The sequence below is a fragment of the Agrobacterium sp. ST15.13.013 genome (assembly GCF_027956525.1).
Lineage (GTDB): Bacteria > Pseudomonadota > Alphaproteobacteria > Rhizobiales > Rhizobiaceae > Agrobacterium > Agrobacterium salinitolerans.
Genome location: NZ_JAQKGP010000034.1, coordinates 1 through 42,881, shown reverse-complemented (window position 1 = coordinate 42,881; position 42,881 = coordinate 1). Strand labels below are relative to the sequence as shown.

32 protein-coding genes and 1 pseudogene are annotated in these 42,881 nt (G+C 56.1%); 21 read left to right on the top strand and 12 right to left on the bottom strand.

What is annotated here, in order from left to right; all coding sequences use genetic code 11:
• Nucleotides 1–1,246 precede the first annotated feature (1,246 nt).
• Both PL597_RS23750 and PL597_RS23745 read left to right on the top strand, forming a co-directional pair.
• Nucleotides 1,247–1,765 (top strand): hypothetical protein, encoded by a 519-nt coding sequence (locus PL597_RS23750; protein WP_269825035.1) that lies wholly within the window; start codon nucleotides 1,247–1,249, stop codon nucleotides 1,763–1,765.
• A 319-nt stretch (nucleotides 1,766–2,084) separates the two neighbouring features.
• Nucleotides 2,085–3,614 carry an LA2681 family HEPN domain-containing protein gene (locus tag PL597_RS23745; RefSeq protein ID WP_269825034.1) on the top strand — a complete coding sequence of 510 codons (1,530 nt, stop codon included), beginning with the start codon at nucleotides 2,085–2,087 and terminating at the stop codon, nucleotides 3,612–3,614.
• Nucleotides 3,615–4,184: 570 nt separating this feature from the next.
• On the opposite strand, the gene PL597_RS23740 is transcribed toward PL597_RS23745, so the two are convergent.
• Both PL597_RS23740 and PL597_RS23735 read right to left on the bottom strand, forming a co-directional pair.
• Nucleotides 4,185–4,547: a type II toxin-antitoxin system RelE/ParE family toxin gene (locus tag PL597_RS23740; RefSeq protein WP_269825033.1), complete on the bottom strand. Its 363-nt coding sequence runs from the start codon at nucleotides 4,545–4,547 to the stop codon at nucleotides 4,185–4,187.
• A gap of 2 nt (nucleotides 4,548–4,549) precedes the next feature.
• Complete coding sequence (locus PL597_RS23735) at nucleotides 4,550–4,801, bottom strand: ribbon-helix-helix domain-containing protein (RefSeq protein WP_006312048.1); 252 nt, start codon at nucleotides 4,799–4,801, stop codon at nucleotides 4,550–4,552.
• 570 nt (nucleotides 4,802–5,371) lie between these two features.
• Here PL597_RS23735 and PL597_RS23730 point away from each other — a divergent pair.
• The 3 genes from PL597_RS23730 to PL597_RS23720 are packed head-to-tail and all read left to right on the top strand — an operon-like array spanning nucleotide 5,372 to nucleotide 9,077.
• Nucleotides 5,372–6,625 carry a glycosyltransferase family 4 protein gene (locus PL597_RS23730; protein ID WP_271366372.1) on the top strand — a complete coding sequence of 418 codons (1,254 nt, stop codon included), beginning with the start codon at nucleotides 5,372–5,374 and terminating at the stop codon, nucleotides 6,623–6,625.
• Complete coding sequence (locus PL597_RS23725) at nucleotides 6,622–7,905, top strand: glycosyltransferase family 4 protein (protein WP_271366371.1); 1,284 nt, start codon at nucleotides 6,622–6,624, stop codon at nucleotides 7,903–7,905. The genes PL597_RS23730 and PL597_RS23725 overlap by 4 nt, the downstream gene beginning before the upstream one ends.
• Entirely contained in the window at nucleotides 7,902–9,077 is a 1,176-nt protein-coding gene (locus PL597_RS23720) for a glycosyltransferase (protein WP_269825031.1), read from the top strand. The genes PL597_RS23725 and PL597_RS23720 overlap by 4 nt, the downstream gene beginning before the upstream one ends.
• Here the strand turns inward: PL597_RS23720 and PL597_RS23715 are convergent.
• The 6 genes from PL597_RS23715 to PL597_RS23690 form a co-directional block, all read right to left on the bottom strand.
• The gene (locus PL597_RS23715; RefSeq protein WP_271366370.1) at nucleotides 9,041–9,649 is read right to left on the bottom strand and encodes a putative colanic acid biosynthesis acetyltransferase; all 609 of its coding nucleotides are present in this window, start codon (nucleotides 9,647–9,649) and stop codon (nucleotides 9,041–9,043) included. The genes PL597_RS23720 and PL597_RS23715 overlap by 37 nt on opposite strands.
• 3 nt (nucleotides 9,650–9,652) lie before the next feature.
• Nucleotides 9,653–10,930 carry a hypothetical protein gene (locus PL597_RS23710; RefSeq protein ID WP_271366369.1) on the bottom strand — a complete coding sequence of 426 codons (1,278 nt, stop codon included), beginning with the start codon at nucleotides 10,928–10,930 and terminating at the stop codon, nucleotides 9,653–9,655.
• Entirely contained in the window at nucleotides 10,927–11,523 is a 597-nt protein-coding gene (locus tag PL597_RS23705) for a YdcF family protein (RefSeq protein ID WP_271366368.1), read from the bottom strand. The genes PL597_RS23710 and PL597_RS23705 overlap by 4 nt, the downstream gene beginning before the upstream one ends.
• 109 nt (nucleotides 11,524–11,632) lie before the next feature.
• Nucleotides 11,633–12,778 carry an MraY family glycosyltransferase gene (locus PL597_RS23700; protein WP_271366367.1) on the bottom strand — a complete coding sequence of 382 codons (1,146 nt, stop codon included), beginning with the start codon at nucleotides 12,776–12,778 and terminating at the stop codon, nucleotides 11,633–11,635.
• Nucleotides 12,779–13,255: 477 nt separating this feature from the next.
• Complete coding sequence (locus PL597_RS23695; protein ID WP_271366366.1) at nucleotides 13,256–14,515, bottom strand: apiosidase-like domain-containing protein; 1,260 nt, start codon at nucleotides 14,513–14,515, stop codon at nucleotides 13,256–13,258.
• A 64-nt stretch (nucleotides 14,516–14,579) separates the two neighbouring features.
• Nucleotides 14,580–15,779, bottom strand: a complete 1,200-nt coding sequence (locus tag PL597_RS23690; protein WP_271366364.1) for a glycosyltransferase family 4 protein — start codon at nucleotides 15,777–15,779, stop codon at nucleotides 14,580–14,582.
• Between the two features lie 270 nt (nucleotides 15,780–16,049).
• Here PL597_RS23690 and PL597_RS23685 point away from each other — a divergent pair, with 270 nt between their 5' ends.
• The 3 genes from PL597_RS23685 (at nucleotide 16,050) to PL597_RS23675 (ending at nucleotide 19,973) form a co-directional block, all read left to right on the top strand.
• The gene (locus tag PL597_RS23685; protein ID WP_269834310.1) at nucleotides 16,050–17,282 is read left to right on the top strand and encodes a polysaccharide pyruvyl transferase family protein; all 1,233 of its coding nucleotides are present in this window, start codon (nucleotides 16,050–16,052) and stop codon (nucleotides 17,280–17,282) included.
• Nucleotides 17,283–17,505: 223 nt separating this feature from the next.
• Nucleotides 17,506–19,017 (top strand): oligosaccharide flippase family protein, encoded by a 1,512-nt coding sequence (locus tag PL597_RS23680; RefSeq protein WP_269834178.1) that lies wholly within the window; start codon nucleotides 17,506–17,508, stop codon nucleotides 19,015–19,017.
• Complete coding sequence (locus PL597_RS23675; protein WP_271366363.1) at nucleotides 19,014–19,973, top strand: glycosyltransferase family A protein; 960 nt, start codon at nucleotides 19,014–19,016, stop codon at nucleotides 19,971–19,973. The genes PL597_RS23680 and PL597_RS23675 overlap by 4 nt, the downstream gene beginning before the upstream one ends.
• Before the next feature lie 32 nt (nucleotides 19,974–20,005).
• Here PL597_RS23675 and PL597_RS23670 read toward each other — a convergent pair whose 3' ends face one another.
• The gene (locus PL597_RS23670) at nucleotides 20,006–24,385 is read right to left on the bottom strand and encodes a CheR family methyltransferase (RefSeq protein ID WP_271366362.1); all 4,380 of its coding nucleotides are present in this window, start codon (nucleotides 24,383–24,385) and stop codon (nucleotides 20,006–20,008) included.
• 693 nt (nucleotides 24,386–25,078) lie between these two features.
• On the opposite strand from PL597_RS23670, the gene PL597_RS23665 reads away from it, so the two are divergent.
• From PL597_RS23665 to PL597_RS23650, 4 genes are all read left to right on the top strand, one after another.
• On the top strand, nucleotides 25,079–25,801 hold the full coding sequence (locus PL597_RS23665; RefSeq protein ID WP_142914179.1) for a LuxR C-terminal-related transcriptional regulator: 723 nt from the start codon (nucleotides 25,079–25,081) through the stop codon (nucleotides 25,799–25,801).
• A gap of 215 nt (nucleotides 25,802–26,016) precedes the next feature.
• Nucleotides 26,017–27,411, top strand: a complete 1,395-nt coding sequence (locus PL597_RS23660) for a glutamate-1-semialdehyde 2,1-aminomutase (protein WP_271366361.1) — start codon at nucleotides 26,017–26,019, stop codon at nucleotides 27,409–27,411.
• A gap of 117 nt (nucleotides 27,412–27,528) precedes the next feature.
• Complete coding sequence (locus PL597_RS23655) at nucleotides 27,529–28,599, top strand: NAD-dependent epimerase/dehydratase family protein (RefSeq protein ID WP_271366360.1); 1,071 nt, start codon at nucleotides 27,529–27,531, stop codon at nucleotides 28,597–28,599.
• Nucleotides 28,600–28,612: 13 nt separating this feature from the next.
• Nucleotides 28,613–29,956, top strand: coding sequence for a DUF4910 domain-containing protein (locus PL597_RS23650; protein ID WP_271366359.1), 1,344 nt, complete (start codon nucleotides 28,613–28,615; stop codon nucleotides 29,954–29,956).
• Nucleotides 29,957–29,960: 4 nt separating this feature from the next.
• Here PL597_RS23650 and rfbC read toward each other — a convergent pair whose 3' ends face one another.
• The gene (rfbC, locus tag PL597_RS23645) at nucleotides 29,961–30,488 is read right to left on the bottom strand and encodes a dTDP-4-dehydrorhamnose 3,5-epimerase (RefSeq protein WP_271366358.1); all 528 of its coding nucleotides are present in this window, start codon (nucleotides 30,486–30,488) and stop codon (nucleotides 29,961–29,963) included.
• 306 nt (nucleotides 30,489–30,794) lie between these two features.
• Here rfbC and PL597_RS23640 point away from each other — a divergent pair, with 306 nt between their 5' ends.
• The 6 genes from PL597_RS23640 (at nucleotide 30,795) to PL597_RS23615 (ending at nucleotide 37,818) form a co-directional block, all read left to right on the top strand.
• Nucleotides 30,795–32,087 carry a class I SAM-dependent methyltransferase gene (locus PL597_RS23640; RefSeq protein ID WP_137411247.1) on the top strand — a complete coding sequence of 431 codons (1,293 nt, stop codon included), beginning with the start codon at nucleotides 30,795–30,797 and terminating at the stop codon, nucleotides 32,085–32,087.
• The gene (locus PL597_RS23635; protein WP_019566371.1) at nucleotides 32,084–32,896 is read left to right on the top strand and encodes a glucose-1-phosphate cytidylyltransferase; all 813 of its coding nucleotides are present in this window, start codon (nucleotides 32,084–32,086) and stop codon (nucleotides 32,894–32,896) included. Before PL597_RS23640 ends, PL597_RS23635 begins: the two co-directional genes overlap by 4 nt.
• Entirely contained in the window at nucleotides 32,893–33,546 is a 654-nt protein-coding gene (locus PL597_RS23630) for a PIG-L deacetylase family protein (protein WP_026330955.1), read from the top strand. The genes PL597_RS23635 and PL597_RS23630 overlap by 4 nt, the downstream gene beginning before the upstream one ends.
• A gap of 87 nt (nucleotides 33,547–33,633) precedes the next feature.
• Complete coding sequence (locus tag PL597_RS23625; RefSeq protein WP_137411249.1) at nucleotides 33,634–34,338, top strand: response regulator transcription factor; 705 nt, start codon at nucleotides 33,634–33,636, stop codon at nucleotides 34,336–34,338.
• 54 nt (nucleotides 34,339–34,392) lie between these two features.
• Nucleotides 34,393–36,555 carry a GumC family protein gene (locus tag PL597_RS23620; protein WP_271366357.1) on the top strand — a complete coding sequence of 721 codons (2,163 nt, stop codon included), beginning with the start codon at nucleotides 34,393–34,395 and terminating at the stop codon, nucleotides 36,553–36,555.
• A gap of 3 nt (nucleotides 36,556–36,558) precedes the next feature.
• The gene (locus tag PL597_RS23615) at nucleotides 36,559–37,818 is read left to right on the top strand and encodes a polysaccharide biosynthesis/export family protein (RefSeq protein ID WP_271366356.1); all 1,260 of its coding nucleotides are present in this window, start codon (nucleotides 36,559–36,561) and stop codon (nucleotides 37,816–37,818) included.
• 152 nt (nucleotides 37,819–37,970) lie between these two features.
• On the opposite strand, the gene PL597_RS23610 is transcribed toward PL597_RS23615, so the two are convergent.
• A complete protein-coding gene (locus tag PL597_RS23610; protein ID WP_271366355.1) occupies nucleotides 37,971–38,963 on the bottom strand; it encodes a GDP-L-fucose synthase family protein in 993 nt (330 codons plus the stop codon).
• Nucleotides 38,947–40,017 (bottom strand): GDP-mannose 4,6-dehydratase, encoded by a 1,071-nt coding sequence (gmd, locus tag PL597_RS23605; RefSeq protein ID WP_269825012.1) that lies wholly within the window; start codon nucleotides 40,015–40,017, stop codon nucleotides 38,947–38,949. The genes PL597_RS23610 and gmd overlap by 17 nt, the downstream gene beginning before the upstream one ends.
• Nucleotides 40,018–40,059: 42 nt before the next feature.
• On the opposite strand from gmd, the gene PL597_RS23600 reads away from it, so the two are divergent.
• The 3 genes and pseudogenes from PL597_RS23600 to PL597_RS23590 all read left to right on the top strand — a co-directional run.
• Entirely contained in the window at nucleotides 40,060–41,412 is a 1,353-nt protein-coding gene (locus PL597_RS23600) for a class I SAM-dependent methyltransferase (RefSeq protein WP_271366354.1), read from the top strand.
• A 202-nt stretch (nucleotides 41,413–41,614) separates the two neighbouring features.
• A pseudogene (locus PL597_RS23595) lies at nucleotides 41,615–42,161 on the top strand (cupin).
• A 276-nt stretch (nucleotides 42,162–42,437) separates the two neighbouring features.
• Nucleotides 42,438–42,881: TAXI family TRAP transporter solute-binding subunit (locus tag PL597_RS23590; protein WP_271366352.1), on the top strand; the 444-nt coding region annotated here is incomplete at its 3' end.

The following is a 42,881-nucleotide window of genomic DNA, read 5'->3' as shown; positions in this document are numbered from 1 at the left end:
GATTTGAGCGGCGATCGATCATAATAACAATATCATGATATTGTTATTATGATCGATCGCCGCTCAAATCTGAACTCCAATCCAATCAAATTCATCCCGCTCATATAGTTTCTGCGCATAACAATTTTCCATTCAGATCAGCAAATTCAACATAAAAATCATATATTTATGCGTAGTTAGCCCGCAATCCGCAAATTGCAGGTCAGTGAAATCAGTTTCGCCCGCAGATTCTCATCCGCCTTCAGTCAAAAGTATACAATCCACCAACGCATATATTTTATATGTTTTGCGTTTATTATTGTATAAATATATGTTTATGGGAACCGCCCAGATCGCAACTGGCCTGCCCTCTTCCTATCGACCATCAATTCAAAATTCTCCTTCTGGTTGCGTAAATACTGCTTCTTGAGCTTCCGATTTCGAAGCTTTGCCCTGGCATAAATAGATCGTGCAAGCCTTCTCCTCATCAGGGCGGTATCTGCACGAGTAGCAAGGACGTACATTTCATAGAGACCCATCTGAACACACCTTTCCTATCACGCGACGCAGCTGCGACCGTGTTGTGAACTTCATCTCTTTTTCCATCAGCCTTTCAGCTCGATGGGCATTGCAACGGGGCACTGAAAATTGCCGCCTGTAGAAAATAAAGACACTTATCAGTGCCCCGCATCAGCGGTTTATGCCTGTCAGAGCCTGTCCTTCAGCAAATGCGTTTCGGAGAAATAGAAAGGCCCACCACAAACCAGATTCCCATCTCTCCTCCGGTCACGGCCAGAGGACCTCACCTGTCAGGCCCCGAAATATGAGAGTGACGTCTTTCTCTCACAGCCGGAACCGGTTCAGCTTCAAAACCGGAACGTTTCCCGGTTCATCGCGGAACAAGGGCAATATAAATCAGGCAAACAGGGCGGGGATGAACGGGGAAGCAAAAATCCTTCCCCAAAGCTAAAGAAGCTAAGGAGAAAAGCGTTAAACCATTGAACAAATATATCTTTTCAAGTCTAAACATGCAGGCGGCAACCACGGCAGCCAGTCAAAATAACTTTTTTACTTTGGATTCACCGACAAGCTAGCATGACTATGTCCCCTTTCGGCCCAAACCGGTCATTAGGGATGCTCTCGTCCAACGGCGGTTTTGTGCCTTCATCTCAGACGTTCCCCCATCTGCTAGAAGAGGCTAAAACCGGACGTAGAAACCAAACAGGTGGGCCAGTCGCGGCTTACGCAACGGTAAAGGTAATAAATCTTGGCTGCTTATGGGCGCAACAACTTCGAACTGAATTCTACGATTGCAATCCGTGACATATATCGTTTGTTTCTAGTATTTAGCGGCGATGGGCAGCTTTTTGACCTTGCACCTGCACCGGACGATCCTCTTAGGCTGATGCGCAACGATCACTTCGCAGACGAGATTATCCATTTGCTGGTTGGCACCGCGGTCGCTAATCGCATTCATGCAGAACACATGAGCAATTTACGCGCTGATCCAGCAGAGCTGAGGCACCAGCCAATTACTTTGCGCTGTGGGTCTCTCCAACCGGACATCTTGAGCAGCAACCGGGCGGTGCCGCTTACCTTCGAGCAAGCCTGCAACAAAATCATCCACGCCGTCCACATTGTCCCAGATTGCGGCAACCCCGCCGAAAATCCATTGAGCAGTGAAGTCAAGCTGCGAGGTCATCTGGGAAAATCAGCTTGGTCTGCGTACCTAAATATTCCGCAATACGTCCGCGCATCGATACTGAATTTCCGCGACCATACGTGATCTATAAGAAAAACTAGCAGCGGCAAAACGTGGTCCCATGTTGGCCGCAGAGCCTGCGATCGCATTTTCCGAAAGCAGACATCGCTCCGGCGACTGCGTCAAGTCGCCCTCGCGCCTACATCTCGGCCGTCCGAGAGTTTTTCGCTGGTACTCGATAGTGTACATAGTGCTGACTTAGCTTTTTCTCGCCGATACTAAGCGCATGCTTCGATGGCGTCTGTGCAACTTCGCGCTGAAATTCGGAGTGAAGTTATTGTAGCTCGCATAGCGTTGGCCTTAAAATTGGTCAACGCAAACTCACTCCAAAAAGCGAGACCTATTGGCCAAATCCACATTCCAGAAATTACTCGATAAGGCGGGTCAGTACATCGACGACGGATTTGACCGGAGCGATCCGCAACTCACTGACCGGGCGTTCGCGGCTCTCGACAAGCTCGCCGCACGCAAGATTATCCGCGATGAAGACGCGGTCCTCTTGCATTACTTTCGAGCCAACGCATTCAACAATCGGCAGCACGAAGCCGGACTGGAGCGTTCGTGGCAATGGGAAAATGAGCACCTCCAGAGCGGATTGCTCGAATTGCGCAAGGCTGCTAGGCATAAGGGGTTTAAAAAGCTCGGCCAGATCCGGCGCTGCCAAATTTTGACTAATATCGGTAGCAAGCTCAATTCCGTCGGTCGCCCTGTTGAAGCCCTGCACTATTGGGACAAAGCGCTCGCGATTGAGCGACGCTTTTCCATGGCGCTCTTCAACAAAGGTTTGGGACTCCAGAGCTATGCAGACTCAGTCAGCGATCCGGGACACTCCCAACTCATCGCAGCGCAAGCTCACGATAACTTTGTGGCAGGAACAGCTCCTGATGCTGTGCACGAAAGTTCGGAGAACGCGGAGCTTGTTCCTCGTTTTGCTGAGCGAGCGAAATATATTTTAGAGTGGCTTAATGTGGCATCCGCCAATGAGAATTTGACGGAGGAACACAGTCTAGGCCGCTCAAGGGCAGAGATGGCCTACCGTCGTTGGTGCTTGGAGAAGCGGCTGTTTCTCAATCCCATGAATGACCTTGGCACATATTCGATTGCCGCAACAGACAGCTTGGTTCTACCATCGATCAGCCTTCCCATCGCCAAGGGGGGAGCGCTGCCACCCGCTGTCTTCGGGCTTTTCAATCAGCTTAAGCAGGAATTCACTACGGCAAGGTTATTCCTTTTTGAGGCTATGACAGCCAACACAGCGCACTTCGCCGACAAGGGCGTAAAGCTAGCAAACACGCTCGACTATCCGAGCTATGGGGTGAACGTCGAGAAGGCGCGACAGGCCTTTCGAATGACGTATGCCTTGTTCGATAAGATTGCTTTCTTCTTAAACCACTACCTCGAACTTGGCATTTCCGAGAATAAGGTCTTCTTCCGCTCGATCTGGTATGAGGAGAAAGGAAATCCAAAACCGCTCCGTCAGTTTTTCCTGGATCGGGAGAATTGGCCGCTTCGGGGCTTATTCTGGCTGTCCAAAGACCTTTATGATCGTGAGTTTCAGGAAGCCACGGAACCGGACGCGGAAGCCCTGGCGCATCTGCGCAATTATCTCGAACACAAATACTGCCAGATTCATGAGCAATGGGGCGCGACCGTTCTTGATTTAGACGATGCAGAAACCGAACAGGTCGGACTTCACATCGGAAGGCACGATTTCGAGGCAAAGGCGCTGAGGCTAATGGGACTCGCACGCGCCGCGATAATCTACCTTTGCTTAGCTGTTCATCGAGAGGAGAGCCTCAGGAAGAATGGAAGCGAAAAAGCAATTTCGATGCCGATGATTTTCGACACATGGGATGATAAGTGGAAAGTATAGGCGCAGGTGAAGCGCGCCGCGCGACTAAAGGTTAACTCTCGTGTCGAAACTTGGACTTCTAACAGCAATAGGGCACAATATAGCCGACTCGGTCGGTTCCGGCGTAGGACTAATGGTTGGCGTCTACTCGATGGATATCTACGGTGAGGCCGCTTCTACCGAGGAAGGTTACATCGATGTAGACTTTCTCACCGGTAGTACATTGGGCGGAAGCGTCTCAGCTTCGCTCATGAAGGCTCTGAAGCTCTACAGCGAGGAGTTACCCCGCTTCTGCGAACGGAATGGGGTCGAGGTTGCCGAATTTCGTACGCTTAGTGTCCGCTTTTTGACAAAAAACCTTAAGCCGACTTGCATAGTCACTACAGAAGATCATCACGGGCGCTCCTCTATAGACGAGTATCAAGGATTGCCTGCCCGCCGTGTGAAGAAACTGGACTATCTGGGACGGGTACGGCGAAAATAGTACACTGGAACTCGTCGCACCGGTTTTAAATCGCGACGTTCGCTATTGAGCCTCAACCCAGATCGCGGAAAAGCGCCAGCTCACACCGTTTGGCCACGCCACCAGCTTTATCGAGTTTGGATAGTGCCTCTGGCATCGAGCGCCGTGAGATCTTCTCTCAAGCGCACTGCCATATCCATCCGCTCGTGCAGAATACTCATCACACCCAGGTCGCCGCTATCAAGCTTTCGGAAAAACAGGTAATGATGCTGATACCGGCTGAAATAAGCCTCACTCTTGAGGTCACCGGGGACAGCAAGTCTTTGGGGCAGACGCCGCCAAAGCAGATGGTTGTCGCAAAGGCGCTGCAAATGCGCATGTAAGCCACGTATATAGGTCTCAGCCTGCGCTTCACCCCAAGTATCCACGGTGTCGCGCCAGATCTTATCCTGTGCGGCATCGGCAGGCGCATAAAAGCGATAAGCTGCCATAACTAGCGACGCTTGTTTCGGCCGATGACATCGTCAGCAGAGACGGCTATAAACTCGCTATCATCCGCACGCATTGCGGGAGCCAGTTCCTTTTGCAAGGCATCCCATGCCTCGTCGCGGGTTTGCAGGTCACGCCGAATGAGCGCTCGAATATATTCGCTCGCATTCTCATAAAGACCGTCATCACCAATCTGCTGCTGGATGTGGTCTTGCAACGCGCCGCTGACTTTGACGTGAATGCTACCTGACGGCATGGCCTTTTCCTCTCATATCCTCAACTATGGGAAGTGTAGCATATATTGTCAATATTCATCATAATGTTCCAGCAACTCGTGCCCACGTAGCCTGCGATAAGTCCATGAGCGCCACGGTTGTCTCTCTATTTCCGTCTCCGAGCCGGCCCTTCTGGTGTGAGATATTTCCAAGAGAGACGGCTTCATGGAGTAATCGGACCGAAAGGGGTAGCATCGGGCGCATTCAGCATAAGGAGCGCAAAGGGGAGCAGTTGTTTTTCGCCGCCCCACAGCGTCTAGTCACAAGGCACTTCGTCCTCGATCTTGTCCTTGAGTTGTATAGTGACCAGCATGCGACCTACGCCAACCGCCCTACCATTCGCTGGCTGCGGTATTTTTCTGGATCTTATAACCCATAAGGGCGTCATCTGGGTTTCAGCTACCAAATGGATAGTACAACGCTAACTTCGGAGTACTGGCCACTCCGTATCATGAGTCCACTAGTCCTTACGACCAGCTTGCCGCTTGTCTTCACGTCGCCAAGAATGCTCCATCAAGACCGGACATTGGGCGGGAGAAAAAAGCGTGAGGATGATCTTCCTGAACAGATACGGTTTCCCCGACCAGTCGGCAACAAGCCGAATGATATCGTCTCTCGCTGTTTCGATGGCGCAGCGCGGAATGAATGTGACTGTCGTTGCAAGTCGCGAAATACACAATCATCCCGGCAGCGTCTTGCCCGCGGCCGAAACGGTTCGGGGTGTACAGATCCGACGGCTCGCAAGCGGTCGCTTCGGCCGGCACAGCCTCTTGCGCCGGAGCATTGATTATTTTCTTTTTCAGGTGCTGGCATTCGCCTGGCTTCTGCGCAACGTTCGGGCGACGGACACGGTCGTTGTCTGCACCGATCCGCCGCTCCTCTCCGTCATGAGCAGCATCCCGATCCGGCTCAAGGGCGCACTCATGGTGAACTGGATCATGGATCTTTTTCCTGAGACCGCAATCGAGCTTGGATTTTTCAGGAAACGTGCACGGTGGCTTGCGCCATGGCTGACGCAGGCGCGCAACTGGTCTCTGCGATCCCCCGGCATGGTCGTCTGCCCTACCGACAAGATGGCGGAATTCCTCACCACGCAAGGCCTTGCAAAGGATCGCGTCAGCGTCCTGCATCACTGGTCGGATGGCGAGGAAATCTATCCTGTCGCGCGCACCGACAACAGCCTGCGAAAAGCGTGGGGCCTGCAGGATGTGTTTGTCGTGGGCTATTCAGGAAACTTCGGGCGGGCGCATGAGTTCGGCACCATGCTGGCAGCGGCAAAACGTCTCGAACACCGGCAGGATATCCGGTTCCTTCTCATTGGCGGCGGACACCAGCACGCGGCTGTGAAGACTGTAGTCCAGGATCTCGGCCTTCAGAACGTCATCTTCAAGCCGCTGCAGCCCGTGGAGAACCTTGCTGAAAGCTTGAGCGTTGCGGATGTGCATCTGGTCTCGCTGCTGCCGGAACTGGAACACTGCATCATTCCAAGCAAATTCTATGGCATCCTGGCGGCCGGGAGGCCGACGATCTTCGTCGGCGACCCTGATGGAGAGGTGCCGCGTGTTCTCAGAGCCAAGGGATGCGGCAGCAGCCTCGAAATCGGAGAGATCGATAAGCTCTCCGGCATCATCGAAAAGCTCTGCGACGATCCGGATACCACGACAGCAATGGGGGATGCGGCACGGCGGCTGCTTTGTGCCGACTATTCCCGAGAAAAGGCGGCAGATGCCTGGGCAGTGCTGATCGCCGGGCTGCAAACTGTCGAACCTTCCAGGCCCCCTATCGCTCAAGGTATCTCGTCATGAAAGACAAAGTCGTCGTCAGCCAGCTCGGCGCCCGCATGCATTACGCGGTGCCGAGGATATTCGCATCCGCTGGCCGCCTTGCGCATTTTTATACCGACATTTGCGCCACGAAGGGCTGGCCCCGGATCGTCAATTCGTTTCCGGCAACCCTTTATCCCGCACCTGTCAAACGGCTGGCCGGCCGGCTTCCCAAAGGCGTGCCGACGGCGCTGACGACGGTGTTTTCCAGCTTTGGCCTCCGTTCCGTGCTGCGCCACATGCGCACGAAAGACGTTGTCGAGGAAACCTCTCACGCGATCTGGGCCGGGTCTATTTTTTCCGAAATGGTCGCCCGACGCGGCTTCCACGGCGCAGCCGGGCTCTATGCCTTCAGCGGCGACGCACTCGAACAGATGCGGGCGGCAAAGCAGCAGGGGCTGTGGACCGCAGTCGAGCAGATGATTGCGCCGCGCGATGTCGTTGAAGCGCTTCTGGATCAGGAAATGAAGCGGTTTCCCGCATGGGCCGGTCCTGTGCAGGAAAACCCACATGCGCGTCTCTTCGCCGAACGGGAAAAAGCCGAGTGGCGTCTGGCGGATGTCATCGTCTGCCCGTCGGAATTTGTCCGCAAGCACGTCGTTGCATGCGGCGGACCGGACGACCGGTGTGTCGTCGTACCCTACGGTGTCAATGCCGCGGCTGCCATCGACCGGCCAGCACGCATGCCGGGACCAATCAGGGTTCTGACGGTGGGCGAAGTCGGGCTGCGCAAGGGTTCGCCCTATGTTGTGGAAGCCGCCCGATTGATGGAAGGTGCCGCCCGCTTCCGGATGGCTGGCCGCGTTCGCATACCCGATGACGTCAAGCAGCAGATTTCACAATGGGTCGAGCTGAGAGGCATCGTTCCGCGCTCGCAGATCGTCGAGGAATTTAGATGGGCGGATGTCTTCCTGCTGCCGTCGCTCTGCGAAGGCTCCGCAACCGCCGTCTATGAAGCGCTGGCAGCGGGCCTGCCGGTTATAACGACCGAAAACACCGGCAGCGTCGTTCGCGATGGCATCGAAGGTTTCATCGTTCCCGTCTGCGATCCGGAAGCTATCGCGACCGCGGTGCGTGCGCTTGCCGACAATCCCGAACTCAGGCGGACCATGTCTGCCAATGCGCTCCTGCGCGCGGCCGAACATACCGTGGAATCCTATGGCGAGCGGCTTCTTGCCGCGCTGTCCGGGCCGCGTCTGTCGGGGTCCGCGGGACTTTGCCAGACGGTTGAAGCGCGATATCTGGGGAACAACGAGATATGAAGATCATCCACGTCATCGCTTCGATTGATCCCAAGCATGGCGGCTTGCAGGCCGTTGCCATGCGCCTTGCCGCTGCACAGGCCGGCCTCGGCCTCGATGTGAATATCGTCAGCTACGGCGACGCCGCGATTGAGGCGCAGGTCAAGGAAATCGGTCGTAGCATTCCGCATTTCGAAAACATCCATTGGCATCTCCTGGAGCCGGCCGGGAGGCTGGAAACACTGTTCTGCTTCAGGGGCCGGCGCATGCTGAAAGCCTTGCTGAAAGATGCCTCCTTCATGCATATTCACGGCGTATGGGAGCCTTTTCTGCTCTATGCTTCCAAGCTCGCCCGCGCCGCTGGCGTACCCTACTGCATCTGCCCGGCAGGCATGCTGGACCATTGGAGTCTCGGCCAGCGATCATGGAAAAAGAAGATCGCCCTGATGCTGTGCTATCGCAAGATGCTGAACGAGGCTGCGTTCCTGCATCTGCTCAACGTCGATGAGATGGCGGCTGTCGAGCCGCTGAATTTCCAGGCTCGAAATCTCATCATACCGAACGGTGTTTTTGCCGAGGAATTCGATCCCCTGCCCACTCGGGGACATTTCAGGCAGAAAATCGCCCTGGCGCACGGCAGGCGTTACATCCTGTTTCTCTCACGCCTGCACATCAAAAAGGGTATCGACATTCTTGCCTCGGCCTTTGCGGCTATCTCTGACACCTATGTCGATGTTGATCTCGTCGTCGCAGGTCCCCCCGGTGGCGCAGAGGGCCACTTCATGCACCTCGTCAAAAAACTGAACATCCGGCACCGCGTCTTTATGGTCGGGGCCATTTACGGCGAAACAAAGCTCGAAGCCATGGTCGATGCCGACTGCTTCTGCCTGCCAAGCCGACAGGAGGGTTTCAGCATGGCGATAACAGAAGCGCTCGCCTGCGGCACACCTGTGGTGATCACCGACCAGTGTCACTTTCCCGAAGTCGGTTCTGCCGATGCAGGACTTATCGTCTCGGTTGACGCGGCCGAGGTTGCGAAGGCGTTGGCAAGCGTGCTCGGCAACCCGGCCAGGGCGAGAACGATGGGCGAAAATGGCCGCCGGCTTGTACTGGAGAGATTCACCTGGCCGACCATTGCCCATGCCACGCTTGAAGGTTATCGGCTGAGCGCGTTGGAGGCCGCCGCTTCCTGACGGCGGGAGCCAACCGCCCTTGCCGGATTGCCGACATAAATCGTCCACGGCTCCAGTGACTTCGCGGTGACGGCGCGCGCGCCGAGTACAGCCCCCCTGCCGACGACGACACCGGGCCCGACGAAGGCTTCCGCAGCCACCCAGGCATCCTCCTCGATCACCACCGGCCGCGTCACCAGGGGAAACGCGCTGTCCTGAACGTCATGCGACCCGGTGCACAGATGCGCACGTTGCGAGACCGAGGCATATTGGCCGATTGTGATCATGTCGACGTTGTAGCAGATCACCCCAGGCCCGAGAGATGAATGACGCTCCATGACGAGGTGCCCCGGCCACCACACAATCGCGCTGGAATACACCATTGCCGTGGTGTGCAGGCGCGCGCCGAAACTGCGCAGGAGAAAATTGCGCCAACGGCGCATCGGCGGGGGCGTCCAGGAGGCAAGAAGCCGCCATACGATCATCCAGGCCAGCCGTTTCAACCGCAAATTCAGTGCAAAGGTCGGACCTCCGAAACGCGGCAGGGGCGTCTTTGCATGCTGGAAGGCAGGATCGTCGTATCGTGAGCGCATGGCCTATCCTCCGGCTTGAGACGTCAAGGATGGTATCGCGTATCGCCGCTGCCGCACGCGGGCGGGTATCACGGCAAATGCCAGCGCCGGTGCTGCAAACATCAGCATATGCACCCAGACCATGAGAACCCAGTCGGTCTGATGCGAGATGGCATGCATGGACGGTATGATAGATAACAGATAGGTGAATTGCGCAGCGAACTCGCCCGTGTTTGCGGTCACCCAGATCCGGCGCACCAGATAGGCGAGCAGGAAAAACTTGAACGCTCCCAGATACCAGAAGGATCCGAACGCATCCGCCATTCCGGTCTCCGTCGTCCCGAGGACAGGATTGTAGTCGCGCGATTGAACCGGCACCGGCAACATGAAGGATTGCTTGACCTCCACGCCCACGAGTTGCGCGGGCACGAAGTTGAACACCAACCTGTTCCAGTGGAACTTGCCGTAGTCGAATTGCAAGGTGTTTGCGGTGTTGTCGATCCGCATGATCGCATTGCGCATCTCATCGCCGCCATCCCGGAACACTTTCTCAAGATTGCCGACGAAATCTATCTTCTTGATGTCATCCCAGACCGGCGCGTCGTTGGCCTTGGTGATGGCGCGGTAGTCACCCATGCTGTTCATCGACAATGTGCCGAGGAAAAGCGCAATGATCACGAGGATACGCGGGATCGTCCATCCCTTGTAAAACCACCATGCCAGCGCGAACATCATGATGAGTTCCACCGCTTCGGCGCGCTTTCCCGTTATCACGATGCGATCCAGATAAAAGACGAGATCGAACGCAAGGACGATGAGCGCCAGCCAGGAAAACCGCCGTGCAAGACAGAGCACCGCAATGGCCAGACCGTAGCTCAAAAGCCGCGAAAAGAAGATATACATGACCGGAACTCCGGTCATCTGCACCGCAATGGTCAACTCTCCCGGCAGCCGGCTGAGCTTGAAATAGAAGTAGGCACCGGCGACCGAGAGAACGGCTGCGACGATCAGCAGACGTGTTTCATCGAAATCGATACGGAAGAATGCAAAGGGTTTCGCCGTTCTGCTCCATCCCCACCAGCACATGAAAAGGCACAGCATCATGAACAGCGCGGCTCTGGCAAACGCGCCTTCCGGCAGGAATCTTTCCGACGCCAGTCCGGGAACCTGCGGCAAGATGAAACTGAAGGTGATGACGCCCGTCAGAAACGGGAACTCGTAAATTCGCTCCCGACGCATCATTCCCCAACAGATGAGCAGGACAACACCACCGAAGAGGCAAAAAACCAGAAGCGTGTTCATGAAGCGAGCCCCGCCTGAACCGGAGGCAAATCCCGCACGAAACTGCTTCTGAGGTCGTAGAAAAGCGCTTTGGCGTATTCCTTGAACACCTGCACCCCGTCGCCGTTGATGGCAAGTCGCCACAGCGACACGGTTCGTTGCGCAGGAAGTGAAATCCACTGGATTTGTGGCATCACAAACCGGAAGCGTTTTACTGCGCGCCGTGAATGAAACCAGCTCGTGACCAGAATGGCGCTTTTTGCCCCCATTCCAGTCAGTATAGGCTGTGCGAATGTCGCGTTTTCCCAGGTGCTGAGCGAAAGACATTCCGTTGAGACGGCTGCGGAATCCACCCCCAACCGCACCAGCGTGTCACGGATGAAGTCGCAATCCCCATAACCAGTCACCAGGACGCGCGGCGCCTTTCCCTCGTGCCATAGTTTTGCGGCCCGGTCAGCTCGAGGAGGACCGTCGCCGCCCAGAACAACGATGACGTCGGCTTGCGCAGGCGGGTCCTCCACGACAAGAAGCGACCCCGCTGAAACGAGGGCAAGTCCGTAGAGCCCGACTGCACTCAGCATCATCAAGCCCAGTAAAATCGCGTTCCGTTTCAATGGCGGAGCGTTTCTGATGTTCTGGGAAATGCGAGAAGGCGAAAGCCGTCCTTTCGAAACCGGTCTCGAGGGAATTCGCGGTCCGGGCCACGGCGCTTTCATGATGCGGCTACTCTTCATTCGCCGATTGAATGGCTCTTGGCTCCGGCGTGGCGCTGGCGGCGACCGGTAGACGCACCACCTCGCGGTAGAGATCGAAATTACCCCTGTGAAGCAAGGTTTTCGAGAGGTAGCCCGTCGCGGTAAGGACGAACGCGGTGTGAAGGGCAATCGGCACGAGAAGGCCGGCGGCCATTATTTCCGCCGGAATACCGGCTTTTATCCCTGCAAAACCGATGCCGCCGCAAATGAAGGAAATCACGACCAGCGTGTTCGTTGCAGCCGCCGGCGTGAAACCATAGTCCAGCAGCAGATGATGAAAATGCCAGCGATCGGCCGACATCGGACTGCGACCGTGCATGATACGACGGACAATCAGGCTAAGCGTATCGGTGATCGGCAGGATCACGATCCAGAGCAATGCCGGAAAGGATACGGCAGCGCTTGTAGTCGCCAGCAGGACGATCACATAGGCAATCGTCGCCCCCAGTGCGGTACTGCCAGCATCGCCGAGGAATATGCTCGCCCTTGCACGCCATGGACCGCGCATGTTGAAGACCAGAAAAGCGCAGAGGCATACGCAGAGTGCCTGAAGCGGCGCGATGATGTCGCCGACACCTGCGAAGATCGCCACGATCATTAGCCAGATCAACGCGACACCCGCTGTGCCACCTGCAAGCCCGTCGACACCATCGAGCATGTTCCACGAATTCACCAGCCCGGTAACGAAGAGAACTCCGATGACGAGAAACAGCGGTAGGAACAGATCCGAATGCTGCGTGAACAGCACGCCGATGGAGAGAGAGCCGATATCGGCGCCGCCTACGAGAGCGATCGCCATTGCCAGTTGCATGACAAGGCGTCCTGCTGCGGGCAGCGGCCGGCGATCATCGACGACGCCCATCAACAGGATGACCGCCAGTCCGAGCCAGAAGTTCATGCCGAGAGCCTCGCTCCACCCACCAACGAAGGCGGAAACAGCGAAAGCGGTAAAGATTGCAATGCCACCGCAAAGCGGAACCGCCCCGGTGTGGCGTTTGCGAATGGAATCGGGGCGATCCACAAGCTGATACGCAATGGTCAGGTGCCTGAGAACGACGATAAAGGATACGCACAGGATAAAAGTAGCGATGGTGTTGAAGAGTATCCCCGACATGTCTGATCCCCACGCTGAAGCTTGGCGGCGCATTTGCAACGATATTTGCCTTCTGACGATCCTAAAAAACACCGGCCCTGAGGGGTATGCGGGCAAAAGGCGTGTGAAATCCACCAAAGGGAGAGGATGTCGAAATTAACGTCTACCCTCCCTACCCACAAACCGGATCGACCATCGAAAGAGCTAGAGCGGTTCATTGTTAAATGGAAACGGTTCTGCCGGAGCAGGTTTTCGTCAGGGCAAAGGCGATTGGCGAAGGGCATACCCCCAGGGACTTTCGAGCCGATCGCCTTTGATCCTGGCGGAAAGATGCCCGGCCCTTCGGGTTGGCTGAAACGGGCCGCCTGATCGTCCGGCCGACTCCGTTTGAGCCAACAGAACCGTTTCCATTTAACAATCAGCCGCTCTAGGTTTGAGACCTTGTCGACAAGCAGCCACAAATGGACGACCCGGCAACGAGCGGCATCTTGCGAGTGATCATTCCTGTGCGGAGAGAACGGCGATCCAGTCCTGAGAACCGAAAGCATTCGCCGATGCCGGCACCGTCACGTTGCGAAGACCGCTGCGGCCAAGACGCTCGCTCGGTTCGATGTAGATTCCATTCGAGGGATCATACCAGCGAAGGGTTTTCTCGCCTGCCGCCAAACTGTCGAGATCGATCGCAACGGAAGGAGCGTCGAGATAGATCACCGCGAAAGACCCATCCCTGTCGCGCGCCGCAAATGCGCCCGCATCGCTTTTCAGCAGACTTCCCTGATCGGGCACCAGCTTCCACCATGTCAGTTCTCTGAAAAGCGCGGCCAGATGGGTAATGCTTTGAGCACCACGGCTTTTCAGCGAACCTTGCCAGCTGTCCTTCGCGTCATAAAGCCCGGCGGCGGAAAAATGCCAGACCGGATTGTTGCCGAAGAGCTGGCCGCTCGCTCCTGAAAGCAGTGCACTATAGGCAATAAGACGAACCTGACGCTCCTGCACATCGTTCTCGCCTTCATAGGCGCTTTCAATGAGGAAAAAAGGGCGTCTCGGTCCAGAGCGATACCGATTGAGCACCGCCGTCGCGACATTGCTGTAAGTATAAATTGAATCGATATCGAGCCAGGAAGCGTCCCGCCAAAAATCGCTCGTCACGGTATCGGGATTGCCATGCACGGTCTGCAATGCCGAAGGATCGGTTTCAGCAATCCCCGTTGCAACAGCCGTGACCAGATTGCGATCAGGCGGGTCGTAATCCCCGCCCTGCACCCAGATGATGTTGGGGTACTTCGCAAAACGCTGACCGACATAACGCCCATAAGCCCGCAGCTTTTCCGGCCCGGCCACGATCATTTCCTGATACCATCCTTCGGGGCCACCGCGTGCGCCGCTATAGGCCGGACAGAGAAGCACCAGCAGGTTGCGACTTGCGGCTGCCTTTATGACGGCTTCTGCCCTGTCGAAATAGGCCTCGTTCGGTTGCTCGAAGGCATCGCCTGCGAAAGGTTTCTCGTCGTAGAAGTTCGCTGGCGCCTTGCGGGAGAACTGATGCTCGATCAACGATACAAGCACGGTGTTGAAGCCCTGCCGCTTTCGCGTTTCCAGATAAAATTCCGCATCGGGAATAGAGGTATCGCCAATAAGCGACCAAGCACTGTCCCCGACAATCAGGAACGGCAGACCCTTGCTGTCTTCAAGATAACCCCCGTCCTGCGACGTCTGAAGCGGAAAAACGGTATCCTGTGCGTAGCCGGTCGAAAACATGCATAACCAGAGAAAGAAAACACTGCACAGATGTCCAAGTCGCCGCTGATCGCCGATCATTGCTTCAGAGCCGTTCACGAACGACGCGAAGCCAGTTTTTCAAGGGCAACGGCAGATAGGTTCTAAGACCCGGCCTCAAACCAGCGGGAATAGACCAGTCTTCCATCCTGAGCACCGTAGACAGGCCAGGACGGTCGTTCAGTGTCAGGGTAATGACTTCGTTATAGCGTGCGGCCATCCGTTCGATGCTGAAGCGGTTCAGGACCATCTCCTTTCCCGCAATCGACATGCGCTCGAGAAGATCGCGATCGGCATGCAAGCGCGCGATCGCATTCGCCGCTGCCGTATAATTGCCAATCGGGAACAGGAAGCCGTTTCGGCCCGGCTCGACAATCGTATCCGTCACACCCCGGATGTGAGAGACGACCGGGACGCATCCGCCGGCCATTGCCTCGATCATGGTCATGCCAAGCCCCTCGAAGCGGGACGGCATGATGAGAACATCGTGGCTGGCCATGATGACCGGTATGTCTGAAAGCTGAACGGATCCCGCGTAACTGACGCGATCGCCATGGCCGTCTAGCCTTCGCCTGAGCTTGCCCATATCCGGCCCATCTCCGACGATCGTCAAGCGCACAGCCTCGGGCGAGGCATCCAGTATTTCCCGCAGCCACATCACGCCTTTCGAGGCATCTTCAATGCGGCCGACGAAGAGAGCCTTGAGTTCCGGCCTCCGGTTGAACCGCCGAACCGCCTGGCTGCGGAACGCGTCGCTATCCACCGCATTCGGTATGGCGTAGGTGCGATCCTTCGAAAAGCCGTTGCGCGCGACCAGATCGGCACGGCACCGCTCCGATACGCCGACGGTGACATGGGCGTAGTCCCGCACCGAGCGCGCCGCTGCATATGTTCCAGGCGAGATATTATGGACGACGAGAATACGCAGGATACCTTCTGGCAGATAGCGCGCGATATTTGTCTGCAACTGATCGCCAAGAACGTTGACGATCACACCGTCGAACCCTCCGTCTTCGATGGCGGCCGCCATTCGCTCTGCACATTCGCGTTCGCTGAGATTGACGGGCATGCGCAGCAGTTGCCCGAAATCCTTTTCACCCTGGAGGTCGAGGGGCAGCCCATATGTTTCCTTGCACACGCCGAGCCATCGCACGTCTGTGCCATAGGCGGCGAGGCCTTTGCGAAGATGTTTGAAGACGGAATAGGTGCCGCCGATATGGGGGAGAACAAAATAGGCAAGCTTCATGGGACACTTTCGCTCCTGCACCCACAATCCTGCCGCAACGGATCGACGACGGATAGTTCGAGTGGCTGCTAACGCGACATACTAAAAAGCCACGGGATGACAGTCAGTTGCATCTTAGGCTTAGCCGTATCTTCCTTTGAGCGGTTTGCGTCAGTCAGACTATTCGTTTGACGTAAGACGCAACCCGAAGGTCGAGGTGGGGCGGTACTGCTCCAGCAGATATCAATGCCATATCGAGCGTGTCGGCGCCGGGCTGCGATTGGAAAATAAATGAGGATCACTCTCCTTGGACAATTTGGCTCTGGTAATTCGGGCAATGACGGATCGCTTGAAGCCATGCTCATTTACCTGCGCAGGATGAGGCCCGATGCCGATCTGTTGTGTCTCTGTGCAAGTCCGACAGTCGTCAGTACGAAGTTCAATATTCGTGCGATGGGCGTTGGCGGTCCTCCCCTGAAAAACGCGTGGATGAGGCAACTGGACAGGCTGCTCGGCAAGGTGCCCTCACGGCTGAGGTTATTGGTCAGCTCCCTCTTCAGTTTCGACAAGGCTGACCTGATGATCATACCGGGGACCGGCATCCTGGATGATTTTCAGGAAAAGTGGTTCGGTTGGCCCTTTGTCGTGTTTTGCTGGTGTCTCGTTGCACGCCTTCGCAACACACGGATCGCCTTCGTCAGCATTGGCGCCGGTCCGATGAAAAGCCGTCTCAGCCGCTGGTTCCTGCGCTCGGCCGCACAGATGGCCTCCTATCGATCCTATCGGGACGATTTCTCGCTCAACTACATGAAAATGATCGGTGTCGACGTGTCGCGAGACCACCGCTACCCCGATATAGCCTTTGATCTTCCTGTTCCTGTGCCCCACCGGCAGAGCCCCGCCAGCGGCCCAATGAGAATAGGCGTCGGCGTCATGGACTATCGCGGCTGGCGTCACAACGATCCCGAGGCCGCCAGAATTTACAAGACCTACATCCATAAGCTCGCACAGCTCGTGAGCTGGTTGATCGGTGAAGGCCATAACATCATCCTTTTGATGGGGGACGTTACCGACAGGGTCGCCTGCGCGGATCTGATGTTTCTGCTGAACGACATGCTCTCCGAGGATGAGCTGGCCCATATCGACATCAGCTCGGCCGCAACGCTGCGCGATATCATGCAGCAGATGGCAGCGATCGACCTTGCCGTGGTGTCGAGATATCATGGATTGGTCTGCTCGCTGAAACTTGGAAACCCGACAATATCAATAGGTTATGCTCGCAAGTTCAGCGATCTGATGAACGATTTCGACCAGGAAAAATTTTCCCGGCACATCGATACGTTCGAAGTCGAGGAAGTTATCGAGCTGGTGAAGGAGATAGTCGCCGGAGCCGGGGCGGTGAGGCAGCGGATCGCCCACGCCAATGATCGCTTCAAGCGCCAGCTTTCCGAGCAGGAGGCGCTACTTGGCCGGGAATTTCTCTCAACCGATGCCGTCGCAACGCCGCAAAGCGTTACCCTTTAGACACGCAGTCATGCAACCTAATGCTTTCGACGTAATAGCGAGGCTCTTTAACACTAAAAGGGGTTAGACCGCACGTTGTCGCACGCCCTTTTACGGACATTCTCCAAACGTCCTACACCTACGGATCCGGCTGCCATCCCAACGGTCAGATTTCCAAGATAAAAGTCGCCACTCTAGATTTGACGCTACCGTCGATTATCGGCGACGCTGTCGGAGCCCTTCGATGCACAAAGTCCGCCGCGCCTTTTTCATGGCCATGCTGGAACAGCACCTCGGAATTGCGATCAATTTCGCTCTGATCGCGATCGTATCGCGGCTGCTCTCGCCGGCGGAAGTGGGCTTCGCCGTCATCGGCTACGGGGTGACGTCGGTGATTTTCGCCTTTCGCGAATTCGTTTCGTCCGATTTCCTCATTCAACTCGATGTCGTTGAACGCGATGACATCAACACGTCGCTTACACTCTTGCTCCTCGTCAGCGGCATTCTCGGGATCGTTCTCTATCTATGCGGACCCTATCTGGCGATTTTCTACCACCACCCCGGTCTCCAGCATTATCTTATCCTCGCAATTGCCGCCATCATGGCCGAAAGCCTGGGGATGCCGGCGTTTTCCATGCTGCGTCGCCGGCTGGCGTTCGGCACCATCGCACGCGTCCGAACCATCGGACTCGTCGTTATGTCCGTTGTGACGATCTTCGCTGCCAGCAATGGATGGGGCTTCGTCAGTTTCGCCCTCGGCCTCCTTGTCGGCAACAGCGTTGCCAGCGCCCTTGCCGCCTATGCCGATCCGGCCCATCGGTCAGCGCGCCTCTCGCTCAAGTCGTGGCGCCGTATGGCCGAATTCGGCCGTTACAGGGGCGCTGCCACCATCGTCGACAAATTATACGAGTCCCTGCCGCAACTGGTGCTCGGCTTTGCCATGACACCGACAGCGGTCGCGATCTACAATCGCGCCAATACCGTCTGCTCCATTCCCGATCGCATTTTTCTCTCGGCAATCTTTTCCTTCGCCTTCCCGGCGCTCGCCGCCGAAGTGCGCCAGGGTGGAGACGTCCGAAAGTCCTACCTGCGCGCCCTCAGTTACATCACCGTGCTATATTGGCCGTCGCTGATCATGGTCGCCATTCTCGCCGATCCCATTGTACGCCTTGCACTCGGAGACCAGTGGCTTGCCGCCGTACCGATCACCCGTATTCTCGCGCTGGCCTCGATCTTCTGGTTTCCAATGGTGCTGACCGCACCGCTGCTGATCGCTCTCAACGCCAACCGGGAGGCTTTTCTGGGCAATTTCGTCTGCCGCAGCGTCTCGGCAATTGTGCTCTGCTCCGCCAGCTTCTTCGGCCTCACCGCAGTAGCACTCAGCCAGTTCATCACACTGCCCTTCCAGATGCTTGTCGCCTTCTATCTGGTAAGACGCCATGCGCACTTTAAACTACCCGAACTGTTCGCAGCCATCGGGACAAGTGCTGCGGTGACCCTTGCAGCGATTGCGGGGCCGCTCGCCATATCCGTCTGGATGGGATTCCGCTTCGATTACTCCCTCGCCCAGGCAGGCGGCGCCATCCTCCTTTCGGTGGCGGGCTGGGGCGCCTGTCTGTTGCTTCTGCGTCACCCACTCGTCAGCGAAATACGTTCGACGCTCGATGCTTTTGCCGGGCGTCTGCGCAGGGTCGGAAAACCTCCTGCATCGGCTTCCATTCCCGACACCGTCGTTCCCGCAGCGGTGGAACCATGAGCAGCATCGATATCGTCATTCCCAACTACAATTACGGTCGCTTTCTGAAAGGATGCGTAGAGAGCGTCCTTGGCCAGAACATCCCCAACATGCGTATCCTCATCATAGACAACGCCTCCACAGACGACAGCGTTGCGATCTCCCGGTCACTCGCGGCAAAAAATCCCCGTATCGAAACGAGCCTGCGCGCAAGGAACCTCGGCGGTCACGCGTCTTTCAACGAAGGCATCGATTGGGCTCGGGCAGACTATTTCGCCATCATCTGCGCCGACGATGTCCTGTCGCCCGGCGCCCTTGCGCGCGCAATGGAGGCGCTCGACAATAATCCCGGTGCGCACATGGCCTTCGGCCGAACCGCCTTCTTCCGCGACGACGCCGAAATAGCATCGTTGCCTAGCAGCGACGTCGATGGCATGCAGCTTCATCGCGGCATGGACTTCATCGCCAACGTCTGCGCGACGGGACGCAGCCCGGTACCAGGCCCACTCGCCGTCACCAGGACGCACATTCAGCAACATGCCGGCCATTACCGGCCAGCACTGCGCCATACCGACGACGTCGAGATGTGGATGCGGCTCGCGGTGCTGGGCGACATCGTCGAACTCGATGCCGTGCAGAATTTCACGCGTATCCACGGTGCGAACCAATCGGCTATGCTTGATAATGTGCTTGCCTGGAATGCCGAAATCGAAGCAGCACTCGAAAGCTTCTTCCGCAACGAAGGAGCTTTGCTCGCCAATGCCCAGACCCTGCTAAGGCGCGGCCGCGCGAGCCTGAGCGACCGCGCCTATTGGTGCGCGCTTTCCAATCTGGTCCAGCGTCGGCCAGGCGCGGGTCCCCTTCTCGCACAGGCTTTCCGCCTGCGACCCGCCTCGGCGTTTCTGCCACCGGTAAGTTATCTTGTGCGCCGGCCTGATGCCTTGCATCGCATTCGCGCAGCAATCGCCCGTCGATAGCGATCGACCGGCCAGCTTTCGATGATGAAGGCCTATTCCTCGGCATTCAGGACAAGCCGCAACAGCGCCGGCAACGAAGCTGATTTCGTTCGGCGCATGATTGAGGCGCGATGATTTTCGACAGTGCGCTGACTGAGCTTCAAATCGGCTGCAATGACCTTATTGGCCTGCCCCTGAACAATCCGCTCAAGGATCTGGCGTTGCTTGCGAGTAAGCGCCGCCAGCGTGGCTCGAGCTGTTTCACGCCGCTCTTCACGCTCGTTCGCTTCACGCGATCGCTCCAGGGCCGACTGCACGCTCCGATATATTTCCTGGTAAGAAAACGGCTTCTCGATGAAATCGGCCGCTCCATAACGCATCGCATTGATGGCCATACGCACATCGCTGCGACCCGTGATGACAATCACCGGAAACCGATGATGTCTTTCTTTCAGCAAACGCAGCAACTCCATGCCTACCATGCCTGGCAGATACGCATCAACAAGCAGACAGCCTGATCTGTCGGGTTTGTAGTCTGCAAGATACGCTTCTGCCGAAACATAGGTTGCAACCGTCCAGCCCTCACCTTCAAAAACAGCGCGCAAATTGTCCCTGATGTCCTGCTGATCATCGATGACTTCGATGAGCCGGCCCGTCATCTGCTCCGTGTCTTCGGGGTCGATTGTGTGTTCCACCTTCTCGCCGGTTTGGCGAACAACCAGTGTCTCGACCACCTGCACGACGTCCCTGAGTTTCGCCGGCTTGTGCAGATAAGGAATTTCGTGCTGCGCAAAATCCCTCAGCGCCTTGCTTGAAATATCGCCTGTTAGAATGAGTGCCGGAACATTTCGGCGGAGTGCTTGCCGGATATCTTCAATCGCAACTATGCCATTCCCGCTCGTGGGGAGATTGTAGTCTGCGAGAACAACGTCGGGCATGAACTTCAGCCCTCGAACAATCGCGATTGCTTCGGCAGCCGTTGAGGTTGCAGCGACCACGTATCCAGTCTGCTCAAGCCCCATCTTGAGCAGATCGCGCATTCCGTTTTCATCTTCAATGATCAAAATCGACGCGGAAGACAGGGCAACCGCTTGACGCGAATGGTTATCGACGGGCGCACGCAGCAGCACAAGCGGCTCCCCAGCCGGTGCTCTATCGATCTCGATCATGAATGCGGAACCTTCATGCAATCGCGACCGCACCGCAATTTTCAGTCCCAAAAGGTCGCTGAGCCGCTTGACGATTGACAGTCCGAGTCCCAGACCACGGTCTTCCGCGCCAGCGGGTACGTCGAGTTGAAGATATTCCTGGAAGACGTCCGCGATATGGCTTTCGGGAATGCCTATACCGGTGTCCCAAACTTCGAACCGAACTTTTGCACCGACCCGGCGACAGCCAACCAGAATTTTGCCGCTCGGCGTGTATTTCAGTGCATTGGACAGAAGGTTGCGAACGATCTGCTCGAACAGACGGGGATCGGTGTGAACGGCAAGGCTGGACGGTACGACACGAAGTTGCAGCCCCGCCGCCCGAGCGGGATAATAAAATTCCTTGAACAGCCGCCCCAGAAGATCGCCGATCGCAAAGCTGACGATCTGCGGTTCCACTATCCCCGCTTCGATCTGGTTGATGTCAAGAACAGAGTTGAGTATGCCTAGCATCGAGGACAGCGTCTCTCCCATTCTCTGGACGAAAGTGCTCGTCTGCCCTTCCCCCACGCTCCTTTCCAAAAGCCCATGCAACAGCTTCAAGGTTTGCAGCGGCTGACGAAGATCGTGGCTTGCCGCAGACAGGAACTGCGACTTGGCCTCGGTCGCTCGCTCAGCGGATTTCTTTGCAGCTTCCCTGCTTTCGGCAACCTGTTTCTGGGCGCTCATATCGATGAAGGTGATGACGACCCCGTCGACGGTCTCGTTCTCGCCGCGATAGGGTTTGACGCGGCGGACATACCAGCGGCCGTCAGTTCCTCCTATCTCCCTGTCGACTGTATTGCCGTCGTGGAGGGTCGCCATAGCATCGGCTTGAAGCGTACTGTCGCCGCCAAAGCCGCTGAGGTCCGAGAGGGGGCGGCCGACATCGGACGATATAATCTTGAATACCGACCGGGTGGCTGGTGTGAAAAACCGTATACGAAGACTGGCATCCAGAAAGAGCGTCGGGACATCGGTACTATACAAGACATTTTGCAGATCGTTGGAAACTGCACGCTGACGCTCTAGTGCTTCGTGCAATTGATTGTTGAGAGCTGTCAGCTCTTCATTGAGGGATTGCAGCTCCTCTTTCGAAGTAACGAGTTCCTCATTCGTCGACTGATACTCTTCATTCAGAGACAGTGCTTCGGCGGTGATCTGCTTCTGTTCTTCGCCGGCAATTTCCAGATTGCGTATGGCGCCCTGCAATTCCGCCCGGGTCTCCTCCAATTCGAATTCAAGCTCGGTAATGGGCGACGCATCTGTCGTCGATAATTTCTGCGATCGGACAACCCTGTTGGCTTGCGCAGGATCTTCCACGAAACATATAAGGAACAGTTCTTCACCCTGACTGAACAGCGGCTCCACATGAATGCTGAACTCGCTATGCGCGCCGTTGCTGTCGAGTTTTGCATTCTTGGCTACGAACGGCTTCTGATCCCGGGTCGCACGGTGGATCGCAGACCTGATCTTATTGTGGAGCGCCTTCGGTGTTATGGCGAACAGATCATGTGATGCCGGGCCTGAAGCGATCCGCAGGAACCTTGCTGTGGGGCCGATGGAATAAAGATATTCATACTTTCGATTAACGAGGACTGCGGCGGGCACGTAGCTACCCAGCAGAAGCTGGGCAACCGCGTCGGCATATGCGCTGCGCCTCGATGCTGAAGTCACCTTTCCTAGCGAAGAGGGAACCCTGACATTCCCGCCTTGGACAGCGCCGAACTGAAGATCACCGAACACTGGAAGTCCGATGCGCCGGTATACCCTTTCGGATTCCGAAATCAGCTTGAAACGGTCATCCATTCCGCCGACGGTTTCGGATTTTCCGACTAGTAAAATACCGTTTTCACGCAAGGCGAACCTGAAAAGCGACAAAACCTTTGCTTGGGCGTCTGCCTCTAGGTAAATCAACAGGTTGCGGCAGGAAATGAGATCGATCCTGGAGAACGGCGGATCGCTCAGGACATTCTGTACGGTGAATACCACCACGCTACGCAGCTGCGACGTCACGGTGTATCCTTTGTCGTCCCTCACGAAATATTTTTCCAGGACGTCCGGCGCCAGCGATTTGACCGCCTCATGTGAATAATGTCCATCTCTGGCAATCGCGACCGCCGCGCCATCGGCGTCCGAAGCAAACATCTGTAACTGGAGACGAAGTCCCATGGACTGAATGAGCTCGAGGAAGAGAATAGCCAGCGAATATGCCTCTTCCCCTGTGCTGCAGCCAGCGACCCATACTCGCACTGTTCCGTGCGCGGCCTTTGCGCGGAGAATATCCGGAATAATGGAGTCGCGTAGAAAGTCGAACACCTTGCTGTCGCGGAAAAAGCTGGTGACGTTGATCAGAAGATCTCTGACGAGATTTTGGCGCTCTTCTCCGCTGTTTCCAAGCATATCAAGATATAGGTCTATGTCTTCGATCTCGATACCGAGAACCGCCATGCGTTTTTCGACCCGACGCTGGAGCGTTCCGTGTTTATAGGCCGAAAAATCGTTGGCTGTGGAAACTCTCAATATCTCGATGATCTGCCCCAGTTGGGGCATTGGGCGCTCCATCGAGTGGTCGGTTTGAAGCCGCGACAACAGCGCAATATGCTTGGCGATGGCCGCCGGCATTTCCGCGACGGGCAAAACGGTAGCGCCGATGCCCAGCGAAATAACGCTTTCGGGCATGCCATCAAACTGTGCCTCTTTGGGCTCCTGGACCAGAACAAGTCCCTTTAAGTCCTTGACTTGCTGGACACCGGATGAGCCGTCATATCCCGTGCCGGACAGGACGACCGCTATCGACCATGGTCCATATTCCCTGGCCATGGAACCCAGGAGAAAATCAAACGGCAAAGGTGCCTCATGCAGTTCCCGCCGGGGCGACAGATATATCCGTCCTCCGTCAACCGACATCAGGAATCTAGGTGGGATGACATAGACGTGCTCCGGCTCTATCAAAGCAAGATTGACCGCCTCGGTTACGACCATAGTCGTTTCGCTCGACAGAAGTTCTGCGAGTATACTTTCATGCGACCGGTCAAGATGCTGAACGAGAAGAAACGCACAGCCGGTTTTTTCAGGCAACGCTTTGAGCAGGGCTCTGAACGCATTCAGTCCACCCGACGAAGCTCCGACGCCGACAATCGGGAACATCCTAACAGGACTTGCTTCCTGTGATCCGGACATCGAACCGGCGTCTACCTCGACAGTAGAAGGAACCTTGTTACTATCTGCATCGCGTTCCGCCATATTCACTCTCGTTAAAATTGACGCATATTCCAAACAAAAATCGACCCTTACGAAGCGTCGGGCGTGGTGGGTCAACGAAGTCTTGAAAGCAGCCATCAAGGCCTTGAGATCATTCGTCAGGGATACGTCGTCACCAAGCCCTGTCACGTGTGGGGTGCAGCGCGTCCGATTGTCGTAAGGTGCAATTTCAAAATGCGATAAACACGCATAAGTTGCCGACATCACAAACAAAAGTACGAAGGGAGGATGTTAAATCAATCCGGGCGCGATTATAATTCATCCAATATGGTTAGTGGTGGCGCACGAAAAATGACGATGGCCTGAAAGAGTTATATTTCTACAGTTCCGGCGTGTCTGAGTGTCTGCCCACATCATGCCCGATTGAACACCGCCTCGAAATCTCAATCAAAAGTGAGTAATTTCCGAACCTTTTCCAGTTGTGATACTCCATTGTAGGATGCCGGGGTAGAAATTCGGGTAGTGCCACGTCTGTTGATTTCTGGCCGATTTTAAATTCCGAAAAATCCAGACCGCAACAGAGGCTCTTCCGAAGTTCTGATTGATGACGGCGTTCCGGGTTGGATTACCTCAAACTTCCGTTGTGCCGAATCTTGGATAAGAAAACTCTTCGGTTGCGTCTCTGCCAAGCCAGGCAGATCCGCAAAGCACTCTTTAGCGCGGATAGGACATAACATGCTGACGTCAGTTCCCAACAACGGACAATTCCCGTCGAATTTCCATCTGGTTGCGCATTCTAAACCTATCGAAACTTCGGTCAGAAAGCTGGCGATCATCGACGACCGCGCGCTCGACCGTGAGTGTCTGGCGCAGAGCCTGATCGCATACGGCCTTGATATGGAAGTCGAGTTGTTCTCATCGCTTGACGACTGGAGACATGCTCCTAACGGCCATCATAGCGGCATCCTGGTCAATGTCGGACGCAGCGATTTTTGCGATGATGTATCCCTCCACGAGCTGCGGGAATTTATTGCCGATTACCCTTATCTGCCGGTCGTCATTCTAGCGGAAAACCGCGATCTGCGGCAGGTCATGAGGGCGTTTGACGCGGGAGTCCGGGGATACATCTCCTCGTCGATAGGACTGGCGGTGTGCGTGGGCGCCATCTCACTTGCATTGGCGGGCGGCGCTTTTGTGTCGGCTGAAAATCTGAGCGATCTCAGGCAGTTGCTCGTGGTTGCGGAAGACAAGGAACGCCAGCGCACGGCCATGTTCACCCAGCGTGAGGTCGATGTCATCAACGCCCTGACGCAAGGCAAGCCAAACAAGATCATCGCCTATGAGCTCAATCTTCGTGAGAGCACCGTAAAGGTACATATTCGCAATATCATGAAGAAAGTGGGCGCCAAAAACAGAACGGAAGTGATCTTCAAAATATCCGATCTCTTCAAAAACTAACATCAGCATGGTGCTGTGAACCTGTTTTTTATCCTTAGTTACCTGCGGATGTCGGGGCCTACACGATACAAAACCATTGGAGCGATTATGACGAGAAGGTTGTACAGCTCCTCTAAGTCTTTCGGCTAGCATTCCCAACATAAAGACGGGGTAACGGCCATCGAGCCGGATACGGTAATCTCTGGTCATTGGACATATGGACCCGGGATTGCGCCATGCAAACTTTCGTCGAAAATTTCGAAAACTCGGATCGACTGCGCCTGCGCTCCCGCAACATCATACCGGGCGGCGCACACACCTATGCAAAGGGTGACGACCAGTACCCTGTGCTGTCCCCCGGCTTCATTGAAAGGGGGTATGGCTGCCATGTCTGGGATGTCGATGGAAATGAATATATCGAATACGGCATGGGCAATAGGGCTGTCGGCCTTGGCCATGCCTATGCCGACGTCGTAGAGGCGGCGCGTGCGGAACTATACCGCGGCTGCAACTTCACGCGCCCGTCAAAGATCGAGGTGGATTGCGCCTCGACCTTTCTCGATACGATCCAGACAGCCGAAATGGTCAAATTCTGCAAGAACGGTTCCGATGCGACATCCGCCGCGATACGACTTGCACGGGCTGTTACCGGGCGTGACCTGATCGCGCGCTGCAGCGACCACCCGTTTTTCTCTACCGACGACTGGTTCATCGGAACAACGGAGATGAATGCGGGCATTCCCCAGGCGATCCAGGATCTGGTCCTTGGCTTTAACTACAATGATCTGGCGAGTGCGCGCAGTCTGTTTGACCGCTTTCCTGGCCGCATCGCCGCCTTCATTCTGGAGCCGTCACGCGGTGATCCGCCGCGGGATCAGTTTCTTCACAAACTGCAAAAGCTTTGCCACGAAAACGGCGCGCTTTTCATTCTCGACGAAATGATCACCGGCTTCCGCTGGGATGCGGGTGGCGCGCAGAAGACATACGATATCGTCCCCGATCTATCCTGTTTCGGCAAGGCGCTGGGCAATGGCTTCTCCATTTCCGCCCTTGCCGGCAAGCGTGAGTTCATGGAACGGGGCGGTATCGATCAAACCGACGCCCCCCGCGTCTTCCTGCTTTCGACGACGCATGGCGCGGAAACGCATGCGATGGCGGCGGCCATCGCAACCATGCAGGTTTACACGCGGGAGCCCGTGGTCCCTCATCTGGTCCGACAGGGAAATGCGTTGCGTGCCGCCATTAGCCAGATCGCAATTGCGCACGGGCTCGATTCCTACTTCGGCATTCAGGGCCATTCTGCCTGCCTCAGCTACTTCACGCTGGACCAGACCGGAAAGCCGTCGCAGGCTTTTCGTTCGCTGTTTCTGCAGGAAACCATCCGTCGTGGCCTTCTCGCACCGTCTCTCGTTGTGAGCTACACGCATGAGGATGAGGATATAGCCATAACGCTTGACGCCATCGATGGAGCGCTGGCCGTCTACCGTAAAGCGCTGGAATATGGCGTCGACAAATTCCTGACAGGACGCCCATCCGAGGTCGTCTTCCGACGTTTTAACGGAAATGCGCAGCATCAGGCCAGCCATGAGCTGGCCATGGCCGACATATCGGAAAGCATCCGAACGCCTTAACCGGACGGGGCACCTAGACCGTTCGCATTATCGCTACAGCCGCTTTGCGCGGTGCATCGATCTCGCCTGAAAAGATACGCTCTTTGCAATCGAAAATGGATATTGAGGGGAAGTTTCATGCACGTTCTGGTCACCGGGCATCGCGGATACATCGGCTCCGTCATGGTACCCATCCTGCGCAAGGCGGGTCACGAAGTACATGGCTACGACACTGAATTCTACCATCGCTGCGCTTATGTTCCAGGCGGCCCCTTGCCGCAGGTCCCCGGCGTCTGCAAGGATATCCGCGATATCCAGCCTTCGGATATGGAAGGTTTCGACGCTGTCATTCATCTTGCGGCGCTGTCCAACGATCCGCTGAGCAATCTCAATCCGGAAATTACCTATGAGATCAATTACCGCGGCAGCGTTCAGGCAGCGCGAGCCGCAAAGCAGGCGGGCGTCAAGCGTTTCATCTTCGCCTCGTCGTGCAGCAACTATGGCGCTGCCGGCGAGGGACTGGTCAACGAGACGGCCGAGCTGAAACCGGTATCGGCCTACGGCACGTCGAAGGTCTTGGCGGAGCGGGAGATTGCAAGCCTCGCGAGCCCCGGATTTTCACCGGTCTATATGCGTCCGGCAACAGCCTATGGCCTTTCGCCCATGCTGCGTTTCGATATCGTCCTCAACAACCTGACCGCCTGGGCGGTGACGGAAGGACTGATCCTCCTGAAATCAGACGGATCGCCATGGCGCCCAATCGTTCATGTCGAGGATATTTCACGCGCCTTTCTGGCTGCGCTCGAAGCGCCGACTGATGCCATACACAATCAGGCTTTCAACGTCGGACAGGATGCCCACAACTATCAGATCCGGGAGATCGCCGAAATCGTCGCTCTCACGGTGCCCGGATGCCGGCTGCAATATGCCAGCGATGCAAGCCCCGATACCCGTTCCTACCGCGTCGATTTTGGCAAGATCGCCCGTGCGCTTCCGGCGTTCAAACCGACATGGACGGCGGCCGCAGGTGCCGAGCAACTCTACCGGGCCTACAAGAGCGCCGGCCTGACAATGGCCGAATTCGAGGGACCGCACTATCAGCGGATCGGCCAACTCCAGAAGCTGATCGGCGACAAGGATATCGACATCAACCTGCGCCGCCCCATGGCCGCGACGCGCCAGAACGCCGATATCGCGGCACCGGTTTGAACAGGAGGCCCGGATGGGCAAGATGGAGCCTGGTGCCAGGCTGACAGGCGAAGCCTGGCGAGAGGAAGGTATGGGCCAGACCATTCATGATCTGGCTTCCCGCCTGTTTCCGATCTGTCGTAGCATCACCGGCAAGGGCGTGTGCGACACGATCGATATCCTTAGAGACTATATCGATATCGAGCAGCGCGCGGTCCCGAGCGGGACGCGGGTTTTCGACTGGACGGTGCCCCAGGAATGGGTCGTCCGGGACGCCTATGTGAAGAACGCAGCGGGACGCAAGGTGATCGATTTTCAAATGTCGAACCTGCATCTCATGAACTACAGCATTCCTCAACGTCGCTCGATGCCGCTGGCCGAACTGCAAGCGCATATTTACACCCTGCCGGCACAACCCGATCTCATTCCTTACAAAACAGCCTATTACACGGATGCCTGGGGCTTTTGCATGTCGCATCATGAATTCCTCAAGCTAGAGGAAGGCGACTATGAAGTCGTCATCGACACCGAAAAGGTGTCAGGCAATCTGTATTACGGCGAATATCTGCATGTCGGACAAAGCACCAAAGAGGTGCTTCTCTTCGCGCATATCTGTCACCCGTCGCTCGCTAACGATAATTGTTCCGGCCTTGCATTGCTGACGTGTCTTGCTGCCGGCCTGAAAAGCAGGTCCACACATTACAGCTACAGGTTCGTGTTCGCACCCGGAACGATCGGCTCCCTGTCATGGCTTGCCCGGAACGAAGACGCGATATCGAACATCGCGCATGGTCTCGTAGTCTCATGCATTGGAGACGGAGGCGGGCCGAACTACAAGCGCAGCCGCAGGGGAGATGCATTGATCGACCGTATCGCCGCCTGCACCCGCTGCGGAGCGGATCGTAAACATCTGGCAATCGCCGACTTCATTCCCTATGGCTACGACGAGCGCCAATTCTGTTCGCCTGGCTTCAATCTTCCTGTCGGACTGCTGCAGAGAAGTGCTTTCGGAACCTTTCCCGAATATCACACCTCGGCCGACAATCTCGACTTCATACGGCCCGAACATCTCGACTCATCCTTTTGGATGATCATGGACATGATCGACGCTCTCGAAGACAACTGGACGCCGTTGAACCTTCGGCCCAAGGGTGAGCCACAGCTGGGGAAATACGGGCTTTTCCCTGCGATAGGCGGCCATAAGACGAATGACGACCGGACCATGGCCTATCTCTGGATACTCAACCTCGCCGATGGAACCAACTCGCTGCTCGATATCGCCGAAAGGTCTAAAATGCCGTTTGTCGATATTGCGAGCGCTGCCGGCAGGCTGCTTGAGGCAGGCCTTGTCTCGAACCTCGGCTTCCTGACGCGCTAGCCCTTCATTGCCAAGCCGGCCAACCGAGGTCCTTTTCCGATATGACGGAGGGTGGCGCAGGCCATTCAATACCGATCGCGGGTTCGTCATGGCGGACCCCGGCTGCGCTCGCCTCGGCATAGGGCACCGAAATCAGATAGGACACAGCAACGTCGTCGCTGAGCGACTGGAAACCATGCGCAAAACCTTCGGGAATATAGAATTGCGCGCCATTGTCGGCCGACAACACCGTAGCAACCCATTGCAGATAGGTTGGCGAACCGCGGCGCAGATCGACGGCGACATCCCAGATCGATCCTTTGACGCAGGACACCAGCTTCGTCTCCTGATGTGGCGGTCGCTGGAAATGCAGCCCCCTGACGGTGTGTTTCAGCTTTGACAGGGAAAGGCTGTGCTGAGTGAAATCAGACACCAGCCCGTTGCTATCGAATTCATGCTTGCAGAACGTCCTGGCAAAAGAGCCGCGACTGTCCCGGACGGGCACCGTATTGACGATCCAAAGCCCCTCGATCTTCGTCTTCTCAAACAGCATTCGGCGCTCCTGATGCAACCCCTTATCCAAGACGAATTCTCCGCCATTTCAGCGGCTCCGGAATACACCCACAGGCAGCACCATACCTTGAAGCCGGCTTGGCAAATAAGTCATCCTTTTGGTTGCCGAAACCAACGGCTGAAGAGCATTTTAGAGGATTATCATATCAACCTACGGCTTATGGATGACGTTTTCGAGCCGAATGCAGTATCGTCACTCACCCTGATCCATAGTATTTTTTCCAATTAATAAAAGAATTTTCCCAAATTCACTCGAAGACATTGCGATGAAATCAGGGGACGTCAGATGAATAATGAGGCGGTTTTTTCTGCACGATTGAACAAGACGCATAATATCAGGCTTTGCCGTCTTTGCAGCTCGCCATTGGTGCATACCTTTGTCGATCTTGGAATGTCTCCTCCCTGCGAAAGCTTCGTCGCAGCCGATGCAGCCAACGACCTGGAGCCATTTTATCCGCTTCACGCATTCGTTTGCGACGAATGCTTGCTCGTTCAGCTTCAGGAATATGTCGCGCCCGAGAATATTTTCACGGAGTACGCGTATTTCTCCTCGTTCTCGGACAGTTGGGTCGCCCACGCAAAGCGGTATTGCGACATGGTCATCGAGCGCTTCGCGCTCGATGACTCCAGTTTCGTTGTCGAGCTTGCCAGCAACGACGGTTACCTGTTGCAGCATTTCATGACCAGCAACATCCCGATGCTCGGAATTGAACCGGCGATCAACGTCGCAAAGGTGGCAATCGGGAAAGGTATTCCGACACTGACGGAATTTTTCAACGAGGCTCTGGCGACCGATATGGCGACCAGGGGACAAAAAGCCGATCTCATCATCGGTAACAATGTCCTTGCCCAGGTGCCTGATATCAACGATTTCGTTGCCGGCATGAAGGTCCTGCTCAAGCCTGAAGGCGTAATCACCCTCGAATTCCCGCATATCGAAAAACTTATCGCGGAAAACCAGTTCGACACCATCTATCACGAGCACTTTTCCTACTTCTCACTGCTGACAATAGAAAAAATGGCCCGCCGTCACGGGCTCAGGGTATTCGATGTCGAAGAGATCCCCACACATGGCGGTTCGCTGCGGGTCTTTTTCTCGCACGAGGACAGCAAGTTTCCGCGTGAAGCCCGCGTGGATAGCCTTTTGGAACGAGAGCTGAATGCCGGGCTCGACAGAATAGAGACCTATACGGCCTTCGCCGAAGCCGTGCGCCAGACCAAGCGGAACCTCCTGTCTTTCCTCATCCGCCTCAAGGAGCTGCGCAAATCCATCTGCGCCTATGGCGCACCGGGAAAGGGCAACACGCTGCTGAATTATTGTGGCATCGGCACCGATTTCATCGATTTTGCAGTCGATCGCAATCCTTACAAACATGGCCGTCTCACGCCGGGAATGCATATCCCAATCCGGCCCGTCAGCGAAATCGAGCGCATGAAGCCGGATTACGTCCTCATTCTTCCCTGGAACCTGAAGAATGAGATCGTTGCGCAAATGAACGATATCAAAAACTGGGGCGGTAAATTCATCGTTCCAATTCCCGACATATCCATCATTGATCCGAAGGAGTTGGCACAATGAAGGTCGTCTTGTTCTGCGGCGGCAGGGGAACCCGCATAAGGGAATATTCCGAAAGCGTCCCGAAACCGCTGATCCCGCTCGGGTCTCAACCGATCATGCGGCATGTCATGCAATATTACGCCCGTTTCGGGCATGAGGACTTCATCCTCTGCCTCGGCTATAAGGCGCACGTCATAAAAGAATTCTTCCTGAACAGTCGGCCGGAAAGCTATGCCGATTGCGTCATATCAAGCCCCGGACGCGTGGAGTTGCTCGAAGAACTGCCGAGGGACTGGCGGGTATCCCTGATCGATACGGGGATATGGCGCAATATAGGCGAGCGCCTCTGGGCCGTACGTCATCATCTCAAGGGCGAGAAGATGTTCCTTGCCAATTATAGCGACGGCCTGACCGACGTCGATCTCGACGACATGATCGCCCAGTTCGAAAAGAGCGACAAGCTCGCCTGCTTTCTGGCTGTCAGACCGCCCCTCACCTACCACCTTGCGGAAATAGACGAGAGCGGAAGGGTCCGGGAATTTCGGTCGTCGGAGACATCCGACATGTGGATCAATGGCGGCTACTTCCTGATGCGGCCGGAAATTTTCGACTACATGCGCGAGGGTGAGGAACTCGTGCTGGAACCGTTCTCCAGGTTGATTTCTGAAGACAAATTGATGGCCTACAAACACGAGGGTTTCTGGAGGTCAATGGATACGCTGCGCGACTGGCAGACGTTGGAGGCGATGGTCGAGCGTGGCGACATGCCATGGATTGGCGACGATGCGTCAATGGCACGCAAATCGTCAAACACGAAGCTGCTGCCATGAAAAACATGTCCCTCGCCTCCGCCGGTGATCGGCTGTCGATCCTTTGTCTGGGAGCTCACTCCGACGACATTGAGATCGGCGTCGGAGGCACGGTCCTCAGCCTGCTATCAAAGGGCGTATTGCTTGATGTCTATTGGTGCGTCCTCAGTGCCGGCAACGAGCGGGCCCTGGAGGCACGCAGTTCCGCCGAAGCTTTTCTGGCAAAAGCAGCATCCTACTCGATTGAGCTGGCATCGTTTCAGGACAGCTACTTTCCCTCGCAGAGCCGCGAGATCAAGTCATGGCTGCTGACATTGCGTGACAAAGTCAGCCCCGACGTCATATTCACGCATAGCCGCGAGGATGCGCATCAGGATCACCGCGAAATCAACAGGCTCACATCCAACATCTTCAGAAATCACCTGATCATGGAATACGAAATCCCGAAATGGGACGGCGATTTCGGCAGAAGAAACGCCTACGTGCCGTTGAGCGAAGACGCGATGAACATGAAGGTCGAGCTTCTTCTGCAACACTTTGGAACACAGAGATCGAAGGACTGGTTCGATGCGGATACCTTTCGTGGCCTTGCGCGGCTGCGGGGGATGGAATGCCGTGCGCCTACACGTTTTGCGGAAGCCTTTACCGTCAGAAAGCTGACGTTCGCATGAAACAGGCGAAAGCCTTTTTGACGGTACAAAATCGGCGTTGTTCGGAAATTAAAAGAAACGAAAAACAATACAGGGGGCATTTTCGTCATGATCCATAACCACATCTCCGATAACCCGCCGGAAGGCGCGCCGCAGGCGACAGCCGATGCCGCCGGCTATATCGGCATCATAGATCGTCGCATGCTCGAGCGGGAATGCCTCGCCCATAGTCTCAACTATCAATATGCGGACAGGCGCATCCTGACTTTCTCCAACCTCGGCGAATGGCAGCAGGCACGTGCGGAAATCGGCATGCCTGCGGCGGTTCTGGTCAGCGTCTTACCCGGTCAATCGGCGGAAACAAACCGCGAGCTTGCAGAGATTGTCGCTGCGGTCTCCCCGGCCGCCGTCGTCGTGCTTTCCGACGATCAGGATATCAATACCATCCTCGATACGATTGCTCTTGGCGTGCGCGGCTATATATCGAGTTCCGTCAGCGTCGACGTTTGCGGCCAAGCGATCAGTCTTGCAATCGCGGGCGGCCGTTTCATACCGGCAAGCAGCGTCATGAACATGAAAAGTCTGTTTGGCCTTACGGCGCACGCATCCGTTCCACCGACGAAATTTACAAGCCGTCAGTCGGCTATTGCGGAAGCCTTGCGGTGTGGCAAGGCGAACAAGGATATCGCTCTGGAGCTGAACCTGTGTGAAAGCACAATCAAGGTGCATATCCGCAATATCATGAAGAAGCTTGGAGCAACAAACCGCACGGAAGTTGCCTGCAAGATTGGTGACATGGCGTACGACCGCTAAGCACACGCCATCCACCGACCGTTACCGAACGCCCCGCTTACAGCAGGAACCGTCATGATCCAGTCGTCATCATCTCCGGTTGAGCAGGAAGGTATTTCACGCTTCATAACCATCCTGCGGGAGCGGCGCAGAGCCGTCTTCATCTGCTTTCTCGCCAGTTTCGCAATCGCGGCAATTGGCTATGTGCGAACCCCCATCCGTTACAAGGCCGAGGCGACCCTCGCGCTTAATGTCCGAAAGCTTCAGGCGCTCCCCACCGAATCCGTGGTCTCTCCGCTGCCTCAGGAAAGCCCGGTGCTTCGAACCGAACTTGATATCATCGGCTCGAGGTCGATGGCCGAACGGGTTCTCGTCATCCTGCAAAAAGATCGACTGCTCGAAGGGCGGCAAACCAAATCCGACCGGGCTGACGCCAACGCGATCGTGCTTGGCAACGACGCCGAGACATCGAAAATGATCGATGACCTCATGACCAACGTTCGTGTGATGAACGATGGCCGGTCGTATACGATTTACATCTCCTATTATGCCGGTGATCCGGCGCTTGCCGCGAAAGTCGCCAATGCTTTCGGGGAAGCCTATATCGACTATCAGATCGACCTCCAGACAACAGCGACCCGGCGTGTGAGCACATGGCTCGGGGAGCGGCTGGTCAGTCTGCGGACCGCACTTGAGGAGTCCGAACGCCAGGCGTCTCAATTTCGCGAGAAATCCGGATTGATAGATACGGGTGGTCTTCCGCTGCAGTCGCAGCGTCTTTCAAGTCTGAATGTCGAGCTGACGACGCTACAGGCCAAGCTGGCGGGGTCAAGGGCGCGCTTGGCCACAGCGCTCGAACTTCAGAAAAGCGGCGATGGGCTCGGGATCACCGAAGTTCTGTCCTCACCATCGATCCAGCTTTTGAGGGCCGAGCAGGCAAGGGTCATCAGAGCCATTGCCCAGATCGATGAAAGCGGCGCCGTCATGAGCCCGGAGCGGCCGCAATTATCCTCCCAGCTCAGTTCACTCAACAAGCAGATCGATTCTGAGATCGCGCAGATCATCGCTGCCTTGCGCAACGAGATCGAGGTCAACGAAAAACAGCGGCAGGAAGTCGAGGCCAGCCTCAATGATGTGCAACGCGCCATTTCCACGACGGACATGGCAATGGTTCAATCCGGGCAACTTGACCGGGAAGCAGCAGCGAACCGCTCGATCTACGAGACATACCTCGCACGCTACAAGCAGACCATCGAACAGGACGGTATCGCAACTGCCGAGGCGCGGATCATATCGAGCGCCATGCCGTCCCGTAAACCGACCAGTCCTGACGAGCGTCTGTGGGGTCTGGTTGCGCTTATTCTCGGTTGCAGCACCGGTTTGGCGGCGGCTTTTATCCTGAATTACACGGACCGGTCCGTTGGCTCCATCACGTCTCTTCAGCAGAAAACCGGCCTCAACGTTATTGGACGCATTCCGCGCATTTCCTTCAGAGAGTTCCAGAACACGCCCGGGAAATTCAGCAGCGGCGCTGCGGATTTCTACAGCGCGTTTGCCGACCTTCAGACCTACATACAATTGACCGAGAGCAAGGCGAACGTGATCGCCTTCACCTCTTCGGCCGATGGGGAAGGCAAGACGTTCGTAATTGCCAACCTTGCCAGATCTCTTGCGATGAGTGGCGTGAGACTGCTGCTGATCGACGCCAATCTGCGCAACCCGGCTCTCGGGGCGGAATTCGATGTCGGATTGACGTCGCATGTCGCCCAGGCGGTCAACCGTGAGGTGTCCCTGGACGACGTCATCCAACGCGATCAGGCCTCCGGGGTCGATATCATCGTCGCCGAGAAAAGCGACCTGCCGCCAAATCTTGTTCTTGGCAGCAAGCGCTTCGCCGGCCTGATTGCAGAGGCAAGACAGCGATATGAACTGGTATTGATCGAGGCCCCATCCGTTGCCCATGACCTCGACCTGTTGCGGATCGCCAGTCTGTCGGACGCCGTATCCTTCGTGGTCCGACAGGACGTCGCCGATGGCACGGGCATGAAAAACGCCGTCATCAAGCTGCGGGTCGCGGGTCGGTCGATCACGGGCATCATCCTCAACGGAATACGGCGCCCGAGAAAGCGTCAGCCCCCGGTCTGGCCAAGGATTTTCCGGGACTGGAATCCTCATTTCAAGCTGCGGAAACGGGCAACCAGTCTACGCCCCCCGGCTGTCGTCCATAACGAGAGGTGAAACATGCGCTTCGTGACAGGGTCCAGGGGTTTTTCCCTGATGATTGCCAGCACCACTTTCCTGTCTCTGACCGTTTGCCAGTTGCCGGCCGCGGCAGATGGCACCGAGTACAAGGTCGCTACCGGCGACGTCCTGACGATCTCCGTCTATGGCGACCCGGGCCTGACCGGCCTCTTCCCTGTCAGTGCAGATGGAACGATCGGTTATCCGCTTCTTGGCAACGTCAACGTGATCGACCAGACGGTGAACGAAATCGGTGCGCGGATCAGCCGCGATCTGGCAAGTCATGTGGCAAACCGCTCCGTTGCCGTCGCGGTCAAGGAATATGCTCCGATCTTCGTTGTCGGCGACGTCCAGAAGCCGGGAAAATATGAATATCGTCCCGGCATGATCGTCCTTGAACTCTTCGCACTCGGTGGGGGATTGCGCGAGTCGAATACACAGAGGGATACCTCGGGCATACAGTTGATCGCTGCCCAGCAGGAATATGAAGACATGTCGATGCAGCTCCTGTCGCAGGACATCCGGCGCGTCCGGCTGGAAGCGGAACTGAACGACACAGAATTCGAATATAAGGGGGACGAAATCGGACTTGTGCGGGATCGCGCGGCGCTGGAGAAGATCGTCGCATCTGAAACAAGTCTGTTTCGCCTTCGCCTGTCGGCGCAGCAGGACGAAAAAACCAATCTCGAAGTCCAAAGACAGAACTTCATCCAGGAAATAGACACGCTTCAGAAAAGCAACGTCATGCGCAGCCAGCAGCTTGAGTTGCTCGACATGGACGTCAACGCCTCGAAGGAACTTGTCACGCGCGGTGCGGCTTCGGAATCTGCCCTGAGAGAGCGCAAGCGCGAACTGCTGTCCATGAACCAGCAGGTGCTGGAATCGACATCGTTTCTGGCGCGCGCGCAACAAAACAAAAGCGAGGTGGAGCGACGTATTCTGGAACTGAAGAGCAAAAGGCACAATGACGCCGCAACCGAATTGCGAGAGACATCCCTGGACATCATGCGCCTGAAGAAAAAACTGGCCTTCAGCCTTCAATCCATGGCCGAGATTGGCTCGACGGCGCGGCGGGTTTCTAGCCTCGAGGACATGATCCAGACCAAATTCTTCATCGTGCGTCAGGTTGCAGGCACATACAGCGAAATCGCTGCTGACGAGCATACGCAGGTCCGCGCGGGAGACGTCGTGCGCGTCCGCCTGTCGGTATCCGGCAGAGATCCGGTTTCGGCAGCGGTCGTCACAGGAAGTGTCAACTAGAAGCGAGCGTATCTGTTGGGCTCTTGCACCGACTGTCAGATTGAGCCGATCCGATAAACGCAGATTTTAAGTCCGCCCCTTGATAACTTGGAGCGTCTTCGGTCACTCGCAGGGCTCAACCGGACCCGGGTCGTTCGGCCCATGAGGCCTTGTCAAATGGCTTGTCGTAACATATCCGATTGCAGCGACTTCGGTTGTCGCCACCACTCATATAAATCCTGAATTCCGTATCTGAGTTCGACTGTCGAGGTCCAGCCAAGCGCGTTGAGCCGCGAGCAGTCAAGCAGCTTTCTGGGGGCTCCATCCGGTTTGCTGGTATCAAAAACGATCTGCCCCTCGTAGCCGACGATACCTGCAATCAGATGGGCGAGATTGCGAATGGATATCTCCCGCCCCGAACCGATATTGATCAGCGGAAAATGCGCCGATGATTTCATGAGGAAACAGCAGGCATCCGCCAGATCGTCCACATGGAGAAACTCACGCAGAGGACTGCCCGTGCCCCATAGCATAATCTTGTTCTGACCGCTGATTTTCGCTTCATGCATTCTCCTGATCATCGCAGGAATGACGTGCGAGCTTTGCGGATCGAAATTGTCGTTCAGTCCGTAAAGATTGGTCGGCATGACAGAGACGCAATTCAGGCCGTACTGACTGGAATAGAATTGGGAAAGCTTGAGCGCCGCGATCTTCGCAATCGCGTAGGCCTCGTTGGTCGGCTCCAGCGGACCTGTCAGAAGCGCATTTTCCGTGATCGGTTGTGCCGCGAATTTCGGATAGATGCAGCTAGACCCCATCCAGAGAAGCTTTTCGACACCGATATCGGCAGCCGATTTCATGATGTTCATCGCAATGAGCGTGTTGGTGTAAAGAAAGTCCGCCGGATAGGCCGCATTTGCTGCGATGCCTCCAACCTTGGCGGCAGCAACAAAAATGACCTCCGGTCTTGCCGCCGCCATCCACTGTTCGGTCTCGTATTGTCGGGTCAGATCAAGCTCGCTGCGAGAAACTTTCAGGATTTCGCAATTCTCGCGCTGGAGACGTCGCACGAGTGCCGAGCCGACCATTCCGGTATGGCCGGCAACCCAAACGCGCTTGCCATTCAAGCGGAACGGGATTTCTTTCGATTTATGCGACGAATTCATTTCTTCCCTCTTCCAACATCACGAGGCGAAGATCCGCTTCGACCATTTCCTGAACGAGGTCGCCAAAGGAAGTCGAGTGGCTCCAGTTGAGCTTCCTGCGCGCCTTGCTGGGGTCGCCAAGAAGAAAATCCACTTCCGCCGGACGAAAATATCTGGGATCGATTTCGATGATCGTATTGCCGGTTTTGGCGTCGTATCCCACCTCGTCACGGCCATCGCCATGCCACTCGATGGTCCTGCCGACCACGCCAAAAGCAAGCTCGACGAATTCCCGCACCGTATGTGCCTCGCCGGTTGCGAGCACGTAGTCCTCGGGTATTTCCTGCTGCACGATGCGCCACATGCCTTCAACATAGTCGCGCGCATGCCCCCAGTCCCTCTTTGCGTCGAGATTGCCAAGACGCAGCTTGCTCATGAGACCGCGCTCGATGGCCGCAACGCCGCGCGTGATCTTCCGGGTGACGAATGTCTCGCCGCGAATGGGGCTCTCATGGTTGAAGAGAATACCGTTGGATGCGTGAAAGCCGTAACTTTCCCGGTAATTGACCGTCATCCAGTATGCGTAGAGTTTTGCCGCAGCATAGGGGCTTCTCGGATAGAACGGCGTACCCTCGTGCTGAGCGACCGTGCCCATCCCCCCGAACAGTTCCGATGTAGACGCCTGGTAAAACCGGCAGCGGTCGCCAAGGTTCAAGATGCGCATGGCTTCAAGCAGCCTCAGCGTGCCAAGCGCATCCGCATTTGCCGTATATTCCGGCGTCTCGAAGCTGACCTGAACATGGCTCTGGGCGCCGAGATTGTAGATCTCGTCAGGCTGCACCTCCTGAATGACCCGGCACAGGTTCGTGGCGTCCGTGAGGTCACCGAAGTGAAGACGAAAGCGAAGGTTTTCCTCGAAGGGGTCTTGATAAAGATGATCGATCCGGCCGGTATTGAATGAGGAAGACCGCCTTTTCAGGCCATGCACGATATACCCCTTGGCAAGCAGCAATTCGCTGAGATAAGCGCCGTCCTGCCCGGTTACGCCGATAATCAAGGCTCTCTTGTCTACCATCCACCACATCTCCCAGCCGTTCAGGCCCCGGATGGCGCCTCCTTGAAAGGTATAACGAGGCCCTGCGCATCGGCAGCATACCAAAAGGGAGAGGACAGCTGGTCAGGACTGGCTGATTCACCGTCCACCACGTCGATTACTGCCTTTAAGAGGAGGCAGGGTGGGTATCCCCGCTACCGACTTAAGCCTTTTGGTCGGGTTGCAGGTCACGCAGGCCGTGCCAGACTTCAAAAATGCAACGCCGGGTCGCGCACGATCTTTCCAATTGCAGGCAGCGCGAGACGACATCATCTACGGTTCATGGAGGCGGATTGGATGGGTACGTTCGCGACGACTTACGAGAAAACGCAGAACTTCAACTGGCTGACGCGCTTTCTGCATGCAGGCCGCTATCGAAAGCTGCTTGAGGTCCTCGAAACAGTGCAGAAGGACGTCGGCAATCGGAAGGTCAGAATACTGGATATTGGCTGCGGCCCCGGAACCGCTGTTGGACATATCCTGGAAAAATTCGACGTTGATTACGTCGGTATAGACTACGATCCAATCTTCATCGAGGCCGCGCGCAATCGCTACAGCAATCACGAAAACTGCCGTTTCATCGTCGGCGACGCCACCGACGAGAACCTTTACGAAACGATAGAGGCCGATATCGTCATTGCGTTGGAAACGCTCGAACATATCCACCTCAACCGCACGGTCCGTGTCATCGAGCATGTCTGCACGATCGTCCGTCCCCGGATTTTCCTGGTGACAGTGCCGGTCGAAGTTGGGCCAGCGGTATGGATCAAGAACTGGGGTTCCGCCCTGATGGGCTACAACCGGCAATCGGGCAACCTGAAAGAGACTTTTTGGGCAGGCTTATACCGGCTGGACCGGGTGCCCGCGCACCACACGTCACATCAGGGCTTCGACTGGCGGTGTCTGGCGCAGCTTATTCGCGTCAACGCTCCCTTGCGCGAAATCCGCAGCCTGCCTTTCTCTTTCGTTCCGCGCCTGCTCAGCCCGAACGTGGCGCTGATCGCCGAGCCGGTAAAATCGACGATCGATCTGGCCAACGATGACCCCGAGGCATGGAAGATCAATCACTGTCAAACCGCCTTTCAGCGTGTGCATATTGTCGATGAGACCGATGCCGCCCGCCACGCCAAATCCTCGGAAACATGGTCGATGCGTCTTAAAGGATTTTTGGGAATGACACTCGCCATCATGCCATTTGCCTGGCATCGCTGGTCTTACATTTCCATTTCGCCCGGTGAACAGCAGTCATCCCATTTCCTACTGACGATCGACAAACACCTGCTGCCACCTCATCAATCCATTGCAGGCGACACGATCGTCCTTGCGGCGCAGGCAATTGTTCAACGCGCATCCGACGCCAGCTATCTGCTGACCTAGGGTGGGGATTTCCAAGCCGAAGCGAGGGCATGGAGAGGTCATCCAACCTACAGCGTCACGAGGCGATATTGTTTAAAGCGGCAAAAAAACGGCCCCTACGGCCCGCTTTTCGATATTGGGAAAGCTGCACGCGTCTCTTAGATGCGTAATGGGCCGGCGTCTAGGCATGGGCGTCGCCGGCTCGTGCCGATGTCGCGATAAAATGTCCCTCGGCGCCAGGCAAGCGACACAACGAGACAGGCATGGGAACCGAAATATCCTCCCAGAGGCCGGTGATCAGATACCCAATAACCAGACATTTGCCGTGATCATCTATCGACAGGTCGATCCGCAACCGGACACCGGGTCGTTTGAAGCCATGTTTTCTCGGAAGGGCTGGACAGGAATCTGGCGAAACGGCGTGTTCGACTATCACCACTACCACAGCGGCGCGCGTGAGGTTCTCGGCATCGGGCGTGGTCTAGCAACATTGCAGATCGGCGGCCCCACGGTCAGCGGGCACCGGCCACAAAAGGCTCAAATCGTCCGCGGATTCTCAGGTCGTGAGCGCATATCCTGCCGGGCAGCAGGCTGACATGCAGAGCACAACGCCAACGCCAGAAATGTGCGCAAGAATAAGGTCGTTACCCAAGCCGAACACCGATCCAGTAACCGGTGCGTCAGGCGGTCTGGCCAAAATTTTGGTAGCCTCTTGTCTGGCGTTGAACGAACCCCGACGGGCAAAGTGCCCGATCGAGGCAGATTCGTAGAATGCAAGACACCTAGAGCGCGTCCACTTTACTCGTGGTCATATCCGCACGATTTGAAGTAGTTGGTGTATTCTTGCGGCTCGACCAAAGTGACGATCTGGCCACCCGAAAAGCTTTTGATCCCAAGGACACTCAATCTGACGTCGCAGAGCCTCACCTCTTAACGACTGCGGTAAATCCCCTGCAGGCAACAGGCAACTGCTGCGGGTCATACTCACGGTTGACAATGGACAGGCACTTTCTCATGCTGGTTAAAACAGGAGAAAGGGAACATCCATGAGCATCCGCAAACGTTTTCTGTCGATAGGCGCGGTCGTCGGCGCAATTGCTCTCGGCGTCAGCTTGGCAGGGGCCCAGGCGCCAGTATTTTTCAGGATTGGTACCGGCGGCACAGCTGGGACGTATTATCCGATTGGCGGGCTGATCGCCAATGCCATTTCGGGTGCTGGCGATAAGGGTGTCACTGGACTGGTGTCCACTGCAGTCGCCTCGAATGGATCGGTTGCCAATATCAACGCCATCCAGGGCGGCTCTATGGAGTCCGGCTTCACCCAGTCGGATGTCGCTTTTTGGGCACATAGCGGCACAGGTCTCTACGAAGGCAAAGGCAAGGTCGAGGACCTTCGACTGATTGCCACCCTCTATCCAGAAACAATTCATCTGGTCGCCCGGAAAGATGCCGGGATCAAATCGGTGGCGGACCTTAAGGGCAAGCGGGTT

Bases quoted from the DNA above. Each gene is read 5' to 3' on its own strand.
- PL597_RS23715 (WP_271366370.1), bottom strand. From the start codon at position 9,649: ATGCGCTCACGATACGACGATCCTGCCTTCCAGCATGCAAAGACGCCC.
- PL597_RS23625 (WP_137411249.1), top strand. From the start codon at position 33,634: ATGATCCATAACCACATCTCCGATAACCCGCCGGAAGGCGCGCCGCAG.
- PL597_RS23720 (WP_269825031.1), top strand. From the start codon at position 7,902: ATGAAGATCATCCACGTCATCGCTTCGATTGATCCCAAGCATGGCGGC.
- PL597_RS23635 (WP_019566371.1), top strand. From the start codon at position 32,084: ATGAAGGTCGTCTTGTTCTGCGGCGGCAGGGGAACCCGCATAAGGGAA.
- PL597_RS23735 (WP_006312048.1), bottom strand. From the start codon at position 4,801: ATGCCGTCAGGTAGCATTCACGTCAAAGTCAGCGGCGCGTTGCAAGAC.
- PL597_RS23685 (WP_269834310.1), top strand. From the start codon at position 16,050: ATGAGGATCACTCTCCTTGGACAATTTGGCTCTGGTAATTCGGGCAAT.
- PL597_RS23620 (WP_271366357.1), top strand. From the start codon at position 34,393: ATGATCCAGTCGTCATCATCTCCGGTTGAGCAGGAAGGTATTTCACGC.
- PL597_RS23610 (WP_271366355.1), bottom strand. From the start codon at position 38,963: ATGAATTCGTCGCATAAATCGAAAGAAATCCCGTTCCGCTTGAATGGC.
- PL597_RS23700 (WP_271366367.1), bottom strand. From the start codon at position 12,778: ATGTCGGGGATACTCTTCAACACCATCGCTACTTTTATCCTGTGCGTA.
- PL597_RS23725 (WP_271366371.1), top strand. From the start codon at position 6,622: ATGAAAGACAAAGTCGTCGTCAGCCAGCTCGGCGCCCGCATGCATTAC.
- PL597_RS23615 (WP_271366356.1), top strand. From the start codon at position 36,559: ATGCGCTTCGTGACAGGGTCCAGGGGTTTTTCCCTGATGATTGCCAGC.
- PL597_RS23670 (WP_271366362.1), bottom strand. From the start codon at position 24,385: ATGGCGGAACGCGATGCAGATAGTAACAAGGTTCCTTCTACTGTCGAG.
- PL597_RS23675 (WP_271366363.1), top strand. From the start codon at position 19,014: ATGAGCAGCATCGATATCGTCATTCCCAACTACAATTACGGTCGCTTT.
- rfbC (WP_271366358.1), bottom strand. From the start codon at position 30,488: ATGCTGTTTGAGAAGACGAAGATCGAGGGGCTTTGGATCGTCAATACG.
- PL597_RS23730 (WP_271366372.1), top strand. From the start codon at position 5,372: ATGATCTTCCTGAACAGATACGGTTTCCCCGACCAGTCGGCAACAAGC.
- PL597_RS23640 (WP_137411247.1), top strand. From the start codon at position 30,795: ATGAATAATGAGGCGGTTTTTTCTGCACGATTGAACAAGACGCATAAT.
- PL597_RS23665 (WP_142914179.1), top strand. From the start codon at position 25,079: ATGCTGACGTCAGTTCCCAACAACGGACAATTCCCGTCGAATTTCCAT.
- PL597_RS23655 (WP_271366360.1), top strand. From the start codon at position 27,529: ATGCACGTTCTGGTCACCGGGCATCGCGGATACATCGGCTCCGTCATG.
- PL597_RS23630 (WP_026330955.1), top strand. From the start codon at position 32,893: ATGAAAAACATGTCCCTCGCCTCCGCCGGTGATCGGCTGTCGATCCTT.
- PL597_RS23660 (WP_271366361.1), top strand. From the start codon at position 26,017: ATGCAAACTTTCGTCGAAAATTTCGAAAACTCGGATCGACTGCGCCTG.
- PL597_RS23695 (WP_271366366.1), bottom strand. From the start codon at position 14,515: ATGTTTTCGACCGGCTACGCACAGGATACCGTTTTTCCGCTTCAGACG.
- PL597_RS23650 (WP_271366359.1), top strand. From the start codon at position 28,613: ATGGGCAAGATGGAGCCTGGTGCCAGGCTGACAGGCGAAGCCTGGCGA.
- PL597_RS23710 (WP_271366369.1), bottom strand. From the start codon at position 10,930: ATGAACACGCTTCTGGTTTTTTGCCTCTTCGGTGGTGTTGTCCTGCTC.
- PL597_RS23690 (WP_271366364.1), bottom strand. From the start codon at position 15,779: ATGAAGCTTGCCTATTTTGTTCTCCCCCATATCGGCGGCACCTATTCC.
- gmd (WP_269825012.1), bottom strand. From the start codon at position 40,017: ATGGTAGACAAGAGAGCCTTGATTATCGGCGTAACCGGGCAGGACGGC.
- PL597_RS23680 (WP_269834178.1), top strand. From the start codon at position 17,506: ATGCACAAAGTCCGCCGCGCCTTTTTCATGGCCATGCTGGAACAGCAC.
- PL597_RS23740 (WP_269825033.1), bottom strand. From the start codon at position 4,547: ATGGCAGCTTATCGCTTTTATGCGCCTGCCGATGCCGCACAGGATAAG.